At 71.6% G+C, this 57,671-nt stretch carries 43 protein-coding genes and 3 pseudogenes; 27 read left to right on the top strand and 19 right to left on the bottom strand.

Annotated elements, in window-relative coordinates; genetic code table 11:
* Positions 1 to 706: 706 nt before the first annotated feature.
* The 3 genes and pseudogenes from ACMA1D_RS04590 to ACMA1D_RS04580 all read right to left on the bottom strand — a co-directional run.
* Complete coding sequence (locus ACMA1D_RS04590; RefSeq protein WP_349990209.1) at positions 707 to 1,456, bottom strand: response regulator transcription factor; 750 nt, start codon at positions 1,454 to 1,456, stop codon at positions 707 to 709.
* A gap of 108 nt (positions 1,457 to 1,564) precedes the next feature.
* Positions 1,565 to 2,293 carry a hypothetical protein gene (locus ACMA1D_RS04585; RefSeq protein ID WP_414722656.1) on the bottom strand — a complete coding sequence of 243 codons (729 nt, stop codon included), beginning with the start codon at positions 2,291 to 2,293 and terminating at the stop codon, positions 1,565 to 1,567.
* 366 nt (positions 2,294 to 2,659) lie between these two features.
* Positions 2,660 to 2,875: pseudogene (locus ACMA1D_RS04580) on the bottom strand (spermidine synthase); the annotation flags it as partial.
* Between the two features lie 759 nt (positions 2,876 to 3,634).
* Between ACMA1D_RS04580 and ACMA1D_RS04575 the strand changes: the two are divergent.
* From ACMA1D_RS04575 to ACMA1D_RS04545, 7 genes are all read left to right on the top strand, one after another.
* Positions 3,635 to 4,255, top strand: a complete 621-nt coding sequence (locus ACMA1D_RS04575) for a rhomboid-like protein (RefSeq protein WP_414722559.1) — start codon at positions 3,635 to 3,637, stop codon at positions 4,253 to 4,255.
* Positions 4,256 to 4,878: 623 nt separating this feature from the next.
* Positions 4,879 to 5,673, top strand: coding sequence for a cupin domain-containing protein (locus ACMA1D_RS04570; RefSeq protein ID WP_414722558.1), 795 nt, complete (start codon positions 4,879 to 4,881; stop codon positions 5,671 to 5,673).
* Positions 5,674 to 5,741: 68 nt separating this feature from the next.
* The gene (locus ACMA1D_RS04565; RefSeq protein WP_414722557.1) at positions 5,742 to 6,308 is read left to right on the top strand and encodes a DJ-1/PfpI family protein; all 567 of its coding nucleotides are present in this window, start codon (positions 5,742 to 5,744) and stop codon (positions 6,306 to 6,308) included.
* Entirely contained in the window at positions 6,308 to 7,078 is a 771-nt protein-coding gene (locus tag ACMA1D_RS04560; protein WP_414722556.1) for an HAD family hydrolase, read from the top strand. Before ACMA1D_RS04565 ends, ACMA1D_RS04560 begins: the two co-directional genes overlap by 1 nt.
* A gap of 708 nt (positions 7,079 to 7,786) precedes the next feature.
* On the top strand, positions 7,787 to 9,247 hold the full coding sequence (locus tag ACMA1D_RS04555) for an MFS transporter (protein WP_414722555.1): 1,461 nt from the start codon (positions 7,787 to 7,789) through the stop codon (positions 9,245 to 9,247).
* Between the two features lie 962 nt (positions 9,248 to 10,209).
* A complete protein-coding gene (zwf, locus tag ACMA1D_RS04550; protein WP_414722554.1) occupies positions 10,210 to 11,874 on the top strand; it encodes a glucose-6-phosphate dehydrogenase in 1,665 nt (554 codons plus the stop codon).
* A 117-nt stretch (positions 11,875 to 11,991) separates the two neighbouring features.
* Positions 11,992 to 12,666 carry a type 1 glutamine amidotransferase domain-containing protein gene (locus tag ACMA1D_RS04545; RefSeq protein ID WP_414722553.1) on the top strand — a complete coding sequence of 225 codons (675 nt, stop codon included), beginning with the start codon at positions 11,992 to 11,994 and terminating at the stop codon, positions 12,664 to 12,666.
* A gap of 88 nt (positions 12,667 to 12,754) precedes the next feature.
* Here the strand turns inward: ACMA1D_RS04545 and ACMA1D_RS04540 are convergent, their stop codons facing one another.
* Positions 12,755 to 13,042, bottom strand: coding sequence for a putative quinol monooxygenase (locus ACMA1D_RS04540; protein WP_414722552.1), 288 nt, complete (start codon positions 13,040 to 13,042; stop codon positions 12,755 to 12,757).
* A gap of 103 nt (positions 13,043 to 13,145) precedes the next feature.
* Positions 13,146 to 13,853 (bottom strand): type 1 glutamine amidotransferase domain-containing protein, encoded by a 708-nt coding sequence (locus ACMA1D_RS04535; protein ID WP_414722551.1) that lies wholly within the window; start codon positions 13,851 to 13,853, stop codon positions 13,146 to 13,148.
* Positions 13,854 to 14,106: 253 nt separating this feature from the next.
* Here ACMA1D_RS04535 and ACMA1D_RS04530 point away from each other — a divergent pair, with 253 nt between their 5' ends.
* Positions 14,107 to 14,781, top strand: coding sequence for a type 1 glutamine amidotransferase domain-containing protein (locus ACMA1D_RS04530; protein WP_414722550.1), 675 nt, complete (start codon positions 14,107 to 14,109; stop codon positions 14,779 to 14,781).
* A 217-nt stretch (positions 14,782 to 14,998) separates the two neighbouring features.
* The gene (locus ACMA1D_RS04525) at positions 14,999 to 15,901 is read left to right on the top strand and encodes a LysR family transcriptional regulator (RefSeq protein ID WP_414722549.1); all 903 of its coding nucleotides are present in this window, start codon (positions 14,999 to 15,001) and stop codon (positions 15,899 to 15,901) included.
* 421 nt (positions 15,902 to 16,322) lie between these two features.
* Here ACMA1D_RS04525 and ACMA1D_RS04520 read toward each other — a convergent pair whose 3' ends face one another.
* Positions 16,323 to 16,997: a winged helix-turn-helix transcriptional regulator gene (locus ACMA1D_RS04520; RefSeq protein WP_414722548.1), complete on the bottom strand. Its 675-nt coding sequence runs from the start codon at positions 16,995 to 16,997 to the stop codon at positions 16,323 to 16,325.
* Positions 16,998 to 17,169: 172 nt separating this feature from the next.
* Between ACMA1D_RS04520 and ACMA1D_RS04515 the strand changes: the two genes are divergently transcribed.
* Entirely contained in the window at positions 17,170 to 17,559 is a 390-nt protein-coding gene (locus tag ACMA1D_RS04515) for a VOC family protein (protein WP_414722547.1), read from the top strand.
* A 206-nt stretch (positions 17,560 to 17,765) separates the two neighbouring features.
* On the opposite strand, the gene ACMA1D_RS04510 is transcribed toward ACMA1D_RS04515, so the two are convergent.
* The 3 genes from ACMA1D_RS04510 to ACMA1D_RS04500 all read right to left on the bottom strand — a co-directional run bounded on the left by ACMA1D_RS04510 (position 17,766) and on the right by ACMA1D_RS04500 (position 22,026).
* Positions 17,766 to 18,446, bottom strand: a complete 681-nt coding sequence (locus ACMA1D_RS04510; protein WP_414722546.1) for a response regulator — start codon at positions 18,444 to 18,446, stop codon at positions 17,766 to 17,768.
* Complete coding sequence (locus ACMA1D_RS04505) at positions 18,443 to 19,672, bottom strand: sensor histidine kinase (protein WP_414722545.1); 1,230 nt, start codon at positions 19,670 to 19,672, stop codon at positions 18,443 to 18,445. Before ACMA1D_RS04505 ends, ACMA1D_RS04510 begins: the two co-directional genes overlap by 4 nt.
* A gap of 110 nt (positions 19,673 to 19,782) precedes the next feature.
* Entirely contained in the window at positions 19,783 to 22,026 is a 2,244-nt protein-coding gene (locus tag ACMA1D_RS04500) for an MMPL family transporter (protein WP_414722544.1), read from the bottom strand.
* A gap of 599 nt (positions 22,027 to 22,625) precedes the next feature.
* On the opposite strand from ACMA1D_RS04500, the gene lon reads away from it, so the two are divergent.
* Positions 22,626 to 25,076: an endopeptidase La gene (lon, locus tag ACMA1D_RS04495; RefSeq protein ID WP_414722543.1), complete on the top strand. Its 2,451-nt coding sequence runs from the start codon at positions 22,626 to 22,628 to the stop codon at positions 25,074 to 25,076.
* Between the two features lie 385 nt (positions 25,077 to 25,461).
* On the top strand, positions 25,462 to 26,061 hold the full coding sequence (locus ACMA1D_RS04490; protein WP_414722542.1) for an NAD(P)H-dependent oxidoreductase: 600 nt from the start codon (positions 25,462 to 25,464) through the stop codon (positions 26,059 to 26,061).
* Positions 26,062 to 26,445: 384 nt separating this feature from the next.
* On the opposite strand, the gene ACMA1D_RS04485 is transcribed toward ACMA1D_RS04490, so the two are convergent.
* Both ACMA1D_RS04485 and ACMA1D_RS04480 read right to left on the bottom strand, forming a co-directional pair.
* A complete protein-coding gene (locus ACMA1D_RS04485; RefSeq protein ID WP_414722541.1) occupies positions 26,446 to 27,030 on the bottom strand; it encodes a TetR/AcrR family transcriptional regulator in 585 nt (194 codons plus the stop codon).
* Positions 27,031 to 27,445: 415 nt separating this feature from the next.
* Positions 27,446 to 28,288, bottom strand: coding sequence for a lysozyme (locus tag ACMA1D_RS04480; RefSeq protein ID WP_414722540.1), 843 nt, complete (start codon positions 28,286 to 28,288; stop codon positions 27,446 to 27,448).
* Positions 28,289 to 28,535: 247 nt separating this feature from the next.
* On the opposite strand from ACMA1D_RS04480, the gene ACMA1D_RS04475 reads away from it, so the two are divergent.
* On the top strand, positions 28,536 to 29,063 hold the full coding sequence (locus ACMA1D_RS04475; protein WP_349991542.1) for a MarR family transcriptional regulator: 528 nt from the start codon (positions 28,536 to 28,538) through the stop codon (positions 29,061 to 29,063).
* Between the two features lie 190 nt (positions 29,064 to 29,253).
* Here the strand turns inward: ACMA1D_RS04475 and ACMA1D_RS04470 are convergent, their stop codons facing one another.
* Complete coding sequence (locus ACMA1D_RS04470; RefSeq protein WP_414722539.1) at positions 29,254 to 30,099, bottom strand: hypothetical protein; 846 nt, start codon at positions 30,097 to 30,099, stop codon at positions 29,254 to 29,256.
* A gap of 499 nt (positions 30,100 to 30,598) precedes the next feature.
* On the opposite strand from ACMA1D_RS04470, the gene ACMA1D_RS04465 reads away from it, so the two are divergent.
* The 3 genes and pseudogenes from ACMA1D_RS04465 (at position 30,599) to ACMA1D_RS04455 (ending at position 36,742) form a co-directional block, all read left to right on the top strand.
* Positions 30,599 to 35,809 (top strand): nitrate- and nitrite sensing domain-containing protein, encoded by a 5,211-nt coding sequence (locus tag ACMA1D_RS04465; protein WP_414722538.1) that lies wholly within the window; start codon positions 30,599 to 30,601, stop codon positions 35,807 to 35,809.
* Between the two features lie 38 nt (positions 35,810 to 35,847).
* Complete coding sequence (locus ACMA1D_RS04460) at positions 35,848 to 36,348, top strand: roadblock/LC7 domain-containing protein (protein WP_414722537.1); 501 nt, start codon at positions 35,848 to 35,850, stop codon at positions 36,346 to 36,348.
* Positions 36,345 to 36,742: pseudogene (locus ACMA1D_RS04455) on the top strand (DUF742 domain-containing protein). Before ACMA1D_RS04460 ends, ACMA1D_RS04455 begins: the two are co-directional and overlap by 4 nt.
* A gap of 80 nt (positions 36,743 to 36,822) precedes the next feature.
* Here the strand turns inward: ACMA1D_RS04455 and ACMA1D_RS04450 are convergent.
* Positions 36,823 to 37,701, bottom strand: coding sequence for a coiled-coil domain-containing protein (locus ACMA1D_RS04450; RefSeq protein ID WP_414722536.1), 879 nt, complete (start codon positions 37,699 to 37,701; stop codon positions 36,823 to 36,825).
* A 576-nt stretch (positions 37,702 to 38,277) separates the two neighbouring features.
* Here ACMA1D_RS04450 and ACMA1D_RS04445 point away from each other — a divergent pair.
* Together ACMA1D_RS04445 and ACMA1D_RS04440 are read left to right on the top strand one after the other, a co-directional pair.
* Positions 38,278 to 38,736 carry a hypothetical protein gene (locus ACMA1D_RS04445; RefSeq protein WP_414722535.1) on the top strand — a complete coding sequence of 153 codons (459 nt, stop codon included), beginning with the start codon at positions 38,278 to 38,280 and terminating at the stop codon, positions 38,734 to 38,736.
* A gap of 211 nt (positions 38,737 to 38,947) precedes the next feature.
* A complete protein-coding gene (locus ACMA1D_RS04440; protein ID WP_414722534.1) occupies positions 38,948 to 39,664 on the top strand; it encodes a leucine-rich repeat domain-containing protein in 717 nt (238 codons plus the stop codon).
* A gap of 201 nt (positions 39,665 to 39,865) precedes the next feature.
* Here ACMA1D_RS04440 and ACMA1D_RS04435 read toward each other — a convergent pair.
* From ACMA1D_RS04435 to ACMA1D_RS04420, 4 genes and pseudogenes are all read right to left on the bottom strand, one after another.
* A pseudogene (locus tag ACMA1D_RS04435) lies at positions 39,866 to 40,933 on the bottom strand (chitinase); the annotation flags it as partial.
* Positions 40,934 to 41,832: 899 nt separating this feature from the next.
* Positions 41,833 to 42,102, bottom strand: a complete 270-nt coding sequence (locus ACMA1D_RS04430) for a hypothetical protein (protein WP_414722533.1) — start codon at positions 42,100 to 42,102, stop codon at positions 41,833 to 41,835.
* Positions 42,103 to 42,341: 239 nt separating this feature from the next.
* Complete coding sequence (locus tag ACMA1D_RS04425) at positions 42,342 to 43,103, bottom strand: TetR/AcrR family transcriptional regulator (RefSeq protein ID WP_414722532.1); 762 nt, start codon at positions 43,101 to 43,103, stop codon at positions 42,342 to 42,344.
* Positions 43,104 to 43,456: 353 nt separating this feature from the next.
* Entirely contained in the window at positions 43,457 to 44,389 is a 933-nt protein-coding gene (locus ACMA1D_RS04420) for an AurF N-oxygenase family protein (protein WP_414722531.1), read from the bottom strand.
* Between the two features lie 327 nt (positions 44,390 to 44,716).
* Between ACMA1D_RS04420 and ACMA1D_RS04415 the strand changes: the two genes are divergently transcribed.
* Positions 44,717 to 45,286, top strand: coding sequence for a DinB family protein (locus tag ACMA1D_RS04415; protein WP_414722530.1), 570 nt, complete (start codon positions 44,717 to 44,719; stop codon positions 45,284 to 45,286).
* A gap of 92 nt (positions 45,287 to 45,378) precedes the next feature.
* Here ACMA1D_RS04415 and ACMA1D_RS04410 read toward each other — a convergent pair whose 3' ends face one another.
* Positions 45,379 to 46,161: an SDR family NAD(P)-dependent oxidoreductase gene (locus tag ACMA1D_RS04410; RefSeq protein ID WP_414722529.1), complete on the bottom strand. Its 783-nt coding sequence runs from the start codon at positions 46,159 to 46,161 to the stop codon at positions 45,379 to 45,381.
* Between the two features lie 268 nt (positions 46,162 to 46,429).
* Here ACMA1D_RS04410 and ACMA1D_RS04405 point away from each other — a divergent pair, with 268 nt between their 5' ends.
* From ACMA1D_RS04405 to ACMA1D_RS04385, 5 genes are all read left to right on the top strand, one after another.
* Positions 46,430 to 47,566 (top strand): phosphotransferase, encoded by a 1,137-nt coding sequence (locus ACMA1D_RS04405; RefSeq protein ID WP_414722528.1) that lies wholly within the window; start codon positions 46,430 to 46,432, stop codon positions 47,564 to 47,566.
* Positions 47,567 to 47,958: 392 nt separating this feature from the next.
* Entirely contained in the window at positions 47,959 to 49,119 is a 1,161-nt protein-coding gene (locus ACMA1D_RS04400) for a Rieske 2Fe-2S domain-containing protein (protein WP_414722527.1), read from the top strand.
* Positions 49,120 to 49,355: 236 nt separating this feature from the next.
* Positions 49,356 to 50,474 carry a Rieske 2Fe-2S domain-containing protein gene (locus ACMA1D_RS04395; protein ID WP_414722526.1) on the top strand — a complete coding sequence of 373 codons (1,119 nt, stop codon included), beginning with the start codon at positions 49,356 to 49,358 and terminating at the stop codon, positions 50,472 to 50,474.
* 92 nt (positions 50,475 to 50,566) lie between these two features.
* On the top strand, positions 50,567 to 51,346 hold the full coding sequence (locus ACMA1D_RS04390) for a polysaccharide deacetylase family protein (RefSeq protein ID WP_414722525.1): 780 nt from the start codon (positions 50,567 to 50,569) through the stop codon (positions 51,344 to 51,346).
* Between the two features lie 18 nt (positions 51,347 to 51,364).
* The gene (locus tag ACMA1D_RS04385) at positions 51,365 to 51,874 is read left to right on the top strand and encodes a GNAT family N-acetyltransferase (protein WP_414722524.1); all 510 of its coding nucleotides are present in this window, start codon (positions 51,365 to 51,367) and stop codon (positions 51,872 to 51,874) included.
* A gap of 38 nt (positions 51,875 to 51,912) precedes the next feature.
* Here the strand turns inward: ACMA1D_RS04385 and ACMA1D_RS04380 are convergent, their stop codons facing one another.
* The gene (locus tag ACMA1D_RS04380; protein ID WP_414722655.1) at positions 51,913 to 52,725 is read right to left on the bottom strand and encodes an ABC transporter ATP-binding protein; all 813 of its coding nucleotides are present in this window, start codon (positions 52,723 to 52,725) and stop codon (positions 51,913 to 51,915) included.
* A gap of 595 nt (positions 52,726 to 53,320) precedes the next feature.
* Here ACMA1D_RS04380 and ACMA1D_RS04375 point away from each other — a divergent pair.
* From ACMA1D_RS04375 to ACMA1D_RS04365, 3 genes are all read left to right on the top strand, one after another.
* Positions 53,321 to 53,977 carry a TetR-like C-terminal domain-containing protein gene (locus ACMA1D_RS04375; protein WP_414722523.1) on the top strand — a complete coding sequence of 219 codons (657 nt, stop codon included), beginning with the start codon at positions 53,321 to 53,323 and terminating at the stop codon, positions 53,975 to 53,977.
* A gap of 287 nt (positions 53,978 to 54,264) precedes the next feature.
* Positions 54,265 to 54,888: a TetR-like C-terminal domain-containing protein gene (locus ACMA1D_RS04370; RefSeq protein ID WP_349993458.1), complete on the top strand. Its 624-nt coding sequence runs from the start codon at positions 54,265 to 54,267 to the stop codon at positions 54,886 to 54,888.
* Positions 54,889 to 55,294: 406 nt separating this feature from the next.
* Positions 55,295 to 57,544, top strand: a complete 2,250-nt coding sequence (locus ACMA1D_RS04365; protein ID WP_414722522.1) for a LuxR C-terminal-related transcriptional regulator — start codon at positions 55,295 to 55,297, stop codon at positions 57,542 to 57,544.
* Positions 57,545 to 57,671: the final 127 nt, after the last annotated feature.

Below are 57,671 nucleotides of genomic sequence, written 5' to 3'. Positions count from 1 at the left end.
GCGTCGCTCCTCGCTGCTTCCTACAGGGTCCGTACCGCTTTGGGTACCGCTCGCGCTACCTAGTCCGCGGGCGTTGTGGATTTGCGCCGGGCCCTTCTCCGTTCGGTGCGCGAAGTGTGAGCGGTGTGTGGCGGGGTCGCTGCGGTGCGTAGTCATGGGGCGAGGTGGGACGAGGTGAGGTGAGGCGGAGCGAGGCGAGGGAGTGGTGGCGGGGAGGGGCGGGCTCGCGGGTGGTCCGGGCCTGGTCGACCCGGTCAGGGCGAGCGAAGACGTTGGGGCGCGCGCGGGCGCGAACGTACGGCTGGGCGCTGGGGCGATGCGTAACAGAGCCACCCGAAACGGTGCGCCACGGCGTTGTGGCGAAGCGGGCCGGCAGCGGCCGGCTGTGTGGATGAGGCTGTTGCCGTCTGCCGCGGGCGGGTGCGGGGTGGTTCGGGGGAGTGGGGCGGGATTCGGGTCGGCTCGCCGGGGCGGTCGTACGAGGTCAGCCGGGTGGGGGCGGCCCTCGGGCTTCGGGCGTGTGGGGGCTTGGCGTGAGGCCCGGCGCGTTGGTGGTGAGTGCGGCGCCCCGCGTGTTGGCGGTCGGTGTGCCGCTCCGCGGGGAGGCCGCAGGCCGCCGTGCGCGTACCGGACCGTCACGAGCCCGCGCCGACGGCGCGAGCGGGGTCCCGGAGCGGGCGGCCGGCGGACGGACCGGCCGCGCCGTTCACGCGGCCGGCGTCTCCAGCGCGTACCCGACCCCGTGCACCGTACGGATGCGCTCCGCGCCGATCTTGCGCCGCAGCGCCTTGATGTGGCTGTCGACGGTGCGGGTGCCCGATGCGTCCGCCCAGTCCCAGACCTCGGCCAGCAGTTGCTCCCGCGACAGCACCGCGCGCGGGGTGTTCGCCAGACAGACCAGCAGGTCGAACTCGGTGGGTGTCAGGTGCACGTCCGCGCCCCGGACCCGCACTCGCCGCTGCGCGTGGTCGATCTCCAACTCGCCGAGCCGCAGGATTCCCGTGCGGGGCGTGTGCGCCGCGAGCGCCGCGCGCTCCACCCGGCGCAGCAACACATGGACGCGCGCGGCCAGTTCACGCATGGAGAACGGCTTGGTCATGTAGTCGTCGGCGCCGACGCCGAGGCCCACCAGCATGTCGGTCTCGTCGTCGCGCGCGGTGAGCATCAGGACCGGAACCGGCCGCTGCGCCTGCACGCGCCGGCACACCTCAAGCCCGTCGAACCCCGGCAGCATCACATCGAGCACCAGCAGATCGGGCTGCCACGCCTCGGCCGTGTCCACCGCCGCCGGACCGTCCCCGGCCGTACGCACCTGGAACCCCTCGGCGCGCAGCCGAGCCGCTATGGCGTCCACGATCGTGGGATCGTCCTCGACGACGAGCACCCGGCGCTGCGCCCCATTGGCCCCGTTGGCGGCTCCCGCCGCGCCACCGAGGCCGTTGTGTGTCTGCTCCATCTGCCCGCCCCTGCGTTGTCCCTTGCCTGGCGCATCGGGGTTGGTCATCCCCGGCCACCCAGGCGGCATTCGCTGGCAAGCAGCGTAAACGCAGTGTGCGCGGCTCGGCTACGCACCGCGAATCGCGAGGTGGACGACGTCGGGGACGCCTCGGGCAACGGCGATCTCTTCCGTCCGTACGGACGTGAAACCGGCATTCCGCAACGCCTCCTCGAACGCCGGCGACGGCTGTGCGGACCAGATGGCCAGCACCCCGCCGGGGCGGAGCCGCGCCCGGCACGCGGCGAGTCCCGCGGGAGAGTACAGACCGCCGTTGTCCTCGGTCACGGTCCAGTCCGGCCCGTTGTCGATATCAAGACAGAGCGCGTCGTACTGCTCCGGCCGCTCGGCCTGCCCCGCTTGTTCTGCTTCTACCTGTTCTATCTGTTCTGGCCGTGCTGGCCGTGCTGGCCGCTCCGGCCGTGCTGGCCGCTCCGGCCGTGCCGGCCCTTCCGCGCCTGCGGGGCTGCTGCCCGCGCTGGGGGAGGCCGGGGCGTTGGGGGAGTGCGGCGTCGCCGGGGGGCGCGGCGTGTCGCGAGGAGGCTCGTGCCCGTCCGCGGGGGAGCCCTCCGCGGCGGAACCGCTCGCGATCGAACCGCGCAAATAAGCCACCAGATCCGTGTGGAGGATCTCGGTCCGCGGGTCGGCGAGGGCCGATGCCGTCAACTCGCCGAGCGGCCCGTGCAGATGCCAGTCGATCACCGCCGGCTCCCGCTCGGCGACCACGATCCGGCCCCACCTGTCGTCCGCCACCGCCTCCAACAGGGAGAACCCGACGCCGAGTCCACCGATCAACACCGTCGGCCGGCCGCTCGCCCCGCCCGGGGCCGGGCGCGCGGCGGCGGACCCGGGGCCCCTGCCCGTGGCACCCGCCCCGTTCCGCCCCGCCGCGACCCGCTCGGTTTCGGCCGCTCGTACTGCCGCTCGTACTTCGGCGCCGGTCGCCCCGCCGTCGCGCGCGTCACCGCGCGTGTCGACCGGCCGTACGGGGCCGGCCGAGGCGGATTCCGGAGCGGTGGGGACCGCGGTGGACGGGGTCGTAGCGGCGGTGTCTGCGGGGTCGGTGGCTGTGGAACTGGTGTCCGCGGCGGAGTCGGCGTGCGCCGTGGTGTCGGTGTCCGCGGCGGCGGTGAGGGCCGTGGTGTCGGTGGGCGCGGCGGCGGTGAGTGCGGTCAGCGCGGCGCGGATCAACTGCCGTTCCGAGCGCCCGTCGGAGGTGTCCATCAGGAAGCAGCCATTGGCGATGATCTCCCAGACGGCTCCCACGCCCTGCCCGCGTCGCCGCAGGGCGACCTCCCCGTAGGGGCCTTCCCGGCGGTCGACGGTCACCGGCCGATCCTCGATGTCGTACGGCGCGGACTCGTACGGCGCGGCGGACATGGTGCGGGCCTCCGGAGGGTGTTGCGGGGAGGTGGACGATGGACGGGGCCATTTTCGCCACAGCGGGCCGGGTCGGTCCAACGCGACGGGGGCGGGGCCGGCGGGCCGGTGCGTGGCGGGCGGCGCGCCGTATCCGCCCCGCGCGATGCCGGTTGGTTCACACACGGTTGCCTATAGTGACGATGATCACATTCCCTTCCTGGGGCCTGCGCCCTTCGGATGGCGGAGGGTGGAGCCGTGCGGCTCCCCGCCGCGTGCTCTGCGAAAGGGGCGAGGGTGACCCGGTCGGATGCGGCCACGGAAGCCGCGGGCAGCCCGGCACCCGAGGCCAGCCCTACCCCGGCGACGACCCCGCCGCGCTGCGCCGCCGCGTACCGCTTCCCGCTCCTTTCCCGCGGCGTCCCGCGCGCGCTCGCCCGCGACCTGCCGGGCGACGCCCCCCGTGACCTCCCTCGCGAGCTTCCCCGCGACGCCCGGAAGCGCGCCGGTGGCCCGGTCGGAGCGGCCCCCGACGCCAGCACGCCCCGGCTCAGCGCCGCGCCGCGCCGCACACTGCTCCATGCAGCCGGGGGCGGATCGGGGCGAACCCGAGCGCAGGCACGGGCGCCGCAGCACACCGGGGCATCACCGGCGCCGGGAGCGGGAGCGGGAGCGGAGGCGGGGGCGGGAGCAGGGGCCGCGGGAGTCAGAGTCGGGGCCGGCCGGGGCCTCGTCCGCCGGTTCGCCGGCGCCCGATGGCGCGACTGGCTGGCCACCACCGTGCCCACGCCCGTCCGCACGCCCTTCACGTTCTGCTACGCCATCGTCCTCATCGCCACCGGCCTGTTCGTCGCCTTCGGCGATCCGGGAGCGGTGCACGGGGCGCTAGAGCAGTCCAGTTCGGACGCCTCCAACCTGCGGCACCGGCCGGTGCTCGCCCTGCTCACCAGTGGTGTGTGGGTCGCGGGCGGGCTGATGTCGCCCTCCATCGTGCTGTTCCTCCTCGTACTTACCGCCCTCGAACGGCGGGTGGGCGCCTGGCGCACGGCCGGCGTGTTCGCGCTGGGCCACGTGCTGGCCACCCTGCTCACCGAACTGCCGGTCGCGGCGTCGGTCGCCTCCGGATACCTGCCGCCCAGCTCGCTCGACCGGCTCGACTACGGGATCAGTTACGGCCTGATGGCGAGCGTGGGCGCGCTGGCCGGGCTGCTCAGCCGCGGCGTCCGGTGGGCGCTGTTGGGCGTGGTGGGGTCGATGCTCACGCTGGACCTGATCGAACTCGCCGATCCGCTCACCAACTGGGGCCATGTGCTCGCCCTGCTCATCGGCCTGGCCTGCTGGCCGCCACTGCGCAGCCGGGCGGCCCGCGACCAAGCGACGCCAGCAGCGCCGCGCGCCTAGGCGGACGGCCCGAGTGTCGAGGTAGACGCTCCGCGCGTTGAGGTAGATGCTCCGGGCGTTGAGGTGGGCGGTCCGCGGGCTGAGGCACGCGCCCCGGGCGTTGAGGCGGACAGTCCGCGGGTTGAGGTGCACGCTCCGCGCGTTGAGACGAGCGGTCCGCGCGCAGGTGCGGGAGTCTCGGGCGCACCGGGCGCGCGATAAACCCGCGCTCCGCCGGTAGCTCCACCGCGAACTGCTGGTCGAGCCCCATTCCGGGGCGAGCGAGGCTGCCGGGTTCCACAGCAAGCGGGCCGGCCACTGCGCGAGCCCGCGTCCCGGGCGACGGCCACACATGGCACTGACGCCACCCTGATGCGCCCCTGATCCGGCGGCGGCCCGCCCTCCCAACCGGAGCTTCGCCGGGAGCGCCACGGTCCGCGCCCTGTTCCGCACGCGTCCGTGATCAGACCCCCCAACAGAGTGGTACGGATTTAAAGCGAACCCGATGTGGAATTCCATTTGGGGGGCGTTTATTCCCGGTCAAAATTTTCTTATTTGAGCGACCAGTCAGGCACCTGCTTGTCTGTAGTCACGCCGGTTCGACCGGTGTGAAATCGCAAGTCTGAAATACTCATGGGGGAAGAATGACCGTCATGCAGGAGGGCCCGGTCGGCACCGCGACCGTGACCGCCGTACCCAATCACCATCCGGTCCGGGTCGATCCCGGAAGGGCCGACATCGCCAAGCTGCACCGGCTGCTCCGCGACGGAGCGCGTGCCCTGAACGAACAGTTCGACGACGACGCGCACCTGAATGACGTCATTCCGAAGCCGTGGGGATACGAGTACCGAGCCTTCGTCGACGACTTCTTCGACCTGTGGTCGCTGCACATCGAGCCCGGCGCCGGCACCTCCGTCCACGTGCACCCGCGCAAGCTCACCTATCTGCTCTGCCTCGGCGGCGAGGGCGTGACCACGGGCCTCGGCCGGGCCGACATCCCGGTCAGCGAAGGGACCGTCCTGCGCATCGGCGCCGGCGCCTTCCACGGCACCCGCAACACCGGTGACCAGCCCCTTGAGCTCATCGAGGTCGAGGTCCCGCGGAACAAGTTCGACCTGATCCGACTGCGCGACGACTACAACCGGGTCGGCACCCCGTACGAGACCACCGCCCTGGAAGAGCCGCAGCACCCGATGCGTAAGGTGCCCGCATTCCTCAACACGAAGATGCGGGCCGCGACGCCCGACGGCCGCTTCCGCTTTGCGCTGCGCACCGGCATGGACATCTTCTACCGGCCCGGCGGGGACGACATCTTCTACATTCCCCTGCACATTTCCGGGGTCATCGCCCGGGACGTGGAGATCCTCACCGGAAACCCTCAGGACAACCGTCGGCCGCAGACCGACAAGCAGTACTTCTGCATCAGCAAGAACGCCTGAAAGCCGGCCTGAAGGTAATTCGAAAGACACCTCAAAGACATCTCACAGAAAAGAAGAGAGGCTCCACCATGCCCCGCAACGCGGTCATCATCACCGGCCCCGGCTTTCAGGACCACGACGTCGTCTTCACCTACTACCGGCTGCTCGAAGAGGGCTGGCACGTAGACGTCGCGACCAAGAACGGCGACGCCGTCACCGGCAAGTACGGCATCCCGCTGCCCATGGACAAGACGGCCCGCCCGCTGATCCCCTTCGAGGAACTCGCGGTCGAGCAGTACGACGTCGTCATCCTCACCGGCGGCCACGAGGCCCCGGACCGGGTCCGGCAGGACCGGCTCGTGCTCGACTTCGTCGCCGGCATGGACCAGGCCGGCAAGGTCGTCGCCGGCCTGTGCCACGGCCCCTGGATCATGGTCTCCGCCGGGGTCCTCAAGGGCCGCCGGGCCTGCGCCTACATCGGCCTGCGTGACGACGTCATCAACGCCGGCGCCGACGTCGTCGACAGCGACGTCATCGTCGACGGCAACATCATCACCTGCTCCTACTACGGCTACATGGGCGCCTTCATGCACGCCGTCTTCGAGACCGCCGCACAGCTCGCCGCACAGGCCACCGCCGAACAGCAGGCCGCCTGATGACGGCCCACACCGCGGCCGACCCCTCGGTGCTCGCGCTCGACTTCGACGGCGTCATCTGCGACGCCCTGGAGGAATGCGCACTGGTGAGCTGGCTGGGCATGCACCCGCACGACACCTCAGTGCCCGGCCCTGACCAACTCGCCGCCGTACCCGAGGAGTTCGTGGCACGCTTTCGCAGGGTGCGCGACTACAGCAGGCTGCTCGACCACTTCGCCGTCGCGCACCTGCCGCAGGCGTCGACGATCGTCTCGCAGGCCGACTTCGACCGGCTCTTCGCCTCCCTGGACCCGACCGCCGTACGGACGTTCACGCAGGCCGCCACCGCGGCCCGGGACCACTTCCGCACCGAAGAGGCCGATTTCTGGCTCGAACTGCACACGATCTACCCCGGTATGGACGCCCTGCTACGGCGCTTCAACGGCTCGGCCGTCGTCGTCACCGCCAAGGACGCCGATTCCGTACGGGCCATCCTGGCCCGGCACGGGCTCGGGCACACCGTCGCCGAGGTCTTCGGCGAGACCGGCGCCAAGGCCGAGGCCGTCCAGGACGTCAGCGCCCGCTGGGGCGTCCCGGTCGAACGCATCACGTTCATCGACGACAACCTCACCAACGCGGTCCGGGTGGCCGCCACCGGGGCCCGCTCCCGCTGGGCCCAGTGGGGCTACCAGACCCCGGAACACCGGGCCGAGGCGGAGCGCCTGGCCCTGACGCCGCTGCACCTCGACGAGGTGGCGGCACTGGTACCGGCCGCGCCCGCCGCGGCATAGGGAGACCCGGCCCACCGCGGGGCCCGGGACGCCTCCTCGGCGCCCCGGGTCCCGCGGTGCTGCCCGGAACCGCGCACCGACCCACCCTCACCGGAGCTGACGTCCATGACCACGCTCGACCCACTGACCACACCCCCGCCCAAACCTGACCCTCCCGTCGGCCCGACTGGCCCCGTTGGCTCTGCCGGCCCCGGCGGCCCTGTTGGTTCTGCGGGCCCGGATCGTCCCGTTGGCTCTGGGGTCCCCGCCGGGCCTGTCGGCTCTGGGAGCACGGCTGGCACCGTTGTTCCCGCCAGCTCCGTCGCCCCCATCGGCCCTGTTCGCCCCACTGGCCCTACTGACCCCACTGCTCCCGCCCACCCCGCCGTCCCTACCGGCCCCGCCGCTCCTGCCGGTTCCGGAACCCCGACCGGTTCCCGAACTCCGACCGGCTCCAACGTTCCCGCCACCTCCCCCACCGTCCCACCCGCCCCCAACGGCCGTGCCGCTACCGATCGTGCCGCCCCACCCGTCGCTAGGGCTCGTGCCTCTACCCCTCGTGCCGCTGGCTCCGCTGCCGCTGCTGCCGTTGACGCGGCGCCTCATGCCGATCCCGCTCCTCTCGCTCGTCCCACTCCTCTCGCTCGTCCCACTCCTTCCACTCCCGCTGGCCCCGTTGGTCCCGCCGGCTCGCGTACGGGCTTCGCCGCCCAACTCGCGCTGCTGGCCGTGCTGGCGGCAGCGATCCCCGCGCAGTTGTACCTCGCGATCCCGCTGGCGGACCCGGTCGGCGACTTCTACGACGTCGGCCCGGACGCCGCCGCCTGGACGGGCAGCGCCTTCTCCCTCACGTACGCGCTCGGCTTCCTGCTCTTCGGACCGCTGTCCGACCGGTACGGCCGCCGCCCGGTACTGGTCGCAGGGACGCTTGCGCTGGCCGCAGCCTCCGCACTGGTGCCCCTCGCCCCCTCGTACGGCTGGTTTCTCGCACTGCGCGCGCTCCAGGGGCTCGCCGCCGCCACGTTCGCGCCGGTCGCGCTCGCCTATGTCGCCGAACGGGCCCCCGCAGCGCGCCGACCACTCGCCCTGTCGGTGCTCACCACCGGGCTGCTCGCGGCCGGGCTCGCCGGCCAGGCGTTCGGCCAGGCAGTGGCCGGTCAGGGCGCCTGGCGGGCTGCCTTCTGGCCGGCCGCGATCGTCTATCTGGTGGCGGCCCCACTTTTGCAGCGGCTGCTGAGCGTTGATCCGGTGGGCTCGGCAGCTCCGGCAGCTCCGGCAGCTCCGGTGGGCGGGGCCGTGTCCGCGGGCTCGGAGGTGCAGGCGGCCCAGGTGGCCCAGGCTGCTCCGACGGGGCCTTCGAGTCGGTTGGGCGGGCCTGTTCGTTCCCGTGGGGCGGGCGGCTCTCCTGGAACCGCTCGGCCCGGTGGGGCTGATCAGGCCAGCAGTGCCAGTGGGTCGGCTGGGCCTGCTCGCCCTGATGGGCGTGACGGATCTGATCGCCCCGACGGATCGCAGCGGCCTGAGGGACCTGGTGGACCTGATGGATCTGGGAAGTCTGGTGGGTCGGCCCAGGCATCCCCGGCTGTCCCGGCCGCCTCGGCGGGCGGCGTCGGCAGCGTACTGCGCACCATGGGCCGGCTGTTGCGGACGCCGGCCGTGCTCGCGGTGTTCTGCGCCGCGCCGGCCGTCTTCGGCAGCTTCGTCGCCCTGTACGCGGTGCTCGGCGACCACCTCACCGCAGAACACGGCTACTCCAGCGCCGAGCTGCTCGGCGTGCAGGCCGTCGGAGCGCTCGGGCTCCTCGCGGCCCCGTTGGTGAGCCGGTACGCGGGCGCCCGCGGCCCCCGCTTCCTGTCCGTCACCGGATACCTGACCGCGCTCGGCGGCCTGCTCCTCGCCCAGGTCACGGCGGTACCCGCGGTGTTGATCGTCGGCAGCGTCGTCTTCGTCGCCGGGATCGGCCTCGTGGTGCCCGGCCTGGTCGGGCTGCTGCACCACCTCGCGCCGCACGCCAGGGGAGCGGCCGTCTCCTGCAACACGGCCGTACTCTTCCTCGGCGCATCGCTCGGCCAGAACCTCGCCGCCGCCGGCTCGTACCACGCGGTCGGCACCGTGCTGGCCGTCGCACTCCTCGCCGCAGCGGTCGCGGTCGCGGCAACGGACCGGCTCGCCGCGCGCGGCGGGACCTGACGCCGCCCCTCCCGCCCGCTGTCCTCGCCCACACCCGTGACAGCCGTGCCCTGACGGACAGCCGCGTCCCGCGCGCCCCCGCGCAGCAGCCCGGCTGATCGCGACCCGCCGCCCCGTCCTTGCCCGCACGACCCCGCGGCCCCACTCCTGCATCTCCGCGCGAACACCCCCGTCGTCCGATCCCTGGACGACGTCCCCCGCCCCGCCCCCTTGGAGGCACTCCCATGAGCCCCTACCGGCTCCCCGCTCGTCCTGCCACTGCTGCCGCCGTGACGACAACTGGCAACACCGTTGTCGTTGCTGCTGATTCGCCGGCCGCCACCCATCAGGGGGCACTGGGCCGAATCGGCCAGGCGCCGGCGCCCGCGCCACGTGCACGCGTCACACACGGCTCCGTGCACGGATGCGCATCCGCCTTCCCGCCCGACCTCGCCACATCGGAGCCCGACGGCACGTCGCCCGCAACCAACGGCGAACACCACCCCCTGCCTAACGACCGCCCGACCCACAGCACGCTCCCACCCCAGGCACCGGCGCAGGCCCTGGCCCCAATACAGCCGCCGACCTCGCAGCGCGTACTGGTGTCGACTCTGACGGCGCCCCGCCCAACCCGGGCCACCACCCCGGCGCAGGCCCCGGCCCCGACACCGGCTCTGGCGCGGGCCGTGTCCCCGACCTCCGCCCCGGCCCAGACACCAGCTCAAGCCCTGAACCCGACCTCGACCCCAACCCGGGCCCTGGCCACGACTCTGACCACGGCCCCAGCCCGGGCCGCCATCCCGCCCACCGCGGCGGGCCCGTCCCACCCGGCCCCCGGCGCCGTGGCCCCCCGCCGGATCCGTACCACCAGCACCACGCACGACACCTAGCAGGAACCTCGCACGCCCGCCCCCGGCCGCCCCACTGACCAGGGCCCCGGACGGCTGCAGGCCGCACCATACGAACCACGGAGGCTGACACTCATGCCGACATCCCTGCCGACACCCATGTCGACCGCACCGGCTCCAGACCGCCGGCGCCCACCCGACCCGAGCCCTCAGCGACGGAGCCCGGACACCCCAGCCCCCGAAGGCCCAGCCCCCGAGGGCCCGAGCCGCGAAGGTCGGAGTCTCGCAGGTCCGAGCCTCGGCGGCGCCGTCGACGGGCGCAGGGGCGACCGGCACACGGGTCGCGCCGGACCGTCGGCCCTCGTCCTCTTCGGCGCGACGGGCGACCTGTCCCGCCGCAAGCTGCTGCCCGCCCTGTACGACTTGACCCAACGGGAGCTCCTGCCACCCAGGTTCCCCGTGATCGGCTTCGCCCGGGACGGCGGCACGGAGTTCGAGCGCCTCGCCCGGGAGGCGGTACGCGCCCACGCCCGTACGCCGTTCCGCGAGCAGGGGTGGGCGCGCTTCGCCGAGGGCCTGCGGTTCGTAGCGGGCGAATTCGGCGACGAGACGGCGTTCGAGCTGCTGCGCAAGGAACTCGACGCCCTTCCGACGACCGGCGGCAACGCCGCCTTCTACCTGTCCGTGCCGCCCCGGCTCTTTCCGCTGGTGGTACGGCAGTTGGCCCGGCACGGCCTGGCCGCGCAGCAGGGCCGGACCTGGCGGCGGGCCGTGGTCGAGAAGCCCTTCGGGCACGACCTGGCCTCGGCACGGGAGTTGGAGGCCGTACTCGACGGGGCGTTCACGCCGGAACAGGTCTTCCGCGTCGACCACTACCTGGGCAAGGAGACCGTCCAGAACCTGTTGGCCTTCCGGTTCGCCAATGCCCTCTTCGAGCCGGTCTGGAACCGTTCGTACGTCGATCACATACAGATCACCATGGCCGAAAGCATCGGCATCGGCGACCGCGCCGGCTACTACGACGGCGTCGGCGCCGCCCGCGACGTGCTCCAGAACCACCTGCTCCAACTGCTCGCCCTGACCGCCATGGACGAACCCGCCTCCTTCAGCGCCGATGCGATCGCGGCCGAGAAGGCGAAGGTGCTGCGCGCCGTACGGCTGCCGCAGGACCTGGCTCGCGCCACGGTGCGTGGCCAGTACGCACCGGGTGCGGTCGACGGCCGCCCCGTGCCGGGCTTTCGCGGAGAGGCGGGCGTCGCCCCCGATTCCCGCACCGACACCTACGCGGCCGTGCGGCTGGAGGTCGACAGCCGACGGTGGGCGGGCGTGCCGTTCTACCTCCGCACCGGGAAGCGGCTGGCCCGACAGGTCACGGAGATCGCGGTGGCCTTCCAGGAGGTGCCGCGCTCGCCCTTCACGGCCACCGCCACCCGGCGGCTCGGCCCGAACACGGTGGTCTTCCGAGTCCAGCCGGACGAGGGCGTCTCCGTACGGCTCGGCTCCAAGGTCCCCGGCAGCTCGATGGAGATCCGGGACGTGACCATGGACTTCGCATACGGATCGAGCTTTACCGAGTCGAGCCCGGCGGCCTACGAACGGCTGCTCCTCGACGTACTGCGCGGCGACGCCCTGTTGTTCCCCCGGGCGGAGGAGGTCGCACTGTCGTGGGGCGTCCTCGACCCGGTCGAACGGCACTGGGCGGAATCCGGCGCGCCCGAGCCGTACCCGGCCGGGAGTTGGGGGCCCGTGGCGGCAGACGCCCTGCTCGCCAGCGATGGCCGACGTTGGCGGCGCCCCTGAGCCCGTCCCGCCGTCCGCCCTTCCGCCGTCGATGGGTGGACCACATGCCCAGACCGGCCAGCCGCACAACAGACGTCCGCAATCCAGCCAGGCAACGAGAAAGCAGGGAGCACCGGCATGTCCACCATCCTGTTCGTCCTCACCAGCCACGGAGAACTTGGCAGTAGCGGAAAGCCGACCGGATTCCACCTCGGCGAGACCGTCGAGCCCTGGCGGATCTTGCGCGATGCAGGTCACGCCGTGGAGTTCGCCTCGATACGGGGCGGCTGGCCGCCCATGATCGGCCACGACCCGGCGGACGCCACCCATGCGGCGTTCCTCGTGGACCCGGGCGGCGGCGGTCTGGTCCACACCGCCCCCCGCCCCGATGAGGTGGACCCGACCGTCTACCGGGGCGTGTACTTCGTCGGCGGTCACGGCACCATGTGGGACTTCACCGGCCACCCGGCGCTGCACCGGATCATCCGCACGGTGTACGGCAACGGCGGCGTGCTCGCCGCGCTCTGCCACGGCCCGGCGGCCCTGGTGGGGGCGCGGCTCGACGGTGGGCGGCTGCTGCTCGACGGACAGGCCGTCACCTCGTTCTCCCACGAGGGCGAGATCGCGCGGGGGCTCGAATCCGTCGTGCCCTTCTCCCTCCAGGAGGCGCTGGAGGAGGACGGCGCCACGTACTCCTGCGCTCCGGACCGACAGCCGCACGTCGTGGTCAGCGGGCGGCTCGTGACGGGCCAGAACCCGCAGTCCGCCGCCGCCCTCGCCCAACACGTGGTGGAGTTGCTGGCCGAGTCCTGAGGCCGGGCCCGGCCGCACCCGGCCCGGCCCTTCACCCCTGGCGGGCGAGGGGCCGGGCCGCCTGGGGCCGTGCTCGGTCGCGCCCGCCTCAGAGTGCGGTGCAGACGGTGACGTCCCGCTCGTCGAGCAGCGGGACGACCTGGCCGAGTACCAACGTCCGGAAGTGCGTTGACTCCCGGTGCGCTGCGAGCGCCGCCTCGTCCGCGTACCCCTCGAACAGCACGAACGCCCGCTGGTCCTCCCGTGCACGCACGGCTCGGTACTCCAAACAGCCCGGCTCAGCCCGACTGGCCGGGACGATCTGGGACAACAGGCTCGCCACCCGCTCGTCCTCGCCGTCCCTGGCGCGCCAACGCGCCACCACATATATCGCCATGGAATTGCCTCCGATTCTTTTCGGCCGTGCGGACGGTGAAAAGAATTCGCCGCCGTGTCGCTCCATTTGCGCAGCCTAGCCGCGAAATTCTCCAGGTGGCTCATCAGGAAATCAATGCCTGTGATGCCCGACGGCTTTCGGCCCATGCAGGGGCCCGCCGGGACCAGCCTTCGGGTAGGGGCTCCCCGGTGGCGAGGTGCACGGCGTGCGCCGCGACCGCGACGACCGAGGCGGGATTCTGGCCGGTGATGAGCCGGCCGTCGACGACCACATGGCTACGGAACGGCTCCCCCGCCTCGTACCGGGCGCCGCGCGCGATCAGTGCCTCGTCGAGGAAGTACGGGACGACGCCGTCGAGCCCCACGGCGCGCTCCTCGGCCTGGGTGAAGGCGGTGACGGAGCGCCCTTCGACGAACGGGCGCCCGTCCGGCCGCAGGACCGGCAGCAGGGCACCGACGCCGTGGCAGATGGCCGCGAGCACTCCGCCCGAGGCCGCGAACTCGGTGAGGAAACGGGCGAGATGCGCATCCTCGGGCAGGTCGACGATGGCGCCGTGACCACCCGCGACGAACACGACACCGAAGTCGGCGGGGTCGAGCCCGTCCGGCGTCACCGTCTGCGCCAGCCGATCCCGGACGAGCGGGTCCTCCAGGAACATCCGCTGCGGCGGATCGGAACGATCCACTCCACCCATGGGTGGAGTGGAGGCGCGCGGGGCGGTGAAGGTGTAGTCCCAGCCGGCGGTGGCGAGGGCCAGCCACGGATAGGCGGCCTCCGGCAGCCAGAACCCCGCCGGGCGACCGCCTGGCAACCGTTCGACGCTCGTGAGGACGATAAGTCCCCGACTTCGCGTGGGCGCTTGTGCAGGCATCATTGCCTCACTTTCCCCTCGGGTTTCCGATCCATTGAAGCATGCAAGCGATTTATCGCCCCTCATAAATGGCTCTATGAGGGGGATGCGGTTGATTATTTGAAGCGGGTCATCGGGGGGCGTAGATTCCGAGATATCGGAAGCGGCCCGGGAGTTCCCTGGCCGGAGTTTTCTCGCAACCTGGAGAGCCACCATGGCTAAGAAGGTCCTTTTCGCCCTGACCAGCCACGACCAGCTCGGTGACACGGGCCGGAAGACCGGCTTCTACGTCCCCGAGGTGGCGCACCCCGCCGAGGTGTTCCGCACCGCCGGCTACGAGATCGCCTATGTCTCCGTGCGCGGCGGCTCTGCCCCGCAGGACGGCATCACTGGCGATGACACCGTCGTCTCCGCCTTCCTCGACGACCAGGCCACCGCCGATGCCCTGGCCTCCACCCCCACCCCGAAGGAACTCAGTGCGGAGGACTTCGACGTCATCTACTTCGCCGGCGGCCACGGCACGATGTGGGACTTCCCGGACTCCGCGGAACTCACCGAACTCGCGGCCGGCATCTACGAACGCGGCGGCGTCGTAGCGGCCGTCTGCCACGGCCCGGCCGGCCTGGTGAACCTCAAGCTGAGCGACGGCTCGTACCTCGTCGATGGCAAGCAGGTCGCCTCCTTCACCGACGACGAGGAATCCGCGGTCGGCCTCACCGACGTGGTGCCCTTCCTGCTACAGAGCAAGCTGGAGGAGCGCGGCGCCAAGTTCACCAAGGCCCCGAACTTCACCGAGCACGCCGTCGCTGACACCCGCCTGGTCACCGGCCAGAACCCGGCCTCGGCCGCCAAGGTCGCCCAGTTGACCGTCGCCGCACTCGCCGGCTGACCCGGCCTGCTCCACCAGGTCCGCCCGGCGGACCCACTCCTGCGTGCCGTGGAACCCCCGCCTGCGGCACATGGGGAGGGGTCCGTCGGGCTTTCCGTACGATGACCGGTGAACTGGCGTAATTCTGACGTAGTCGATACCCCCGGTCGATGCGGCGCGTCATGAAAATGATGACCTGAACAAGGATTGATCCGTTCGGAAGACAACGGGGGATGTCTTGTCCGTACAACTCACCTGGCTGCGCACGTTCGTGACCGTGTACCGCCTCGGCTCCTTCACCAAAGCCGCCCACAAGCTCGGCATCTCACAACCGGCCGTCACCCACCAGATCCGCAACCTTGAGCAGGAGATGGGCCGCTCGCTCTTCGACCGGCTGCCGAACGGCGCGCAGCCGACCTCGGCTGCCGACGGCCTGCTGCGCGAGGTGCAAGGCCCGGTGGACGCACTGGGCCACGCCATCGAACGCTGTCTGGGCAGGGAGGTGGTGGACCGACCCCTGTACGTCGGTGGCCCCGTCGAACTCACCACCACCCGACTCGTCCCCGCCGTCAGCGACCTCGTCGCGGAGGGCCTGCAACTACGCTTCCGCTTCGGACTCGCCGACGGCCTCCTGGACGACCTCGCAACGGGCGAACTCGACCTCGTCCTGTCCACCATCAGGCCGCGCGCCCGAGGCATCAGCGCCACCCCCCTCGTGGACGAGGAGTTCGTCCTCCTCGCCTCACCCGAACTCGCTGACCAGGTATCCCGCGAGGGCCTCGCCACCGAGGGCCCGGCGGCTATCGCGAGCATCCCACTCATCAGCTATGCCGAATCGCTGCCGATCATCCGGCGCTACTGGCGTACGGTCTTCGACACCGTGCCCGTGATGACCCCCGCGGTCGTCATCCCTGACCTGCGCGGTGTGCTCGCCGCGGTCAAGTCCTCGGCGGGTATTTCCATCCTCCCCACGTATCTGTGTGCCGAGGAACTGGCGACCGGTGCCGTCGTGCCCCTGCTCCGGCCGGAGGTGCCGCCGATCAACACCTTCTATCTCGCCGTCCGCCAGGGCGAACTCTCCCACCCCCAACTCGCCCTGCTCCACGGCCACCTGCTGATGAAGGGCCAACTCTGGACCTGACTCCCTGACCCGCTGAGGCTCAGCCAGGTGTGGCATGGACGGAGTACGCGGAAGGCGGGGAGTGCGCCGCCCTATCAGGTCACATGGACCGGACAGGGCCCGTAGGACCCCTCCCACAACTCGCGCGAAGCCTCGCTTGACCAGCAGGAGCCAGGTGGCCACGGTCGGCGTGCCAACAGGTTCCGTGGTGTCGCGCCGCTCCGCGGCGACGGCCGGGGTGTCGATGTCCGCGGCCACCCGTCGACTGCGCGCCAGCCCTGGAGCCTGTACTGCGGAACGGAGCGAGACGGCCGAGGCTGCTGCGGTCCGCGTGCGGTTCAGCGCTGTGCGCACGCGGGAGAGGGCTCGCCGGGCCGCCGGGGTGGGCAGCCGCGGACCGCGGTGGAGACGCATGTCTAACGGGGTTTGCTGTGCCATGGGTCTACCTCTGATCAGGCGGATCGGCGGGGGTGGGAAGCGAGAAGAGAGTGAGGAAGCGCTCGACCGCGGTCAGGTCACCGTCCACGGTCAGATCGCTGGTCCGGGCAGCATCGGTCAGATGGCGTCCGCCATATATGACGGAGGCCAGGGCTTCGGGAGTGCCCTCTATCGTCGCGTCGGCCGCCGCGTCGGAAGCCCTGTCGACCTCCAGCGCGCCGTTCTCCACGGTGGCGTGGAAGCTGTGCTGTCCCATGCGTAGTTCGTAGGAAGCCTGGACGCCGCCGGCGGCTTCCGGGTCGAAGTTCGTCTGGAGGGAGAGGACGAGCGAGGCGGGGCTGAGATGGGCGTCGCGTGGATGTGACGGTGAGCGGGCGCCCCAGCGGCCCAGGTCGCGAATGATCGGCTCCAGTTCGAGCCCCCACTCCGTGAGCTCGTACACCCGCGAGCTCGCCGGCGGCGGCAGCGTCCGCCGAAGGACGACGCCGGCCTCCTCCAACTCGTCCAGACGATGTGAGAGGACGTTGCTGCTGATGCCGGGCAGATCTGCCCGCAGGTCGCTGTACCGCTTGGGTCCCAACAGGAGTTCACGCACTACCAGTAGGGCCCAGCGCTCCCCGACCAGGTCGAGTGCATGCGCCGTGCCGCATGCGTCGTGATAGCTGCGCTTCGTGGCCATGCCGCCACTCTACGCCCCCAAGTCCTAAAAGAAAAGTGGCTACTTGTTTTTTAGGATCAAGAGTTGCTACGTTACTTCCACGGCCTCCGCGGTGCCCGTGGAGATGTCGGAGTGTGGGCGCACCCCTGGCCGGCCTGACCCCGGGGCGCCAACGGACTGAGGAGTCACCGCGATGCGCATGGTCTTCATCAACCTGCCGGTCCGCGACGTGAAGCGCTCGACCGAGTTCTTCCGCGAGCTGGGCTTCGAGTTCAACGACGAGTTCGCCAGCGAGAGCACCGCGGCGATGGTCGTCGCGGAGAACGTCTCCGTGATGTTCCTGGCAGAAGAGCACTTCAAGAGCTTCATCAACGGAGAGATCGCCGATGCCACGAGCGTCAAGGAGGTCCTCACCTGTCTGACCGCCGAGTCCAGGGAGGAGATCGATGAGATGGTCGCCCGCGCCATAGCGGCCGGCGGCAAGGCGTGGAAGCCGGCGACCGAGCACGGTCCGATGTACGGAGGCAGCTTCCAGGACCTCGACGGTCACGTGTGGGAGCTGGCCTACATGCCCCAGGCGTAGGCCCCAAGCGCGGGCCCGGACGTCGATAGACGTGGCGGCCGGGCAGATCGGATGCTCCAGCGGAGCGCCCGGCCGCAACGCGCAAACCAGGCAGGACGGCCACGGCGGTTCGCTGGGCTCCGTGGCGCATGACGGGGGAGCGCGCCGCGAGTTTTTGCGCTACAAGTCGTCTGGCCACCACGGTGCGTGGCGTCCTCGTGGTGCCCTCAGAGGCTGGGCGGTTCGGGGCGCACGAGGCCGCTCTGGTAGGCGATGACGACGAGTTGAGCCCGGTCGCGGGCGCCGAGTTTGGTCATGGCCCGCTGGATGTGGGTGCGGACGGTCAGCACGCTCAACACGAGTTCCTGCGCGATCTGGTCGTTGGACTTCCCGTGCGCCGCCAGGGCGGTGACCTCTTGTTCGCGGGGAGTGAGGTCGGCGAGACGCTCGACTGGGGCGAGCGGTGGCCCGGAGGCGGGGGTGGTGAGGAAGCGGGTGATGAGGGCCTGGGTGGCGCCGGGAGACAGCAGGGCTTCGCCGGCCGCGACGGTGCGGATGCCGCCCAGCAGGGCATCCGTGGTGACGTACTTGCCGAGGAAGCCACTGGCGCCGACGCGCAGCGCCTGGGCCACGTACTCCTCCGTCTCGAACATGGTCAGGATGAGCACACGGGTGCCGACGAGTTCGGGATCGGCGCAGATGGCGGAGGTAGCGGCGAGACCGTCTGCACCCGGCATGCGAATGTCCATGAGGACGACGTCCGGCCGATAAGTGCGGGCGAGTTCCACGGCTTGGTGGCCGTCAGCGGCCTCGCCGACGACTTCCATGTCATGGCAGGAATCGATCAGCAGCCGGAAGGTGCCGCGCAGCAGCGCCTGGTCGTCGGCGAGCAGGACGCGGATGGTCAACGGGATTCCTCGGGGCCTCGGCCGGCTGGGGCGTTCGCCGGGGTGTGGGGTTGAAAGGGCAGGGCGGCCGTGACTTCGAAGCCACCTTCGGGGCGCGGACCGGCGCGGAGTTCGCCGCCGACGGAGTGGGCACGCTCGCGCATTCCCATCAGCCCGTATCCGCCGCCGGGCACGGGTGGGAGGGCCCCGCCGTGGGACGCACCGTCGTTGGTGACGGTGATGAGAAGGCGCGAGGTGTCGTAGCGGAGCCGTACTCGGGCGGTGTGGTCGGCGGCATGTTTGGTGGCGTTGGTCAGGGCTTCTTGGATGATGCGGTAGGCGGTCAGATCGACTCCCGGAGACAGGGGTTGGGCCTCTTCTTCGGTGTTGACGGTGACCGTGAGGCCGGCTGACGCGCAGGCCGTGACCAGTTCGGGCAGGCGGTCCAGGCCCGGGGTGGGCGCCAGAGGGTCGGCGACGGGGTCGGCGGTCTGGCGTAGTACGCCCACCGTGGCGCGGAGTTCCAGGAGAGCGGAGGTGGTGGTGCCGACCAGGTCGGCGAGGATCTTGCGGGTCTGCTCGGGCTGGGTGGTGGCGAGGTGGGCGGCGGTCCCGGCCTGGGCATGGGCGACGGCCATGTGGTGGGCGACGGCGTCGTGGAGTTCGCGGGCGATGCGCATGCGCTCCTCGGCGACGCGGAGTCGGGCTTCCTCCTCGCGGGTGCGTTCGGCATGCGCGGCGCGTGCCTTGACGGATTCGAGGTAAGCACGCCGGAAGCGGCTCCTACCGCCCAGGGACACCGGCAGCAGGAGCCACAGGATTGTGCCCACGGTCCTGAGGATGAAGTCGTCGCCCAGCGGTGCAGCCGCCAGCGAGGTGGCCACCAGTACGGCCACGGTGGCGGAGCCGTAGACGTTCGTGGTGCGCGAGTCGGTGAGCGCCGCGACCCAGTAGAGGGCGGTCATGACGGGGGCCAACAGCAGGGGGCTCGGCAGATATCCGAGGGCGGTCAGCACAGCCGCCGCCGTGGCGGTGACCGTCAGGGTGGCACGCGGATGGCTGCGTGCGGCCAGGACGGCCGCGCCGGAAAGGACGAGGATCCAGGCGGGCCACAGGGCATGAGGAGGGGAGGATTCGGATGTACTGATCTGGGCCCCGAAGAGGGTGCAGACACACAACGCCACCGCCGTCACCACGTCGGCGGGCCGGGCATGGCGGTCCGCGTACCGTTCGAGGTTGCTGGTCATCAGGCCCTCCGTGTGGGGGTGTGCCGAGGTCCATGGTCGCTGATGGGGACGGAGACGAAGGCGCGGACCGCCCGTGGTGCTGTACCCGGGCGGTCCGGTGGGCAGGGCGGCTACCTGGGCGCCCGCACCGGCCCGGTCGCGTCAGGTCCGGACTGGCGGTCCGACCGCCCGAGCGCATCGCCCTCCACGTCGACGCGGGGCAGGACGCGGCCCAACCAGTCGGGCAGCCACCAGGCCCGCGCCCCGAGCAGGGCCAGTACGGCCGGCACGATCGCCATACGAACCACGAAGGCGTCGAAGAGCACCGCGGCGGCCAGGCCGAACCCGAGCATCTTGATCAACGAACCCTCTTCCCCGATGAATCCGGAGAAGACGGCGATCATGATCAGCGCAGCGGCCGTCACCACCCGGGCGCTGTGCCGGAATCCGGACACGACGGCCTGACCAGCACCTTCGCCGTGGGTGTACGCCTCCCGCATCCGAGAGACCAGAAACACCTCGTAGTCCATGGCGAGACCGAAGACGATGCCCATCATGAAGATCGGCATCAGGCTCATGATCGGCCCGGTCTGCTCCACTCCGAACAGGCTCGCAGCATGCCCTTCCTGGAAGACCAACACCAGTACGCCCAGCGCCGCCAGCACGGAGAGGACGAAGCCCAGAGCCGCTTTGATCGGCACCAACACGGATCGGAAGACCACCAGCAGCAGGATCACGGCCAAGCCGCCCACCACGACCAGGTACGGCACCAGGGCGGACTGCACCTTCGCCGCGATGTCGATGTTCAGCGCGGTTGTGCCCGTGACCTCGAACGTCGCCGACGCCCGTTCTTCCACGGCTGGACGGTCGTCACGGATCGACTCCACCAGGTCCTTGGTCTTCTCGTCCGTGGGACTGGTCGACGGGGTGGCTCGGAAGACGGCCGTGTCACCAGCCTGGTTGAAGCTGGCCGGGGAGACCGACACGATCCCGTCCGTGCCACCGATCCGGTCCCGGACGATGCGTGCCGCCGCACGCGGGTCGGGCGCCTGCTGCGCATCCACGACGATGGTCAGCGGCCCGTTGAAGCCGGGGCCGAACCCCTCGGCGAGGGCGTCGTAAGCACGGCGTTCGGTGCTGGCGGTGGACTTGGCCTCGTCACCCGGCATGCCGAGTTGCAGCGAGGCCGTCGGCACGGCCAGCGCCCCCAGCCCGACCACGCCGAGCGCCAGGACTGCCACGGGGCGGCGCAGTACGAAACGGGCCCAGCGCGTGCCCAGGTTGGTGCGCCCGTCAGTACTTGGCTGACCACTGTTCGACGGCGCGGCCAGGCCGGCCCCCCGCTTACGGCCCTTCCGAGCCCTGCGCGCCAGGACCGCGTCGGGCCAGAAGCCGAGCAGCGCGGGAACGACCGTCAGCGCCACCAGCACGGCGACCGTGACGGCCCCCGCGGCGGCCAGGCCCATCTTCGTCAGCGTGGGGATACCCACCACCGACAGGCCCGCCAGTGCGATCACCACGGTGACCCCGGCGAACACGACCGCCGACCCGGCGGACCCCACAGCAACCGCCGCCGCCTCCTGGGCCGCCCGGCCGCGCTCCCGTTCCTCCCGGTAGCGGGACACCACGAACAGGGCGTAGTCGATGCCCACGGCCAGGCCCAACATCATGCCCAGGGTGAGGGTGTCCGCCGACAGCCCCAACGGCCCCGCCAGCAGCACGATGGCGAACAGGCTCACGGCAACGCCCACCAGCGCGGTCAGCAGGGGCAGTCCCGCCGCGGCCAGCGATCCGAACGTGATCAGCAGGACGACCGCTGCGGCAGCGAGCCCGATGATCTCCGCGGCCCCGCCGGGGTCGCCGCCGCTGTCCATCGCCGATCCGCCGGTCTCCACCGTCAGGCCCGCTGCCCGGGCCTGATCCGCCGCCCCGTTCACCACCACCCGGCTGGCGTCGGTGACTTCGGAGGACTGCACCCGGTAGGTGACGGTCGAGTACGCCGTCGAACCGTCCTTGCTGACGGCGTCCGACTCGAACGGGTCCGTCACGTCAGCCACCTGCGAGCCATCGCTCAGCATGTCGACCGCCTCGTCCACGGCTTGTCGCGCCTTGCCCGCCGTCACCCGCTGTCCGCCCGGCGCGACGAAGACGACCCTGGCGGTTGCGCCGTCCGCCGCAGCCCCGGGGAAGCGCTCTTCCAGCAGGTCGAACGCCTGTTGCGCCTCGATCCCCGGCATCGAGAACTCCTCGTCGGAGGGGCCCGACGCCTGCGCGGCGCCCACCGCGACCGCGGCCAGCACCCCCAGCCATATCAGGAGGACCCGCCCGCGCCGCCGAAAGGCGCCGCGCCCGAGCCGGTAAAGAAATGTCGCCACGTCAGGGTCTCCCTCTCCACAAGCGATGACTGCTCAAGGCTCGCCGCGAGGGGCCCGCCGCGTCGTCATGCGGCTACGGACAATGCGGGCTACTGCATCCACACCACCCACTACTGAATGCGCAGTAGTTCGCACGACGCCCCGGCACCGGGTGCGCCCCGGCCGCGTAGTGACATCGCCCGTCGCCCAGCCCCACGAAACGGTCCCGCGCGCGAGTCAGTCAGGGGTACGGGCATCGCGGCCCGAATCGCTCAGGACAGCCCTGGCCAGGTCACGCCACGACGCGGCGCGGTGCGGCAACAGCATCGACACGGAGCACCGGGGCACCGCCCCCCCTGCTCGGATCCGCGAGCGCCCTCCAGCTCCCCAGCAAGGAAACCCCTGCTCAGCGCGAGACCAGCGAGGAGTAAAGCGGCCTGGCGAAGGGTTCGACAAGAGGAGGCCAGACAGCGGTCGCCGCCGCGCGATCTCGGGTGCCAGCGGCGCTGGGACTACCGGACGATCGGCTGATCGCTCACAGCGAACAAGGCCTGGGGAACAATGGGAGCCTCACATGCATTGAGTCGGTGTAGCTCAACTTGCCTGCCGAAGGGGAGATCATGGCTTCGCTGTCTACACCGCTCACCCTGCCTGTACTGCCGCTCGATGACGAGGTCGTACTGCCCGGTATGGTCGTGCCGCTCGACCTGACGGACGCCGACGTGCGGGCTGCCGTGGAGGCCGCCCAGGCCGCCGCCAGGTCCGACAGCGGCACGGCGAGCGGCGCAAAGCCGCAGGTGCTGCTGGTGCCGAGGATCGAGGGGACCTATGCGGCGGTAGGCACTCTGGGCACCGTCGAACAGGTCGGGCGGCTCTCCGACGGCGACCCGGGTGCGCTGATCCGCGGCGTGCATCGGGTGCGCGTCGGGGCGGGCACCACCGGCCCGGGCGCCGCGCTGTGGATCGAGGGCACGCCGGTGGAGGAGGCCGGCCCGGATGCCGCGGTGCTGTCCCCTGGCTCCCAGGCCGAGCTCATGAAGGAGTACAAGGCGCTGGCCACGAGCTGGCTACAGAAGCGGGGCGCCTGGCAGGTCGTGGACCGCGTCCAGCAGATCGACGACGTCTCGCAACTCGCGGACAACTCGGGCTATCTGCCCTTCCTCTCCGTCGCCCAGCGGCTGGAACTCCTGGAGACGCTCGACCCGGTGGCGCGCCTCAAGCTGGCCATGGGCTGGCTGCGCGACCACCTGGCCGAACAGGACGTGGCCGAATCCATCGCCAAGGACGTCCAGGACGGCGTGGACAAGCAGCAGCGCGAGTTCCTGCTGCGCCGCCAGCTCGATGCCGTACGCAAGGAACTCGCCGAGCTCAACGGCGACTCCGAGGACGAGGGCGGCGACTACCGCACCCGCATCGAAGCGGCTGACCTGCCGCAGAAGGTGCGCGAGGCCGCGCTCAAGGAGGTCGACAAGCTGGAGCGGTCCTCTGATCAGAGTCCCGAGGGCGGCTGGATTCGGACCTGGTTGGACACGGTGCTCGACCTGCCGTGGAACCGCCGCACCGAGGACGCCTACGACATCAAGGGTGCCCGGCAGGTACTCGACGCGGACCACGCCGGACTGCATGACGTGAAGGAGCGCATCACCGAATACCTCGCCGTGCGCAAGCGGCGCGCCGACCGTGGTCTGGGCCTGGTCGGCGGTCGCCGGGGCGGTGCAGTGCTGGCCCTCGTCGGTCCCCCCGGCGTCGGCAAGACCTCGCTCGGCGAGTCGGTGGCGCGCGCGATGGGGCGCGAGTTCGTACGCGTCGCCCTGGGTGGTGTCCGGGACGAGGCGGAGATCCGCGGCCACCGGCGCACGTACGTCGGCGCGCTGCCGGGGCGCATCGTCCGGGCGATCAAGGAGGCCGGGTCGATGAACCCGGTGGTCTTGCTCGACGAGATCGACAAAGTGGGTTCCGACTTCCGGGGGGACCCGGCCGCTGCCCTCCTTGAGGTGCTCGACCCGGCGCAGAACCACACGTTCCGGGATCACTACCTGGAAGTTGAACTCGACCTGTCCGACGTCGTCTTCCTGGCCACCGCCAACGTGCTCGAAGCCATCCCCGAGGCGCTGCTCGACCGGATGGACCTGGTGCGCCTCGACGGCTACACGGAGGACGAGAAGGTCACCATCGCCCGTGACCACCTGCTGCCGCGGCAGTTGGAGCGTGCCGGAATCGAGCCGCACGAGGTCGTGGTGGAGGACGAGGCGCTGCGTAAGCTGGCGGGGGAGTACACCCGCGAGGCTGGCGTGCGGAACCTGGAGCGGTCCGTCGCCAGGCTGCTGCGCAAGGTCGCCGCTCAGCACGAGCTCGGCGAACGGGACCTTCCGTTCACCATCGGTTCGGACGAGCTGCGCCCGCTGATCGGCCGCCCGCACCACACGCCGGAGGCAGCCCAGGACCCGGCCGAGCGGCGTACGGCCGTTCCCGGGGTGGTCACCGGACTTGCCGTCACGGGGGCCGGTGGCGATGTCCTGTACGTCGAGGCGTCGTTGGCCGACGCTGAGACGGGTGGTGCGGGGCTGACGCTGACGGGCCAGCTCGGGGACGTAATGAAGGAGTCTGCGCAGATCGCACTGTCCTTCCTGCGCTCACATGGCGCGGAGCTCGAACTGCCGGTCGCTGACCTCAAGGAACGCGGTGTCCACCTGCACGTGCCGGCTGGCGCGGTCCCCAAGGACGGGCCGAGCGCAGGCATCACCATGACCACGGCACTGGCGTCACTGCTGTCGGGACGGCAGGTGCGCCCCGACGTCGCGATGACGGGCGAAGTGTCCCTGACGGGACGGGTGTTGCCCATCGGAGGCGTCAAGCAGAAGCTGCTGGCCGCCCACCGGGCGGGCATCACGACCGTGATCATTCCCAAGCGGAACGAGCCCGATCTGGACGACGTGCCCTCCGAGGTGCTCGAACGGCTCGACGTGCACCCCGTCGCGGACGTGCGGCAGGTGCTTGAACTGGCCCTGCGGCCCGCCGCGGCAACGGACACCGAGCCTGGTGCGGCCCCGCGGACTCCGGTGGCTGCCTGAACCAGCCCGCACTGACCGACGGCCGACGTCGGCGCCCTTCCTCGCCAGCGTGTGAGGAGGGGCGCTGGCCGTCGGCCGTTGGCATGAGGTGGTGAGCGTGCAGGTGAGGGGGGCGACGATCGGACTGCTGACTGCTGACTGCGGTGCTGATGGCGGTGGGTGGTGCCGGGGTCTGTATGCCCAGGCTGGCCGCGGTGCTCACGTGATTCCCGCCTCGAACTCAGAAGAGTGAAAGGGCTATTGAGGCACTGATCTTCCTTGACAGTCAGACAGGTCTGTCTGTTAGCTTGAAGGCGAACCAGACAGACCTGTCTGTTCTGGCGGCCCATTCGTCTGGCTTCATCGTGTGCAGGGGTGCAAGTGCCCTGCCGAAAAGGAGATCTCCGTGGCAGTCGAGCCCCGCACCCTGGTCGTCCTCGCTCACCCGCAGCTGACCGACTCGCGCATCAACGCCGCTCTCGCTGATGCCATCAAGGACGTCGACGGGGTCACGGTCCATGACCTGTACGCCACATATCCCGATGGCCGCATCGACGTGCCCGAGGAGCAGCGCCTTCTCCTCCAGCACGACCGCATCGTGCTTCAGTTCCCCTTTTACTGGTACTCCGCCACCCCCTTGCTGAAGCAGTGGCTCGACGAGGTCTTCGAGTACGGCTTTGCGTACGGCTCCAAGGGCGTCGCCCTGCGCGGGAAGTCGTTCCGGGTCGCCACCACCGTCGGTGGGCCGCGCGATTCGTACCGTTCCGAGGGCTTCAACCGCTTCCCCGTTCCTGAACTGCTGCGCCCCTTCGATGCGACGGCCGAGCTCACGGGGATGAGTTATGAGGAACCGTTCATCATCTACGGCACTAATCGCCTGGATGATGCAGGGCTGATCCATGCTCAGGACGTCTACCGAGATCTACTGCGGTCCGGCGTTCTGCCTGAGGCGTGGCGAATAGCCGAGGCCGACTTCGTGGTCGAGGAGTCGAGTCTGGCGGCCTGAAGGCAGCGACAGCATCCCCTGTCGCCTGCGCCCTCCGGTCCCGGCCCAGCGTCCTCGCTGCGTCGGGGCCGTCGTCGTCCGCGCCTTCGCTGTCCGAAAGGGCTCTCTGTCTGGGGCGCTTAGCTCAGTGGGCGGGTCGAAACGATGCGGACGAAACTCGCCCACGGTCAGGTGTCGGCACGGCCTGCTCGGGCCCTGTGCCTTGGCGGCAGGTGGGAGAGGCTGGGGGCGACGCCCGGCATGGGGCCTCGCGAGCTCTTCTCGGCCTTACGCGCCGGGCGGCGCCGACCCGGCCGTCGGCGTCGCAGAGTCGGCGCGCCCTGGGCCGTAACGCGTACGTGCACGTCTCCTGCGGGCGACGCTGTGACCTCACGCCGGCTGCGCCTAGGCAGGTGCCTTGTCCTGGCAGGCGGCCGAGATGAGGGTGCGGGCGGCGGCTCGGGCGGCCTCTGCGAAGTCCGGCGTCGGTTCGAGGGCGGCAGCCGACATGACGCCGTCGATCAGCACGCTGAGCTGGCGGGCAAGCAGGTCCGGCTGGTCCGCGCCTGCGGCCTCGGTGAGCGTGCCCAGCCAGGCGCGCACGGCCTGCTTGTGCTCGACGCTGGTCGCGTGGGGCGCAGTGCCACGCTCGGTCTCGCATGCCGTGTTGAGGAAAGCGCATCCGCGGAAGCCGTCACAGACCGTGGCCATATGGAGAGCGTCGAACAGGCCGAGCAACTGATCGCGAGGTGCAGGGCCGGCGCTGGCCGCCGCCTGCTGCAAGCTGCCGCGCCAGTGGCCATCGGCGCCGCGCAGATAAGCGACAACGAGATCGTCCTTGGAGCGGAAATGGGAGTACAGGGTCGCCTTGGCGACACCAGATTCGGCGATGATGCGATCGACGCCCACCCCTCGCACGCCGTGTGCGCCAAACAGTTCCGTCGCGGTGTCGAGAATTCGACTGCGAGCGGGAGGCCGCTTGTCGGTCATGCGTCACGCTCCAAGATGTGTGCGGTGTCGGGCGCCGACCCGCCGCTGGAGCTGGTGAGCTCGCCGCGTCCTTCGCATGTTGCGCCCGGGTTGAAGCCCCAGGATACAGACAGACCTGTCCGTACGGGTTCGGCTTACCGTCGAGGCCGAGGCCGAGATGGGGGCGGGCGCAGGGCGGCTAGAACTGGGGGCGGCGGAGAACGTGGCGGGAGCAGTCAGGTGATGCGGGGGATACGCAAAGGGCCCCTCTCGCGGACCGGCAGCGAGAGGGACCCACCCATCGTGCGTGTCGTGTCTCCGCTATCGACGCTGAGCGGCGGCGATACGTGATCTCACGCAATGACGGTGAAACGAGTCGGGCGAAGAATCGGAGAACGTTGCCCGAAAGGTGGAGCGGAAGCGCACGCGAGAGCCGTTAGCCGTTGGCGAGGGCCTTGAGGCGGTCATATGCGCCGTTGAACCGGTTGTGATCGCCAACGATCGGACCCGAGGAGGTGTACTGCCACATGGTCTGGAAGCCCCATCCGGCGGGGAGTTCGCCCACGGACGACCCATAGCGCGGGACCCAGAGCGGATTCGTGTTCCCGAAGCCCGCGTAATTGCCCGTGCACGCCTTCCACCAGTTGGTCGACGTGTAGATGACGGCGTCGCGTCCGGTGCGTGCCTTGTAGGTGTTGAAGAAGTCCCGCACCCAGTTAACCATCGCGCCTTGGCTCAACCCGTAGCAGGTGGCGCCATACGGGTTGTATTCCAGGTCAAGGGCGCCGGGAAGCGTCTTGCCGTCGCGCGACCAGCCGCCGCCATTGTTGACGAAGTAGTTCGCCTGCTGGGCGCCGCTGGAGACGTCGGGCAGCGCGAAGTGGTACGAGCCACGGATCATGCCGACGTCGTAGGAGCCGATGTACTGCTGGGCGAAGTTCGGGTTCTTGTACGTCAGGCCCTCGGTGCCCTTGACGTAGGCCCAGCGGACGCCGCTGTTCCAGAGCGCAGGCCAGTTGACGTTGCCCTGGTGGCTGCTGACGTCGACGCCTTCGACGGAGGCGACGCGGGTGGTGGGGGCCGGGTTGTTCGGGTTACCGCCTTCGCGTTCCAGGATGGTGGAGCCCATCCAGTCCCTTTCCGGGTGGGGAATGGGGCGCTGGGCGGCGGAAGCCGTGCCCGGGAGCGTGAAGGCGATGGTCATGGCGAGGAAGGATGCGAGAAACCCGACCACTGTGGTGAGGGAGCGGCGGGGGGAACCGGGTCTGTGCGCGGGCATGGCGATGCCTCCGATGGCCTCGGTGGGGGAGAGTGCATGGCATGGCTTTGGAATGGCCATGACATAACCAACTCTACGGGCGTAGAAGCTGGAATGGGAAGAGGGCCTAGGCGGGAGCGTGGTCTATTCCTGCAAAATACTTGCGGAGCTGCGGCAACACGTCGCGGCGCGACGAAACTTTCACGAGCTGAAAAGCCGGAGAGGTGCTGACGTGCACAACACCGGGGTCGGGGGAGCTGGCGAGGGCATGGGCCGAACGGGGGTCGACAGTGCCTTTCTGGCTCTTGAACGTGAGTTGTCCGTCTTTCTCCGTCGAGCTCGTGCGAACTCGGGCGAGATGGCACGGGAGGTGCACCCTGATCTGGAACCAGCCGCATATGGCTTGTTGGCCCGACTGAGTGATGCCGGACAGTTGCGGGCCACGGACCTGGCGGCCTACTTCGGGGTCGGTAAGGCGACGGTGAGCCGCCAACTGCGAGCGCTGGAGACGCTCGGTCTGGTGGCAAGGGCGCCTGACCCCGATGACGGACGGGCGTGGTTGGTCCATCTGACGGAAGAGGGCCGCACGCGCTTCACCCGGGTACGGGAGGGACTGCGTGCCCGCTACGCCCAGCGCCTGGAGGGCTGGGACCGGGCAGAGGTGGCGGAGTTGGCTCGGCTGCTCCACCGACTGAACGCTGGCCACGAAACAGATCACGTTCCCGACTCGTCGTCATCTTCCGAATCTTCCGAACCGCATGACGGAAGCGGAACCACCGCCATGCACGACCGGTAGTCCCACCATGCCGAGTGGGCGGGCACCCCGCTCGTCGGGCAGAGGGGACGACGTCGCCAACCTCACTGCTGGGGCCCGCCGCCCCTCGCGAGCTACCTCACCCGACGGAAGCAACAAGAAGGGGACCGTGTGACGAACAGATAGGTGTGGTGCAACGGGCGAGCCCCGAGCTCAGGCCCGTAGCGGCGGGTTATAGCTCGACGTAGACCGCCGTCGCGTCGTCGTGCCGCTTGCCGCGCGGGAAGGCGGTGCCGTCCGGGTCGGAGTCTTCTGCGGCGCGGACCCGGTCGATCAGCGCTTGCGCCCCCTCCTTGCGAAGGAGCGCCAGAGTCTCCGTCCAGTCGCCCGCCCGGAATACCTCGACCCAACGCGTCGCCCCGTCGCTCAGCGCGGCGAGCGCTCGGACGGCGTTACGCGGCCTGGTGCCGGTCACGGCGAGGCGCGCCACCTCCGGGTCCGCGGCGGCGGTGAAGAAGCCGCCTTCGGCGTTGCGCAGGGCCTCGACCGCACGACCGTACTCGGCGCCGGCTGCGCGGCGCTCGGCCGAGCCGCGCGGCAGGGCCCTGGTGGCGGCGCCCAGGGCACGTACGGACGGTGGCAACTCGTCGAGCCGGGAGTCGAGTACCGCATCCACCTGCCCGTCAGGGGCCTCGATCAGCAGGGAGGAGTCCGACAGCACCAGGTACTCAAGGCGCTCGTCGTCCCAGCGGACGGTGACCACGGTCGCCTGTGGAGTACGGACATGGGAGAGGTTGCAGGTGTCGCGGTGCGCGTCAGCGGTTCGGGCGATGGCTTGCGCCAGGCAATCCGCAAGGGGCGTGTCCCGCTGCGAACCGGAGAGTTCGAGCAGCGCGCCCCCGAGTCGGGAGGTGAACCAGGGGACCGAGTGTCGGCAGCCGTAGGGCTCGGAGGGCGGAGTAACGCCGTCGAGGAGTACCAACGAGCCGCCTTGTCCGGAGGCAGGCAGCGCTATGGACGCGTAGTCCTCATTGGGGCGCTGGGGGTCCCCGGGGACAGTGGTGAGGTCGAGGCGCATGAGGCAAGTGTGCCGGATCGTAACTCGTGGCCATTCATGGGGCAGTGGCCTGTGAGATCGGACCGCACCAATGGATTCCAGACGGTTTCTAGGAGGTGAAATTCAGATGGAATTGGGCCGGGTAAAGCGACCGGTGATCATCTTTTCGGAACAGCGGGTTGATTGCCGTGTGTACGCGGTGGTGCGTGCTTACGGTGTGTGGTGCACCTTGGTGGCCGCCTTCCGGCTCATGTTCACTCGTTCGAGTGGCCGAGTTGTCTATGTGCGCCCGGCGCGCAGCGGTACTGGAAGGGTCGGTTTCCGTACCAGGAGCGGGCGCGAGTGCGCGGTCTTGCGACCGAGCGCACAGACCCGGAACAACTGCGGTGCTGTCGTCACCTCCTGGAACCACGGCGGGTCTGGCGAGAGAAGAATGTGGGCACCGGTGCGGAAAAGACGGCTTCGGGCCAGCGACAGCAATCGAGGCGAGCAGCGATCCGGGCGGGGACACCGGGCTCGGGTGCGCAACCGGCTGGTCGCGTCGGCATCCGTGGTGACCGTGGCGGTGCTCGCGGCCGGTGCGCCCGTGATCGCCACCGGGGTCGACCAAGCGAAGGACGCCCAACGCCGGGTGGACCGTGCCGAAGCGGCCGTCGCCGCAGTGGCCCTCGCACACTCACTGGCTGACGAGCGCGATGCCATGACCGAGTATGTGGCGACGGGTAGGTCCACGGCGGCGGGCGGCGGAGCGCCGAAAGATGTGCGGACCCGCGTCGACCGCCAGTCAGCGGCCCTCCGTGCCACTGCCACCGATGCCTCCGTCACCTTCGCCGGTGCCGCCGAGCGACTGCGGGAGCTACCGCAGATGCGGCAGCGCGCCCTGTCCGGCCCCGGTTCGGCCGTGGACACCTTCGACGCGTACACCGAGGCGGTACGGGCGCTGCACCGAGCGGCCGGCGCGACCGACCCCAACGCACTGGCTCCACTGGGCCGGGCCGTGGAACACGCCTCCGGTAGCCGGGCCCTGCTGCTCGGCGCGCTCGCGTCGGGCGGCCGACAGCCGGGCCTCACGTCCGCCGCGTACCAGGCACGCCTCCGGGAGGAGGCTGCGTTCGCCGACTTCCGGCAGTCGGCCGCCCGCTCCGCCCGCGACCGGTACGTGCGCACCGTCCGCGGGGCGAAGACGGACGAGGCCGAGCGCTACCTCAAGGACCTCGTGGGCGCCCCGCCGGCTGCGAATACGGGGTCGGCTCCGGACCGGGACCGGGTGGGGGACGCACTCACCGCCCGGGTGGAACGGATGCGCGGCGTGGAGGCGGCACTCGCGGCGGCGGGGGTGACTCGCGCGGAGCAGGCCAGACACGACCGGGTCACCGAGTTGGAACTGCATGCCGGGCTGCTCGCCGGGTGTCTGCTGCTGGTGCTCACGGTGTGTGCGCTGGCCGTGCGGTCGGTGACGCGCCCGCTCGGCGCGTTGCGCGCCGGTGTCCGCCGGTTGGCCGACGACCCGGCGGACATCGAGCCGCTGGCCCTGGGGCGTCGGGACGCGGACCGTGACGATGAGTTCGCCGCCGTCGTGTGGTCGGTGAACCATCTGCACGAGGGGCTGGGCAGCCAGCGTGCCCGCGTGGCCAAGCTCGCCGCGGAGCGTGGGCAGCTCATCGAGGACCGGCAGCACCAGGCCGCGCAGATCGCGGAGGTGCGGCAGGAGTGCGAGGAGCTCAGCCGGCTCAAGGAGGAGACCGAGACCCGGCTGAAGGGGCTCCGCGACCGGGTACACAGCAGCTTCGTCAATCTGGCCCTGCGCACGCTGGGGCTGGTGGAACGACAGTTGGCCGTCATCGAGACGATGGAGGCGAACGAGCAGGACCCGGATCGGCTCGAAACTCTGTTCACCCTTGATCACCTGGCCACCGGGATACGCCGTTACAGCGAGAACCTGCTGGTGATCGCGGGTTCGGAGCGGCAGTCCAACCATGCGGGCGCCGTGCCGCTGCTCGACGTGCTGCGGGCCGCGATCAGCGAGGTGGAGCGGTACCAGCGCATCCGTATCCAGGCGTTGCCCCCACAGGCGCAGGTGGCCGGGTTCGCCGCCGACAGCGTCAGCCACCTCGTGGCCGAGCTGCTGGAGAACGCCACGATCTTCTCCCCGCCCGCCACCGAGGTGCACGTCTCGGGATGGCTGTTGGAGAACGGCGAGGTGATGCTCTCCGTTCAGGACGAGGGGATCGGCATGACGGCCGATCGCTTCGAGGAGCTGAACACCCGGCTCGCCGATCCCGTTCCGGAGTACTGCCAGGGGCCGCAGCCGGAGGACCCCTTGGGGCTCGGCCTGTACGTGGTGACCCGGTTGGCGGCCCGGCACGGCGTCCGGGTCCAGCTCCGGGAGCAGAAGCAGGGCGGGGTCACCGCGGTCGTCGTACTCCCCAAGTCGATCCTGCCGGATCGGCGTCCTGTGGCCGGGGGTGTCCGCGCCGTGGCGTTGAGTACGGGCCACCGGGGGTTCGCCACCGGTGCCTCGGTTCCGTTGCCCGCCGGCACCGGCCTCGCGGCCTCGGGCGCCAACGTCGCAGCCTCGGGGAGCAACGGAGAGGAGCCAACGGCCGCCCCGCCGGCGGGCCGCGGGCACGAGGGGCGTGCCGGGCTGGTGGTGGAGGGGGGCGAGACCGATGCGGTCCGCGCGTCTGCCCCGCATGGCGCCGTGGCCGACGGGCGCCCCGGTGCCTTCGCCGACATCGAGCAGGGCTCGGCCGCCCATGAGCCGGGCCACCCCCGGGGCGTGCAGGGTGCCGGGACTGGTGGGGCATCGGCCTTGCTGCCGGTGCACGGCTCTGACTCCCGGCCCGTCCCTGCCGCGGACCCTGCTCACGCATCGCCTGATGCGGCAGCGACCGGTTCCGCCTCGTACGCGGATGCCGGTGCTTCGGGGGCGGCTGCGCCGGGCGGGCCCGTTCGGGGTGTGTTCATGGCTGGTCCGCCCGCCGTGCATGTCGCCGGTGACGCCGGTCTTCCCGGTTCGTACGGGTATGGCGAGGTGGCGCGGGCCGAGGGGGAGGCGGACGGCCAGGATGCGGCCACCACTCCGCGGGGAGCGACGTTTTCCGGTGTGGGTACCGCCACCCGAGTGTCCGGAGTGGCGCCGGCCCCCGAGACCGGCTCTGCCCTGGACGCGCCGATCACGGCGGCCGGGCAGGGGCCGGGGCGCCGTCGGGAGCGGCGTTCGGAGCCGGCGCTTCCGAAGAGCCACGGGCACGGCGAGCACGGCCGGCCCGAGCTCACCGGGGCCATGCCGTCGGCAGGCGAGCCCTGGGGGCCCGGGCCCGAGCCGGCGGGGTTGCCGGGAGACGGCTCGGCGCACGCGGGCGATGCCGAGACCGTGGCTGGCCTGGCTGGTCCGGCTGGCCTGGCTGGTCCGGGCGTAGAAGTGGAGCTTGGCGAGCCGGGTGCGGTGTGGGAGGTGCGGCAGGTACAGGGGCCGGCGTACCAGGGGCCGGGGGCGTTCCGAACTGAGCAGCAGTTCGCAGATGCCGGCGTCGGACGGACGGACGGGGCGGTGACGGACCCGGGAGCGCACGGTGCCGCTGCTGCGCGAGGGGCAGAGGAGTCGGCGGCTGCCCCCGTGGTGGGGCAGGACCCTGATCCGCTGGTGGCTGCGGCGGAGCGGGCGGTGCGCTTGGCTGAGCTTGCTGGCCAGGAGGTTTCGCGGGCCCCGTCGACGGCGCTCGAAGTGGCGCCGGTCCACGGTGGCGTGCCGTCTCAGACGCCGGATTCCGGGGAGCCGCAGGCGGTGCGGCGGCACGAGGACGACGCGCTGCGCGGAGCCGTGCCGGCCGGCGATGCCCACCGCGCCGCGGGACTCCGACCGGCCCCGCCGGACGGGCTGGCGTCCGGTGCGGCGGGGGTGCGCGGTGGGGCGTGGGCGGGTACGGCGCCGGGTTCTGCCGCTGGGCGGGGCGCAGCGCCGGATGCGCGGGGGCTGGCTGTGCCTCCGTCGGATGCCGGGGAGTCGGGGGGCACGGAGGCCCAACGCGCGGTAACGGGGTTGGCAGGGGCTGAGGTTGGCGGTGTAGGTACTGGTGGGGCTGAGGCGCTGGCACCCGGTGGTCGGGGACCTCGTGCCATTGGACCCGGTGCGGAAGTGGGGCATGGCGCGACGGAGCCGGGTGGTGCGACGGGTGACGTGGCGCCGGGGGGCGTCGGGGGGCGCGCTGGTGGCGCGCCGGACTTGGCGTCCGCAAAGGACGGGTGGGGTGGTGGGGCGTCTGCTGATGCCGGAGCCGGGGGCGCGGCATCCGATGGTGGGGCGGCGGCCTCGGGCGGGGTGGCTGACGGGGCCGGGCCGCGAACCCCGAGGGGGCTGCCCATGCGCACCCCGCGGGTGGTCGCACCGCGGAGCGCTGTAGCGAGTGAGCGGGGCACGGTTGACGCCGATGAGTTGCGTCGTCGGCTCGGTGGCTTCCAGCAGGGGGCCAGGAATGGTCGACGGGACGCGGAGGCGGAGATCGCCGAGCGGGCCGTGGCCCAGCACGGGCAGGTGGCGGCTGATTCGCCGGACGGGGAGTTAGCGCGCGCGGTCGGGCCGCGCGTGGCGTCGCATGAAACCTCGTTCGGGGCGCTCGGACTACCGCTGGATGAGCAGCCCTCGGTCGGCTGGGAGGCGGCGGGCCAGGTGGCGGAGGGGCTGCCAGGGGAGTGGCAGGAGCACGGCCCGTCGTGGTCCGGCGGTTCGACCGCTGGCCGGCCGTGGCCCGGCGAGGTGCGGCCCGGCCCCTCGCCGGCGGGTCCGCGGATGGACGGCTGGCCGGGAGGCCCGCGGGCCGAGGCGCCTGGCGGTGGGCTGCCGCCCTATGACCCGCCGCCGACTGCCGCGTCGCCGCAGGCCGCAGCCGAGTCGGTGCGGTCGGCCTTCGAGCGGGAATCGCATCAGCAAGTTCCGTATGGGGAAGCGGGGTACGGGGAGGGGGAGTACGCGCCGGCGCCGTACGGGCAAGGCCAGGGACTGGGGCAGGTTCCGTCGTCCCGAGAGTGGGAGTCCCAGGTTCCGCCGTACCAGGGGCAGCAGGGGAGCCAGGGAGATCCGGGACGGGAGCCCTGGGGCGGGTTGTCGCCGGGTGACCGGGGGCCGCAGGGCCATCGCGAGTACGGCCAGCAACCACAGGTCCTGGGGTCGGAAGCAGCACTGGCCCAGGCCCAGCAGGTGGAGCCCCGGCACGTAGTGGCCCCGCACGTGGCGGCCCAGACCCAGCACGTACAGCCCCACCAGGTGGCGGCCCAGCATGTACAGGCCCAGTCGCAGTCGCAGCGCGGGCAGGACCCGAGCGAGCTGGGCGGAGGCGCCTGGGGCCAAGGGGACCAGGACATGCGGGACCAGGGCGCGCAGGGCCAGGGTGTGCGGGGCGACGGCGCGCGGGTTCAGGACGAGCAGGGGCAGGGGGCGGGGCGACAGATGCCGCATCACCCCTCGCCAGGCCACGAGGCACAAGGCCACCACCCACAAGACCGCCCCTCGCAAGGCCACGAGGCACAAGAGCAACGCACGCAAGACCGCCACGCACAAGAACAACGCACGCAAGAGCACCACGCGCGAGAGCAACGCACGCAAGAGCAACGCACGCACGATCGACAAGCGCAGGACGAACAGCCGCAGGGCCGTTGGGCGCCGCATGGTCCGCCGCAGCAGCAGGTGGGGGCGCTGGGCGAGGGCGAATCCGTCGAGGAGGCACGCAGTTGACCGCGATGTTCCGGGGGGCTTCCCCCGAGGGGGCGACCATGGTTCCGGCTGGGCCGCCCGTCTACGGGCTGAGCAACGAGGCACGCAATCTGCATTGGCTGCTGACCAACTTGGTGGACGAGGTGCCCGGGGTCATCTCGGTGGCCGTTGTCTCGTCCGACGGCCTGTTGCTGCTCTCCTCCGACCCCGGGGAGACGGCGGCTGCCGGCCGTCCGCTCCAGCCGGTGCACGGGCAGGACGGGCCGAAGGGGTCGAGCGCCGATCTCGCCACCATCGTCTCGGGGCTGGGCAGCCTGACGCTGGGGGCCGCGCATCTGATGGATGGCGGGAGCGTCAAGCAGACGATGGTGGCGATGGAGCAGGGCAGCCTGTTCGTGATGTCGATCAGCGATGGGTCGCTGTTGGGTGTGCACGCCGCGCCGAAGTGCGACATGACCGTGGTCGCGTACCACATGGCGCTCTTCGTCGGACGGGCCGGACACGTGCTCACCCCCGAGCTGCGCAGCGAGTTGCGGAAGTCGGTGGAGTCGGCCCCGTGAGCGGAGCGCTACAACCGCCGGGGCGGCAGCAGCCCGTCCGGGTGCTTCCGTACAGCCTGACCGGGGGCCGTACGCAGTGTTGTGGGTACGTGCCGCGCATCGAGACGTGCGTGGCTGCGCTGGAACCGAGAGGGAGGGGCGAGAGGAGTTGCCGGGTGCCGCCGCCGGCTGGGTGGCGCCGGAGGCCAGGGCCATTGTTGTGGGGTTTTCCCGGTGGATGCGATCGGTGGCCGAGGTGGCGGCCCTGCTCGGGTTTCCGCTCTGCGGGGTGCGGGTGTTGCTGAGCGATCTTGTTGAGCAGGGGCGGATACGGGTCTTCGGGGTGGCGCGCGGGGTTGGGCATCTGGATCGTGCGTTGTGGGAGCGGGTGTTGAGCGGGCTCCGCAGACTGTGAGGCGGCTGTCGGTGAGAGGCGGGGGTACGGGGTGGCTTGAGGCCCTTGAGGTTTGGTGGTGGTTGGTCGGCTGGGGTGGGTCACCGAGTCAGGGGCGGTGGTCCTTGGGGCTTTTTGTGCGGCGGGGCGGGGTGGTGGGTTCGGGGCCGGGGAGTGGGAGCGGTGCGGGGTTGGCGGAGGGTGTGGTGGGGGGGAGCGGGGGTGCCGTATGCGGCATAGGGGTCGTAACCCTCAAGCTGTTGCAGTGCGGCGAGTTGGGCGGGGGTGAGGGAGGCCAGGAGGGCCTCTACCGCGTCGAGTTGGGTGCGTACCCGGTCGCGTTCGCGCTTGCGGCGGTCGGCGAGTGACTGCTGACGGTCGAGGGCGCGGCGGGCGCGTGAGGCGTAGTAGTCCGTGGTGATCTCGGCCTGGGTGAGGCGGGCCGTGAGGGCTGCGGTGCGGCCGGCGGTTCTGCGGACCTCGTGTTCCTCGTCGAGTACGCGCCTCGGGTGTTTGCTCAGCAGCATGCGGACGTAAGGGGAGAAGCCGAGGCTGCCGCGGTACTGCTGGCGGGCCAGTTGACCGGCGCTGTTGCGGGCCGCGGCGAGTTCGGTGCGCGCCGTGGCGAGCCGTGCCGTCAGCTTGTGTGTGGTGCGGCGTTGCCGGCCGAGCTGCTTCTCGATGGTGCGGTAGCGGGCGCTGGCCGTGTTGGCGGCTCGGTAGTGCGTCTGGAGTTCGGCCAGCAGGCCGCTGATGCCGGGCGAACCCAGCAGGCCAGGGCGTTGCGGGCCGCCGGCGGGGGTGGGGGGCCGGTGGGCGTCGGAAGGTCGGGGCCCCTGCTGGGGCCCGGCGGCCGGAGCCGGCCCGTGGTGCGGTGCGGGGGGCGGCGGCGCGCCGGATGCGGTCGGAGCCGGTTGGGCGAGCGCCGCGCTCGCGGCCAGTGCGAGGGCGCAGGCCCCCCGTACGCGGAGTGGTGTCACGGGTCCACCTCCCTGGGCCGGATGGGGAGCGGCCCGGTGGGGCCGGTCAGGGGATCGTGACATGACTGGTCATACAATCCGGACATTTTGGTGGGGGTGGGGCGGGGTGGCGTTCGGTTGCTACGGGTTGTCACCCGGTTGGCGGGGCTGGGGGTGTGGTGTGTTGTTGTGAACGATATGCTCGGGTTCATTCAGGTTGGTCGTGGTGAGTGCGGTGCTCGGTGTGCTCGGTGTGTGGCGAGATGAGTGTGAGGGGCGGGGGCTGTGGCGGTCTCGGGTGTGTCTTGAGTGGGTGGGTTGCGGTTGCTTCGGTGGGTTGTGGGTGTGTGGGGTGTGTTGCGTTCGGGAGGGTGGCTCGGGCGGGTGTGGGGAGCGGCCGGCGACGGGGCGCGCGCCGCGTTCCCGATGGGGGCTGTCCCCGCGGGTGCGGGGAGTGGAGCTGGGCGGGGCCGAGGGCGAGGCGCCAGCCGGGGCCGTCCTGCGGGTGTGGGGCCAGGCGGGGGCGGCCGGGCGGAACGGCTGACCAGCTCGTACGGCGGGATTTGGCTGTCGGTGTCGCAGGGCAGACTGTTGCGCATGACCGAAGCCGGGCTCGATGCCGCCGCCCGCTCGCTGCGGGCCTGGCTCAATCGACAGCAGTTCAGCGATCTGGCTACCCCCGAGGTGACCGCCTTCTTCACCGACTCGGTGGCCGACTGGGCGACCGGCCAGGGATATGAGGTCCAGCGGGAGGTGGAGCTGCCCGCCGCCACGCGGCAGGGCCGGACCGGGCGGCTCGACCTGCAACTGCGGCACCGTTCGGGCCGGGGTCGGCTGATCAGCGTCGAGGTGGATCGGGGCACGAAGGCGTGGTCCCTCGAAAAGCTCGTCCAGGCCGCTGAGCTCGGCCACCTGGCGCTGTGGCTTCGGTGGAGCCGCGCGCCCGTCGCCCTGCCCATCCCGCCCACGGTCCGGCTCATCCGGGCTCAGGTGATCAGGCGCACCACGCTCACGGGGGCGAAGGCCCATTCGCTCCGGCCGGACAACTGTGGGTAGCGAGCTGGTTCGCACCCGGCGACACCCGTGGGCGCAGGAGCGGGCCGGCCGCGGCCTCCCGCGAGGCGTGCGGCGGGGGCGGGGTCAGACCAGGGCAGGGACCGGGCTCTGGCAGGGACCGGGCTCTGCGGGAAGGATTGTTGCCCCGGGGGCGCGGGCGTCGCGCTTTGCGCGGTGCCGTGGGTGGAGAGGGAAACGTGGAGGGGCTGACGTGGCGGCGACGCTGAGTCTTTGGAAGCACGGGTTGGGCGCCTTGCCGGAGTCGTTGTGGCGGCGGACCGAACTGCACGTGTTGGTCCTCGCGGACAATGCCCTGACCTGGGTCTCGCCGCAGATCGGGCAACTGCGACAGTTGCACACCCTGGACCTGGGGCACAACGAACTCGCCGCGATACCGGACGAGTTGACGACGCTGCCGCTCACCAACTACCTGTACCTGCACGACAACCGGCTCGTCGAGCTGCCGCGCTCGCTCGGCCGGCTCACCGCGCTCCGGTACCTCAACGTCGGGGACAACCAGCTCACCGGCCTTCCCGACACCATCGGCGCCATGGCCGGGCTGATCGAGTTGCGGGCCGAGCGGAATCGACTGGTCGGGCTTCCCGCGTCGATCGGTCGGCTCTGCGGTCTCCGCGAGCTGTGGTTGCGCGGCAACGCGCTCGCGGCGCTGCCGGATACCCTCAGCGAGTTGGTCGAACTGCGCCACCTCGACCTACGGGAGAACGCCCTGTCGGACGTCCCGCGGGCGCTGGCGGGCCTCCCCCGGCTCCGCCAACTCGACCTGCGGGGCAACAGGCTCCGCACGCTGCCGGACTGGCTGGCCGAACTCCCCGCGCTGGAGCGGCTTGACCTGCGCTGGAACGACCTGGAGCCGGCCCCGCGCCTGGTCGATCTCCTCACCGAGCGGGGCTGCGTGGTCTGGACGTAGGGGGCGCCGGTGGTGGGTCGGTGGACGCCCGGGGCCGCCGCGCCATGGGGGTCGGCGCGTGAGCCCGTACGACCGTACGAGCGATGGCCGCCGCCTCAACCCGTACGGCCGCGCGGGCCCGGGCGCCGTGCGGCCCGGGCCGCTCCCGCGTGGGCGATCACGCGAGTGCGGCCCGGGAACGTGTCGCAGGGGCGGTCGGGGTCAGCCGCGTCCGTAGTACGTGTCGAAGTTCTTGGAGAACTCGCGCTTGTTGAAGTTGTCCCAGTTGATGGACCAGGTCATGAGGCCGCGCAGGGCGGGCCACGTGCCGTGGGTCTGGTAGTTGCCGCAGTCCGTCTTCTTGGTGAGGCAGTTGAGGGCCTTGTTCACCTCGCTGGGGGAGGTGTGGCCGTTGCCCGCGTGGGTGCTCGCCGGCAGGCCGATCGCGACCTGGGACGGCTTGAGGGCGGGGAAGACGTTGGCCTTGTTGCCGGCCACCGGGAAGCCGGCGAGCAGCATGTCCGTCATGGCGATGTGGAAGTCCGCGCCGCCCATGAAGTGGTACTGGTTGTCGAGACCCATGATCGGACCCGAGTTGTAGTCCTGGACGTGCAGCAGCGTCAGGTCGTCCCGCAGCGCGTGGATGACCGGCAGGTACGCGCCGGCGCGCGGGTCCTGGCCGCCCCACGGGCCGGAGCCGTAGAACTGGTAACCGAGTTGGACGAAGAACGTCTCCGGCGCCATCGTGAGCGTGAAGCCCGCCCCGTACTTGGCCTTCAGCGACTTCACCGCGGAGATCAGGTTGACGACGGTGGGGGTCTTCGGGTTCTTGAAGTCCGTGTCGCCGTTGTTGAGCGAGAGCGAGTGGCCCTCGAAGTCGATGTCGAGGCCGTCGAGCCCGTACCGGTCGATGATGGCGCTCACGGACGAGACGAACTTGTCGCGCGCGGCCGTCGTCTCCAGCCTGACCTGGCCGTTCTGGCCACCGATGGAGATCTGGACCTTCTTGCCCGCGGCCTGCTTGGCCTTGATGGCGGCCTTGAACTCGTCGTCGGTCTCCACGTTCGGGCACTCGCTCTTGGGACACAGGCTGAACCTGATGTCCCCCGAGGTGGTGGACGTGGGCTCGCCGAAGGCCAGGTTGATGATGTCCCAACTGGCGGGCACGTCGGCCATGCGGGTGTAGCCGGAACCGTTGGCGAAGCTGGCGTGGAGATAGCCGACGAGTGCGTGCTCGGGGAGGGCGGCCCGGGACGTGGCAGCGGGCGCCGACGTCGTCGCCGGGGCGGCCGTGGCCGGCGATGGCAGGGCGAGCGCGGTAGCGGCGACCGCGCTCGCGGATGCGAGCAGCACACCGAGTGATCTCGCACGGCGGTGCGCCTGGGGGCGGTGGTGCAAGCGCATGGGGGCTCCTTGGGGGCTTCGACGGCGGTACGGGTGGGGGCGCACGGGTCGAGGCGGGAGAGGCGCTTCCGTTGGGGTGGGGGACGGCCAGGGAGGCGCGGAAGCGGCTCTCTCCGCGCAAGCAGCAAACAAGGACTAGACCACAAGTGTCAATGGTCCGGACCAAAACTAAAGGGGAGGTGCGGGGTGGTGTGGCGCCGCTTCGGGGGGTGCGCGGCGCGGGGGTGAGCGGCGTGGTCGGCCGGGGTCGTGACGGTTCGCAAAGTGGTGGGGGAGGAGGCGCGGGGATCTGCGCGGGTGGCGGCGTGGCGGTGGCGCGGGAGCGGCCCGGGAGCTGGTGCGGGGCGGGGGCTTCCGGGGTGGCGTCGACCTAACTTCCGTATGTGGTAAGGCAGATGAGGGCTGGCGGCGAGTGTGCAAGCGTGTGGCTGTGGCTGTGGCTGTGGCTGTGGCTGTGGCTGTGGCTGTGGCTGTGCGGGGCGGGTGTGTGGGTGGGGCGTACGGGCGGAGTGGAGGTTTACGGAACCCGAGGCGGCCCCATCGCTACGAGCCGAGCCGAGCCGAGCCGAGCCGAGCCGAGCCGAGCCGAGCCGAGCCGAGCCGAGCCGAGCCGAGCCGAGCCGAGCCGAGCCGAGCCGAGCCGAGCCGAGCCGAGCCGAGCCGAGCGGGAGGGGCGCTGGGGCCGTGGGCCGGGCTGGTGTGGGGGAGCGGTCGGGCCGGGGCGAGGGGTAGCCGGGGGTGGGCCTTCTACTCCGTACGGTGCCCCGCGCCGCGGTGTGTTCGCGTCAGTGGCCCGGCTTCGACCAGGGCCACTTCAGGCCGCCGCGGGGTTTGCCCTCCGGCGCGTACTCGTACTGCCAGCCGCGTGGGATGCCGAGTCGGCGGGAGAGGCCGAGGGGGGTGCGGAGGTAGACGTAGACCGTCGGTGGGGTGCCGTCGTCGTTGGGCACCGGCACCTCGTACGTCTTGGGCGGCTGTCCGGTGGCGCCGGTCAGGACCGGCAGCACGCGGCCGTCGAGCGGCCCGCCGACGAAGGGCGTCTCTACGCTTCTCACCCCTCCAGTGTCACATTGCGGCGTGCGTCCTGCCCCGGTCGGGCGGGTGGCGGGCAGGGCCGGACGGCGGACCCGGACGGCCGGCCAGAGCCGACCGGCAGGGCGCGGGGAAGAAGCCGCGTCGGGCGGGTCGCTCGGGCCGGGCGTCTGCCGGGTGGGCGGATGCCGTTCGGGAGCGGCCCACCCGGGGTGCGGGGCGGACGGGCCGTCGGCGAGCGGAGGTCAGAGAGTCAGAGGAGTCAGAGGAGGTGGGCGGCGTCGTTGACGAGGGGGAGGATGCGGCGGGTGACGTCGGCCACCGCGCCGTCCGGGGTTTCGAGCGAGAGCGTCTGGCGCGCCACCCGTTCGGCCTCCGCGTCGCGGGCGGCGGTCGCGGTCAGCAGGGCGACGAAGTGGTCGACGAGCCAGTCGCGCAACTCGGCGACCGGCGGCTGTTTGCCCTCGTCGACCCAGATCAGCGAGGCGGCCTCGACCGCCGTGATCCACACCCGCACCATCATGCGCAGCCGGGGGCCGGGGTCGGGCGTGCCGAGGTGGATGAGGATCTGCTCGGCCGCGGCCCGGCGCACGCCGTCGACGATGGCGTTGGTCCGCGAGGTCTCGGCGACGCTGCCGCCCCGGAGCAGTGCGGAGAACCCCGCGTCGTGCTCGTCCACGAAGGCGAGGTAGCGGTCCAGTGCGTGGCTCAACCGCTCGGTGGGCGGGCCCGTCTGGGGTTCGGCGAAACAGTCCCTGAGCTGGTCCGCCGCGCTGCCCACGGCCGCCTCGTACAACTGCTGCTTGCCGCCGGGGAAGTACCGGTAGACCAGCGGGCGGGAGGCACGGGCCGCGGCGGCGACGTCGTCCAACGAGACGTCCTCCGGCGCGCGGTGCGCGAACAGGCCGAGCGCTGCGGTGAGCAACTCGGCACGGCGCTCCTCGACGCTCAGCCTGCGATAGGTGGCACGGGTCGCGGGGCGGGGCGGGGCGGCTGCCGCGGGCGCGTTCCCACCACTGGTCATGAAGGGCTGCCTCTCATGCAAGCAGCCTAACCGGCGAGGGGAGCGACTGGTTGAAATCCCCCTACTTGCCCGGACGAGCCCGATGCGACCCGGTGCGCACGGTTGCGGCAGCCGCTGGTCCGACGCAACGCGACAGCCTGCGGGTATGCCGCTTGTGCACGCTGTGCATGTCGCTTGTATGCAAGCCGTGGGGAGTTGCATGCAAGCTGTGCGGGGTTGCATGCACGTCGTACGGAGCTGTAAGCGAGCCGGGCGGAGTTGCGCGCGGCTCGTACGAAGCGCATGCGGGTCGTACACCCGCCGACGCCGCCCCGCACCCGCCCCGCCGCCCGCCGTGCGGGGTGGGCCAGCAGTTACGCCAGCAGCCCGCTCGCCTTCCACAGGCGGCGGCCGACGCCGCGCAGTACGCCGATGTCGTCGAGGAAGTCGGTCAGGCGCTTGGCGCCGGTCTGCATCACCTCGCGGCGGTGGGCGCTCGCCCTGACCTGGGCGATCGCCTCGTTCCGGTCGAGGCCGACGTCCGAGTAGACCTTCGGGTTGATGAAGGCGATGGAGAAGATGCGGGCGAACTCGCCGGAGACCACCCGGGTGTACTCCGCCTCCCAGCGCGGCGCCCGTACCATCTGGCGGCGCAGCTCCTCGCGCGCGTACCGCACGTGGCGGGCCTCCTCGACCACGTGGATGCGGGTCACGCCGCGTATCAGCGGCTGGACGCGCTCGTCGGGGAAGGTCAGCCGCTGCATCCAGTCCAGGATCTCCTCGCCCAGCAGGGTGGCCGTGAACGAGCCCGGCGTGGTGGAGATGGTCTTGAAGAGGCGGCCGAGGTTGTGGTGGAGGCGGGTGACGGGGTACGGGGGGACGTCCGACTTCTGGATCAGGCGGGCGAACATCATCGAGTGCCGGCACTCGTCGGCGATCTCGGTCAGCGCGTAACGGACGTGGGCGCTGGTGGCCGGCCGGTCGTAGATGTGCCGGATCAGCAACTGCATCAGGATGACCTCGAACCAGATGCCCAGCGAGGCGAGCGCGGCGGACTCGTGGCGGGAGAGCAGCAAGCGCTGTTCCTGCGACATCCGCTTCCACAGCGGCGTGTCGTACAGCGAGACCAACTCCGGCGGCCAGAACCACTTGTCGTCCTCGAACGGCGCGTCCCAGTCGAGTTCGCGGTCCGGGTCGAAGGAGTGCCTGGCCGAGGAGACCAGCAGCCGCTCGGCCACCTGCTCCCGGTCCTTGAGCTGCCCGAGCGCGTCCCTGAGCAGCTCGATGTCGGTCGTCGTCGCAGTCATGGCTGAGCACACCTCGCTGATGGTTGACCCGCGGTCACGTTCTTATGAGACTGCGCGTCAGCAAGGCAGTCAATCCTTCTGGCACAAGTTGTTGACCCGGCGGTAACCACCGTGTGGGCTGTCCCCGTACGCGCGCGCCCGCGCCGTGGCCGGCTCCGTCGTCCGCGTCGTCCGCGTCGCCCGTACGCGCGCCGTCCGGTCCGTCGCCTGGCGTGGCCGCGGTACGGCCGTGGTGTGGCCGCCGGGCGATCGGCCCCGGCCGGTGGCTCCGCGGCGCGCGTTCCCGATCCACCTCAGACCCGATGCACCCCAGAACGGAGCTCCTCCATGGCCAGCGAGTCGAACGAGACGGGCGGGTCGCCCGCGACAGGTGCGCCGACCGTGCGTGCCGAGTGGAGCGAGCGGATCACCCCGCCGTACACCGGCGACGAACGCACCTCGCTCCGCGCCTACCTCGACTTCCACCGGGCGACGCTCGCCATGAAGTGCGAGGGACTGACCGACGACGAGCTGCGCGAGCGCTCCATGCCGCCGTCCACCCTGTCCCTGCTCGGCCTGGTGCGGCACATGGCCGAGGTGGAGCGCGTCTGGTTCCGCCGGGTGATCAACGGTGAGGACCTGACGTGCGTGTGGTCCGAGGCGGACGACTTCCAGCAGGCGTACGACGTGCGCACGGCCTCGGCGGCGGAGGCGTTCGCGGCGTGGCGCGACGAGGTGGAGCACGCGCGGCGCATCGAACGCGCCGCGCCCTCCCTTGATGTGACGGGGCATCAGCCAAGGTGGGGCGCGGACGTGTCGCTGCGCCTGGTGATGCTCCACCTCATCCACGAGTACGCGCGGCACAACGGGCACGCCGACTTCCTCCGCGAGGGCGTCGACGGCACGGTGGGTGCCTAACCGCCCGCTGCCGGGCGGCCGTTTGTGAGCGGGGCCCGGCCCGGGACCTCGTACGGCGCGAAGGTCCCCGTACGTCCCGGGTCGTGCGCCCGTCAGGCCGTCTTGACCAGGCCGTCGTCGACGCGTACGTCGGATCCGGCGATGCTGGCCGCATGGCCGGAGAGCAGGAAGGCGACCAGCGAACCGATGTGGGCCGGTTCCGCGATGTGGCCGGTGGTCAGCCGGAACCGCTTGGGCAGATGGGCCACCACCTCCTCCTGCGGCACGCCGAACGCCGCCGCCAAGATCGCCGCCGGCCCGTCGGGGTCGGTCCAGCGCTCGATGTGGACGGGCCCGGGCGAGACGGTCAGCGCGCGGACCCCCTGCGGCCCGAACTCCTCGTCCAGCGCCTTGGTCAGCGCGTTGAGCGCGGCCTTGGCCGCCCCGTAGTCGACGGTGGTGGCGGCCGGGACGCGGGCCGCGGTCGACGAGATGTTGACGAGGGCGCCCCGGCGGCCGATCAGGTGCGGCAGCGCGGCCCGGGCGACCCGGATGGTGCTGTAGAGGTTGAGGTCGAGGGTGCGTTGCCAGTCGGCGTCGTCCAGACCGAGGAAGCCGCCCGCGTTGTACGTCTCCTTGCCACCCACGTTGTTGACGACGAAGTCGAGCCCGCCGAGCGTGTCCACGGCGTGTGCGACGAGGGTCGCGGGGCCGTCGCTGGTGGCGACGTCGCAGACGACCGGTACGGCGCCGGAGTCCTTGAGCGCCGGCGTGATCGTACGGGCGCAGCCGACCACCCGTACGCCTTCGGCCAGGAGTGCCTTGGTGATGGCGAGCCCGGTGCCGCGGCTGGCGCCGGTGACGATGGCGGTCCTGTCTGTGAGCTGAAGATCCATGGGCTGTGGAGCACTCCCTACGAAGCGGCCCAGGCGGTACTTTGCCGGGCAATTGGCATGGAATCACGCAGAAGTTACCCGAATGTGCGGGGCGGCACGCTCGGATTGCCGCCGAGTACGCAGCGGGCAGGAACCGCGGGCTCCGGCGCGTGCCCTCCACGCCCCGGCCCGCGTCCGAACACCAGGTGATCGCACCCCGCGCGCGGGGCGACCGGCCGCCCGAAACCGGCGTGCGCGCCGGGCCGGTGCGCCACTACCTTCGCTTCGCATGCGACAGCGGCCCGAAGCACTCGACGAACACGCGCTCCGGCAGGCACTCCACGGCTGGGGGTTGGCCGACGCCCGACTGACCTACGCACCCGTCGGGTTCGGCGACTACCACTGGATCGCCGAGACGACCGACCCCGCCGGGCCCACCGGGCCCGCCGAACCCAACAGGCCCGCTCCCCGTGCCTTCATCACCGTCGTCGACCTGTACGCCAAAACAGGGGAACAGCCGGCGGAGGAGGTCTCCCACCCAACCCACGCTGCCTCCTCCCACCCAACCCACGCTGCCTCCTCCCACCCAACCCACGCTGCCTCCTGCCACCCAACCCACGCTGCCTCCTGCCACCCAACCCACCCTGCGTTCACCACCCTGCGCAGCGCCCTGAGCACCGCCGCCGCTCTGCGGGCCGGGCCCTGTGGTGAAGCCGTCGTGGCGCCGTTGCCGAGCGCGGCCGGTGAGCTGGTGCGGCGCGTCGACGCGCGGTACGCGGTCAGCGTCTTCCCGTACGAGAGCGGCGTGGCGGGGGAGTTCGGGCGGTGGCGTTCCGCGGCCGAGCGGCACCGGGTGCTCGACCTGCTGGCGACCCTGCACCGCAGCCCCGTACCGGCCGGCGCCGTCCGCCTGTCGCCGCACCTGTCCGCGCGGGGCGCGCTGGAGCGGGCGTTGGCCGATGCGCGGCGCCCGTGGCACGGCGGGCCGTACGCGGAGCCGGCCCGCGCGCTGGTCCTGCGCGGCGGGGACGCGCTGCGGGGCCGGCTCGCCGAGTTCGACGGGCTGCTCGCCGAGGTGGCCGGGCGTGGTGCCGCACCGGTGGTCACGCACGGCGAGCCGCACGCGGGCAACGTGCTCTTCGCCGAGGACCGCACCCGGCTCGTGGACTGGGACACGGTCGGCCTCGCCGTCCCCGAGCGTGACCTGTGGCTGGTGGCCGAGGGCCCGGCCGACCTGGACCGGTACGCACGGGCCAGCGGCCGGGAGCCGGACCCGGCGGCGCTCGCGCTGTACGCGCTGCGCTGGGAACTTGAGGACGTCGCCGCCTACCTCGACTGGTTCCGCGCACCCCACGAGCGCACCGCTGACACCGAGGTGGCCTGGGCCGGGCTCAGCGGCACCGTACAGGCACTGCTCGCGCGCTGACCTCCCGCGACCGCTGCCGCCCGGTGGCCTCCAGACGGTGCCGCACCGCGGGGCACCGACCTCCGCCGCGCGCTGACCCTTCCGCCGCGCGGTGGCCCCCGCCGCGCGCTGACTCCCCGCCCCGACAGGGCCGCACGCCCGCCGCGGCCCCCTAGCCACCCCCGTGTCCGCTGCTCCGGGGCGGCCCGGCCGGCGGTGGGTTGCGCCGCCCCGCCGTGGTCCGGGATCGCGGGCCCCCTATTCGCCCCCGCCCGCTGCGGGTCTCGCGGTTGCCGGTGGAGCGGGCTCGGGAAGGGCTGCCACTGGGCCACGGGCCGATCGGCAGCGCTCGTTAGGCGGCGTGCCCCGCGGAAGCGGCGCGTCGGGCAGCGCAGTAGGGCGGAAGGGGAGCCATGGGGGTCAGGAAGACGGGTTGGTACGACCGGGGGGAGGCGGGGCTGCCCCCGTCGATGGCGTACCGGGCGCCCAGGGGCCCGTACGCCGACGGGTGGTTCGCGCTCGCCGGCACCGCCGAGTTGGCGCGCGGCCAGGTGCTGACCCGCCGGCTGATGGGGGAGGACGTCGTCCTCTACCGGCTGGCCGACGGCCGGGTGCGGGCCACCGAGCCGCACTGCCCGCACATGGGCGCCCACCTCGGCTACGGCGGCACGGTCTGCGGCGAAGACCTCGTCTGCCCCTTCCACCACTTCAGATTCGGCCCGGACGGGACCTGCGTCCAGACCGGTTACGGCACCGCGCCGCCCAAGGCCCGGCTGGCCACGCTGGAGTGCGCCGAGGTGGAGGGGCTGGTCTTCGTGTGGAAGCACGCCCTGGGCAAGCCGCCGCTGTGGGAACTCGACACCCGCCCGGGCGCGGGCTTCTCCACGCCGCACCAGACGGTGCGGGCGCTGGTGGAGTACCCGCAGGACGTCATCGAGAACATCGTGGACTACGGGCACTTCCTCCCCATCCACGGCATTCAGGCGGAGGTCGTCGAAGAACCCTGGTTCGACGGCCTGCGGATGGGCACCACCTACCGCTTCCACCCGGCCAACGGCAGCAAGGACGCGGCGCGGGTGTCATCCGTCGCGCCCCGGGTGAAGGTGGTCGTGCAGGGCATCGGCGTGGGGTACACGGAGATCGACGTGCCCCGCGTCGGGCTCCAGATGCGGAGCAGGTTCGCCGTCACGCCGGTGGACGCGGCCCACGTGGACCTGCGGCTCGCCACCAGCGCCCGCCTCCCGGGGCTCGGCGCCCGGGCCGCGGCCGGACTGCCGGCCGCCCTCACTGCCAGGGCCCTGAGCTGGCTGTTCTGGTACGACACCCGCAAGGACTTCCCCATCTGGGAACACCGCAGGTACGCCCAACAGCCGCGGCTGGCCAAGGGCGACGGACCGGTCGTACGGTTCCGCCGCTGGGCGCAGCAGTTCTACAGCGGTCAGCTTCCGGGACAGCAGCCGGCGACGGCGGGGCCGGGTGGCCCGGCGCCGGCCGGCACCGGGCGGGAGGGCGCGGCACCCGCTGCCGCGGCCGATGGTGAACCCGCGCCGCCCGACCGGCCGGCCGCTCCCTAGCCCGCGGCCCACCGGGCAGCACGCGCCGCATACCACCCGCGCCGGCCGGGGCCCCGGCGCGCCCCCACCCGCCTCCGCCGCGCCCGTCGCGGCCGGGCCCCGCCCCGCCGTAGGCCCGCAACCAGCCAGCCATCCCTGAACGGCACGACGCAGCGCGGCACGACGCAGCGCGACACGACAGACGCAGCACGACCAGCCGCCGGGCCCGGTCCGGCACGTAGCGAAGGGTGCAACCCATGAGCGCAGGGAACCGGGGCGAGCCGGCCGCGCCGCACACGGCCGAGGCGGCCAACCCCACCCGAGCAACCGAGCCGACTCAGGCCACCAACCCCACCCAGCAAGCCAGCCCCGCCCCGCCGGCCGACCCCGCCCACGGTCCTCCCGTACGGGCCCAACCCGACGGCTGGTTCGTGGTGGCCACCAGCGGTGAGGTGCGGCCGGGCAAGGTGGTCACCCGGCGGCTGAAGGGGCAGGACCTGGTCGTCTACCGCACCACCGACGGGCAGTTGCGCGTGGTGCGCCCGTTCTGCCCGCATCTGGGAGCGCATCTCGGCCACGGCGGGACCGTGCGCGGCGACCGGCTCGTCTGCCCCTTCCACCACTTCCAGTTCGGCCCGGACGGGGCCTGCGTCCAGACCGGTTACGGCACCCCGCCGCCCAAGGCCCGGCTGACCGGGGTGGACTTCCGCGAACTGGATGACCTGGTCTTCGTCTGGCACCACGCGCAGGGGAAGCCGCCGCAGTGGGAGGTGGGGCCGCTGTTTGGGCCGGATTACCCCAAGCCGCACTGCACGCCGCGGACGCTCACCGCCCACCCGCAGGACGTGCTGGAGAACTTCGTCGACGTCGGCCACTTCGGACCGCTGCACGGACTCTCGCTCACCGTCCTGGAGGACGCGGTCTACGACGGGCACCGGCTCTCGATCGGATACGGGCTCCGGCCGGCCGGGGCGAGGGCGGGCAAGCGGTACTCCACCCTGCCCACGGTGCGCTTCACCATGGAGGGGCTCGGCGTCATCGACGTCACTGCCGACGACATGAAGTTCGGCTTCGACCTGCGCGCCCGCATCTGCGTGACACCGCTCGACGACGTCCGCAGCGACCTGCGGGTGGCGGTGGCGATGCGGCCCACCGGGCCCGGCCGGCGGCGCGTCGCGCGGGCGGTGGCCGGGCTCGCGCCCACGTTGTTCGCCCGGGCCGCAGCCGCCGACACCAAGCGGGACGCGGCGATCTGGGCGCACAGCCGGTTCACGGAACACCCGCGGCTCGCCAAGGGGGACGGCCCGATCATGCCGTTCCGGCGCTGGGCCCGACAGTTCTACAGCACCTCGCAGCCGCCTGGAACCGCCGACTAAACCCATAGTGACGCGCGCCACAACAGCGTCCAGCCAACCGGCCCTTCACGGTGCCCGTCTTCGATGGCGGCCATCGAGAGAGGGACGACTTCATGAGACGACTGACCGCACCCGGGCGGCGCGCTGCGGTCGCCCTTGCCTCGGCAGCGGCGCTGACCGGCATCCTCGTCGGCGGGTACGTCTGGGACACCGAGGTGAAGGACGACAAGCCGAGCAGCGGCCCGGAGACCAGTTCCCAGGGCCGTCCGGCGCCGCCGCGCCAGCCCGTACCGGAGTCGATCGCCCACGCGCCGGAGGGCGGTGGCAAGGCCGTCACCATCACCATCGACGACGGGCCCGACCCGACCTGGACGCCGCGCGTGCTCGACGTGCTCGAAGCCAACGACGTACGCGCCGTCTTCTGCATGGTCGGGCCGGCCGCCCAGGCCCACCCGGAGCTGGTGCGGAAGGTGGTCGCCGCCGGGCACCGGCTGTGCGACCACACCATGGACCACGACGTCACCATGGACACCAAGCCCGTCGCGTACCAGCGGCAGCAGATCCTGGACGCGCAGCGGCTGATCGAGGCGGCGGCCGGCGGTGCCAAGGTGGAGTACTACCGGGCGCCCGGCGGGGCCTTCACGCCCGACAGCCGGAAGATCGCCGCCGCCCAGGGCATGCGCCCGCTGGGCTGGAACGTGGACACCAAGGACTTCGAGCTGCCGGGCACCGACCAGATCGTGCGCACCATCAAGGAGCAGCTACGGCGCGGACCGACCATCCTGTTCCACGACGGTGGCGGCGAGCGCGCGCAGACGGTGGAGGCGCTGCGGCAGGTGCTGCCCTGGCTGCACGACCAGGGCTACCGCACCGCGTTCCCGGTGATCCGCTAGGCGGCGCACAATGGCCGCATGACGATCAGGTTGACGCGCCGCGACGAACTGCCGGTGCTCCAGGACATCGAGCGGGCCGCCGGGGAGTGCTTCCGGGAGGTCGGCATGGACCAGATCGCCGACGACGAGCCGCCCGCGCTCGACGAGCTCGCCGACTACCAGCGCGCCGACCGCTGCTGGGTGAGCGTCGACGCGCAGGACCGGCCGGTGGCGTACGCGCTGGTCGAACCGGTGGACGGGCGGCTGCACATCGAGCAGCTCTCGGTCCACCCGGACGCGGCACGACGCGGCCTCGGGCGCGCGCTCATCGACCACCTGGCCGCGCGGGCCACGGCCGACGGGCTGCCCGGGCTGACCCTCACCACCTTCGCCGAGGTGCCGTGGAACGCCCCGTACTACGCCGCGCGGTGCGGGTTCCGGGTGCTGCCGGAAGCGGAGTTGACCCCGGGGCTGCGCGAGATCAGGCGCCACGAGGGCGAGATCGGTCTGGACCGCTGGCCGCGGGTGTGCATGCTGCGCGGTGCGTGAGGCTGAAGCGACGGGTGGGGTTGCGGGGGAGCCGCGGGCTACCGGCCGGTCGCCGAGCGGGCCAGCCAGCGGCCCCGGTCCCGGCCGACCTCGATCGGGCGGCCGAAGCAGGCGGTCAGCCCGGCGTCGGTGAGGACGTCGGCCACCGGGCCCTGCGCCTGTACCCGACCCGCGCGCAGCAGCAGCGCATGGCTGGTGCTCGGCGGCAGTTCCTCCAGGTGGTGGGTGACCGTCACGCTCGCCAGCGCGGGGCGGGTGCGCGCCAACTGGTGCAGGGTGTCGATGAGGTCTTCCCTGGACGGCAGGTCGAGCGCGTTGAACGGCTCGTCGAGCAGCAACAGTTGTGGGCGGTCCGCGTCGCGGCCGGCGTCCGGGTCGGCCAGCAGCGCACGGGCGATGAGCAGCCGCGCCCGCTGACCGCCCGAGCACACCGCGTACGGCCGCTCCACCAACTCCTCGCACTGCAACTCGGCCAGCAACCGGTGCGCGCGCTCGCGCGTGGCCGCGTCGTAGCTGCGCCACAGCGGCTGGACGGTGCCGGAAGCGCCGGTCAGTACGACAGTGTGGCCGGTGGCGTCCTGCGGCACCTTCTGCGTCGCCGACACCAGGCCGATGCGGGCCCGCAGCGCCCGGACGTCGACCCGGCCGAGCCGGTGGCCGAGGACCTCGACGGAGCCGCTGGTGGGGTGGTTGACCGCGCCGATCAGGCGCAGCACGGTCGTCTTGCCCGCGCCGTTCGCGCCGAGCAGCGCCCAGTGCTCGCCGGCCCGCACCCGCCAGTGCACGTCGTCCACGATGACCTGCCCGGTGGTCAGCTTGCGCACCCCCGCCCCGTCCAGCGCGGCGACCACAGCGGCCGGTACGGGCCCGGCCCCGGCGGCAGCGCTGCCCTCCGCGCTGCGGTCTTCCGCGCCGCTGGCGTCCGCCGTGGCGCTGCCGCCGTCCGGCGCGTACGCGCGCTGCGTTCCGCTCATCCTCGCCGTCCTCCCGCGTGACCGTGCGCCGGAGGGTAGCCGGCAGGACGGGCCGGGCGGGCGGGCGTCCGCTGGGTGGACGGCGGGGGTACGGCGCGGGGCGAGGACGGGCGCGGGGACGCACCACCGGTCGCGTTGGCGCCGCCGGTGTGACGTTCGTCCGCCGTGCGGGGCCGCCCCGGAGCGCGGCTCCTGCGGGCCGGTCCGCGGCGGCCGGCTCCGTTTCCACGGACGGGTGGTTCGTGCTGACGGACGGTGATCAAAGCTGGTCGTGGAATGGGTCGATAACGGCACCGGGCGGGCCGGAACGGGCGCGGCGCGGACGCGTACGGTCGATGAATGTCCGATCCGTGGAACTGATCGTATGGTCGATCGTTGCTATCCTCGGGGGGCTAAGCGTGGCTGTGGTGCGGAATGTTCCACGGCGGTGAAGCCCTCACGGGGAGCGTGTTGGCCAGTGGACAAAGACGGTATGACAGTCGGCGTAACGGGCCGGGGGCCCGACCCGCGTGCGGAACGGAGTCGGGCCGCGGCGCTCGCAGCGGCTCAGGAACTGCTCATCGAAGAGGGGTGGGCGGCGGTCACCCATGTCGCCGTGGCCGCCCGCAGCGGCGTCGGCCGCACCACGCTCTACCGGCACTGGCCGGACTCGGCGATGCTCATCCGGCAGTTGCTCGCCCAGCTCTTCCAGATCGACCACTCCTTGCGCACCGGCGATCTGCGCGAGGATCTCATTTGCGAATTGCGCGCCTTCCAACTGCTCCTGGAGAACCCGACCGGCGACCGGGCGCTGCGCGTGATCATCGACCAGGCGTCGATCGACGCGGAGTACGCCGAGGTGCTCGAACAGTGCCGGCACAAGGGCGCCGAGGTGCTGACGGCGATCATCGAGAACGGCCGTGAGCAGGGCGACCTGCCGGCGCGGCTGGAGACCGAAGAGGCCATCGGACTGCTCCTCGGTCCGATGTTCTTCCGCCGGCTGGTGGCCAACAGCGGCTTCGACCGGGAGTACGTGACCGAACTGGTCGACGGCTTCCTGCGGGCGTACGCGGTCGACGTGCCGCCGGAGTCACAGCGCGAACTGCTCCCCGAGCGCCGCGCGCAGCCGGTGGCCGGGGCGGCGTACTGACGCCTCGGCGGGGCGCGGTGGTACGGAGCGGGGGCGCGCGGTGCGCGGGCGGCGTGGCCCGGCTTTTGGGGCGCCCGATCGGTGCTTCCGAAATTCCGCTCGCCGCGCAGGCGCACCGTACCGCGCTCGCCCTGTGCAGTCCCCCGATTGCGCTCAGCGTTCAATTCCCGCCGGAATGGGCTTTGACCAGGCCCAAAAACCCCACGTAACGGCCGCGAGGTAGGCGCCTCATAGGGGTCTGGTGCAAACTGCTCCACATAGTTAAGTCCAGGCGTGGAGCGTGATGCATGGCGAAGACGGACGACGCGTCGGTTGGTGTGTCGCACCGGGGCCCCGATCCGCGGGCGGAGCGCAGCCGTGCCGCGGCGCTCACCGCCGCGCAGCAACTGCTGATCGAGGACGGATGGGCGGCGGTCACCCATGTCGCCGTGGCCGCCCGGAGCGGCGTGGGGCGTACCACGCTGTACCGCCATTGGCCCGAGTCGGCCATGTTGATCCGCGACGTACTCGCCCGTTCCTTCGAAGTTGAACATTCCGCGCCGACCGGGGACTTAAGGGCGGACTTGATCTCGGAATTGCGGGCGTTCCGCGGGATGTTGCTTGATTCTGTGGCCGAGCGTGCGCTGCGCGTGATGATCGAGCGGGCCGCGGCGGACCGGGCGAGCGCCATCATCCTCGAAGATTGCCACCGCAAAGGTACGGAACTTCTACGGGAAATTGTCGAGGCGGCGAAGGTTCGGGGCGAGCTGCCGGCTGACCTGACCGCTGATGCCGCGATCGACAAGCTGGCCGGCCCGATGCTCTTCAAGAGGCTGTTTTTCAACGGAACGTTCGATGACGGCTATGTAACCGATCTCGCGGACCGCTTCCTCGACACCTATGCCCTGCCGCAGGTCCAGGCCACGGACTGAGCCTCCCGGCCCGGGTCTGGGCGCGACGCACAAGCAAAGCCCGCTATGCTCGACGGCCAGATGTTTCAGTGAGACTCCAGCGGCGCTCTATTCGTGCCGCAGACCCTGGTGAAGTCTGCTCTATGAAACATCTTGTACCGCGCACGGGGGAGAGCGAACGGAGGCGCTCATCGGGGGGTCTGGCGAGCCCAGTGTCACAGGACTGATGAGTGCGCTCGTGTTGCTGCCCTTGGCCGGAGGCGACGTGGCCTGAAGTCATGGCGGGAGTGATTTCGTGAACCAGCTCATGGATAGCGGTGTCTGCGAGGCAATTCCCATATTGTCCGTAACGAACCGTGAGAAAATGCACCAACCCCGTTCTGCCCGTTTATTCGGAAGGGAAGGGGAAATCGCCGAACTCTGCGGAATGCTGCACGATCCCGGAATCCGGCTGCTGACCATCACAGGACCCGCAGGCGTGGGCAAGAGTGCACTGGCGAACGCCGTGCTCGCCGGGTCCGTGCCGTACGCCACCGATGGCGTCATCAAGACCGACCTCGCCTCGACGGGCAGTCGCACCATCGCTTGGCGGCAGGTGGCGGCGGCGCTCGGCATCGGCAGCGACGTGGCGGCGCTGTCCCTGCCGGAGCTCGTCGGTTCCGAGATCGGCGACCGCGAGTTGCTGATCGTGCTCGACAACTGCGATCTGGTGGCGCCCCTGCTCTCCACCGACATCGCCGCTTTGTTGCGCGAATGCCCCTCTCTACGCGTATTGCTGACGAGTCGTATCTCGCTTGAGGTGTACGCGGAGCACCTGTTCCCGGTGGCGCCCTTTCCGGTGGGCTCCGGGGGGCAGACGCCGTACAGCTCGGTCGCGGTGCAGTTGTTCATCGACCGGGTGCGGGCGCACTACCGCAGCGACGTGTTGCACGGGGGTGAGCTCCAGAACATCGCCGAGATCTGCGAGCTCCTCGACGGGGTGCCACTGGCGATCGAGGTCACCGCTCGCGCCGTCGGCACGCTCAGCCCCCGGGCGCTGCTCGAACAACTGCGGCGCGGCGCCCACCCGTACAACAGCAGGCTGCTGGACGTGCCCACCCGGCACCAGTCGGTGCCGGGCGCGCTGTCCTGGGGCGACCAGGCGCTCTCCGCCGAGGAACGGGCGCTGCTCCAGCGGCTCGCGGTGTGCGAGACCTCCATCGACCTGCCCACCGCACAACGGCTGGGCAACCTGTCGTTGATGCAGGCGGCGCGCCGGCTCGATTCGCTGGTGCACAAGAGCCTGTTGGTGAGCGCCAAGCGGGAGGGCGGCGAGCCGGAGTTCCGGATGCTCACCGCGACCCGCAACTACTACCGCAAGCGGCTCGCGCAGGACCCCGAGGAGCAGGCCGAGGCGCGGAACCGGCACGCCGACCACTACGCGAAGTTCGCCGTGGCCGCCGAGCGGGGACTGCGCATCGCGGAGGAGCGGGCGCACTGGCTGGCGCTGGCCCGGGCCCGGCTGGCCGACATCCGCACCGCCATCCGCCGGCTCCAGGCCAGGGGCGAGCACGCCACCGCGGTCCGTACCCTGCTCGCCCTCGAAGAGGCGTGGACCGTGCACAACGTGCTCCGCGAGTCGGCCGGGATACTCTCCCGGTCCGTCACCGCCCTGGAGGCGGCCGACGTACGGGACGCGCGGGACGCGGGGCTGCTGGCCGACGCGTTGGAGGCGGCGGGCCGGTGGGCGCTGGCGGGCGAGGAGGTGCAGGCCGCCCGGGCGCTGCTGACCCGGGCCGCCGAGCTCTACCGCAGCACCGGCGACCCCGGCGGGCGGGCCCGGGTGGCCACGCTCCAGGGGGAGCTGCTGCGCCGCGCCGGGGACATCGATGCCGCCGAGCGGCAGGCCGAATTCGCCGTCGCCGAGCTCGAAGCGCTCGGCGACACCAGGAACGGGGCCACCGCGCGGCGGCTGCTGTCCCTGGTACGGGCCGAGGCCGGCAAGCCGGACGCGGAGGGCCCGCTGCTCCAGGCACTCAAGGAGCTGCGGTCGCTGGAGGAGCCGTACGGATGCGCCGTGGTGTTGGTCCACCTGGCGCGGGTACGGCTGGCCACCGGCCGGTCGCTTGAGGCGTACACCACGGTCCGCGAGGCCATGGAACTCCTCACCCGGCACACCGGCGGCCCGGCCGATGTGGTCCTCGCGTTGGAGACCGCGGCTCGTTCGGCGCCGAGCGGAGGCGGCACGGAGCGAGCTCACGTCCTGCGCCTGCTGTCGATCGCCGAGGCGCTGCGCGAGCAGTACGAGGTGCCGCCGAGTGCGGACGGGGTCGCGTTGCGGGCCCTGGCCGACCAGGTGCGGGAGGCCGCGGGCGAGGCGACGGAGGCCGAACCCGGGCGGGCGGCGAGCGCGGTGGAGACGCCGACGCTGTACTCGGCGCTGAACACCGCGCTGTCGGCGCCGGTGCCCAAGCCGGTGGCGGGCCCGGGCGTCGACGCCCGGCTGGCCGGGCTCACCCCGCGCCAGCACCAGATAGCGGAGCTGGTGGCCGAGGGCATGACCAACCGGCAGATCGCCCGCTCCCTTGAACTGTCGGAGTGGACGGTCGTCAACCACCTGCGGCAGGTGATGAACAAGCTGGAGTGCCCGTCCCGGGTGCACGTCACCCGCATCGTGCAGCAGACGGCGGCCGGCTGATGGAGGGCGGCCACCCGGCCGGTCCCGGCGCACCCGACGGTGCCGGGCCCGGCGGGGGCGCCTTAGCCCCGGCCCCGCAGGTCCCGCCGGTCCTGTTCACTGCCCCGCCCGCCGCGTCGCCCGACGC

Source organism: Streptomyces sp. 796.1 (assembly GCF_047525675.1).
GTDB lineage: Bacteria > Actinomycetota > Actinomycetes > Streptomycetales > Streptomycetaceae > Streptomyces.
This window is presented reverse-complemented; position numbering and strand designations above follow the sequence as displayed.

Bases quoted from the DNA above. Each gene is read 5' to 3' on its own strand.
- lon (WP_414722543.1), top strand. From the start codon at position 22,626: ATGGCTTCGCTGTCTACACCGCTCACCCTGCCTGTACTGCCGCTCGAT.
- ACMA1D_RS04415 (WP_414722530.1), top strand. From the start codon at position 44,717: ATGGCCAGCGAGTCGAACGAGACGGGCGGGTCGCCCGCGACAGGTGCG.
- ACMA1D_RS04480 (WP_414722540.1), bottom strand. From the start codon at position 28,288: ATGCCCGCGCACAGACCCGGTTCCCCCCGCCGCTCCCTCACCACAGTG.
- ACMA1D_RS04370 (WP_349993458.1), top strand. From the start codon at position 54,265: ATGGCGAAGACGGACGACGCGTCGGTTGGTGTGTCGCACCGGGGCCCC.
- ACMA1D_RS04530 (WP_414722550.1), top strand. From the start codon at position 14,107: ATGGCTAAGAAGGTCCTTTTCGCCCTGACCAGCCACGACCAGCTCGGT.
- ACMA1D_RS04425 (WP_414722532.1), bottom strand. From the start codon at position 43,103: ATGACCAGTGGTGGGAACGCGCCCGCGGCAGCCGCCCCGCCCCGCCCC.
- zwf (WP_414722554.1), top strand. From the start codon at position 10,210: ATGCCGACATCCCTGCCGACACCCATGTCGACCGCACCGGCTCCAGAC.
- ACMA1D_RS04565 (WP_414722557.1), top strand. From the start codon at position 5,742: ATGCCCCGCAACGCGGTCATCATCACCGGCCCCGGCTTTCAGGACCAC.
- ACMA1D_RS04445 (WP_414722535.1), top strand. From the start codon at position 38,278: ATGACCGAAGCCGGGCTCGATGCCGCCGCCCGCTCGCTGCGGGCCTGG.
- ACMA1D_RS04470 (WP_414722539.1), bottom strand. From the start codon at position 30,099: ATGCGCCTCGACCTCACCACTGTCCCCGGGGACCCCCAGCGCCCCAAT.
- ACMA1D_RS04485 (WP_414722541.1), bottom strand. From the start codon at position 27,030: ATGACCGACAAGCGGCCTCCCGCTCGCAGTCGAATTCTCGACACCGCG.
- ACMA1D_RS04365 (WP_414722522.1), top strand. From the start codon at position 55,295: ATGCTGCACGATCCCGGAATCCGGCTGCTGACCATCACAGGACCCGCA.
- ACMA1D_RS04410 (WP_414722529.1), bottom strand. From the start codon at position 46,161: ATGGATCTTCAGCTCACAGACAGGACCGCCATCGTCACCGGCGCCAGC.
- ACMA1D_RS04460 (WP_414722537.1), top strand. From the start codon at position 35,848: ATGGTTCCGGCTGGGCCGCCCGTCTACGGGCTGAGCAACGAGGCACGC.
- ACMA1D_RS04400 (WP_414722527.1), top strand. From the start codon at position 47,959: ATGGGGGTCAGGAAGACGGGTTGGTACGACCGGGGGGAGGCGGGGCTG.
- ACMA1D_RS04515 (WP_414722547.1), top strand. From the start codon at position 17,170: ATGCGCATGGTCTTCATCAACCTGCCGGTCCGCGACGTGAAGCGCTCG.
- ACMA1D_RS04590 (WP_349990209.1), bottom strand. From the start codon at position 1,456: ATGGAGCAGACACACAACGGCCTCGGTGGCGCGGCGGGAGCCGCCAAC.
- ACMA1D_RS04375 (WP_414722523.1), top strand. From the start codon at position 53,321: ATGACAGTCGGCGTAACGGGCCGGGGGCCCGACCCGCGTGCGGAACGG.
- ACMA1D_RS04560 (WP_414722556.1), top strand. From the start codon at position 6,308: ATGACGGCCCACACCGCGGCCGACCCCTCGGTGCTCGCGCTCGACTTC.
- ACMA1D_RS04420 (WP_414722531.1), bottom strand. From the start codon at position 44,389: ATGACTGCGACGACGACCGACATCGAGCTGCTCAGGGACGCGCTCGGG.
- ACMA1D_RS04505 (WP_414722545.1), bottom strand. From the start codon at position 19,672: ATGACCAGCAACCTCGAACGGTACGCGGACCGCCATGCCCGGCCCGCC.
- ACMA1D_RS04545 (WP_414722553.1), top strand. From the start codon at position 11,992: ATGTCCACCATCCTGTTCGTCCTCACCAGCCACGGAGAACTTGGCAGT.
- ACMA1D_RS04540 (WP_414722552.1), bottom strand. From the start codon at position 13,042: ATGGCGATATATGTGGTGGCGCGTTGGCGCGCCAGGGACGGCGAGGAC.
- ACMA1D_RS04395 (WP_414722526.1), top strand. From the start codon at position 49,356: ATGAGCGCAGGGAACCGGGGCGAGCCGGCCGCGCCGCACACGGCCGAG.
- ACMA1D_RS04475 (WP_349991542.1), top strand. From the start codon at position 28,536: ATGGGCCGAACGGGGGTCGACAGTGCCTTTCTGGCTCTTGAACGTGAG.
- ACMA1D_RS04570 (WP_414722558.1), top strand. From the start codon at position 4,879: ATGACCGTCATGCAGGAGGGCCCGGTCGGCACCGCGACCGTGACCGCC.
- ACMA1D_RS04385 (WP_414722524.1), top strand. From the start codon at position 51,365: ATGACGATCAGGTTGACGCGCCGCGACGAACTGCCGGTGCTCCAGGAC.
- ACMA1D_RS04520 (WP_414722548.1), bottom strand. From the start codon at position 16,997: ATGGCCACGAAGCGCAGCTATCACGACGCATGCGGCACGGCGCATGCA.
- ACMA1D_RS04390 (WP_414722525.1), top strand. From the start codon at position 50,567: ATGAGACGACTGACCGCACCCGGGCGGCGCGCTGCGGTCGCCCTTGCC.
- ACMA1D_RS04405 (WP_414722528.1), top strand. From the start codon at position 46,430: ATGCGACAGCGGCCCGAAGCACTCGACGAACACGCGCTCCGGCAGGCA.